The organism is Pseudomonas sp. HP_14, from assembly GCF_055283875.1.
Genome location: NZ_JBTOQI010000019.1, coordinates 1 through 57,671 on the forward strand (window position 1 = coordinate 1; position 57,671 = coordinate 57,671).

At 57.6% G+C, this 57,671-nt stretch carries 50 protein-coding genes and 1 riboswitch (1 of these 51 running past the window's edge); of the genes, 19 read left to right on the plus strand and 31 right to left on the minus strand.

Annotated features, from left to right (window positions below; all coding sequences use genetic code 11):
- Positions 1-171 precede the first annotated feature (171 nt).
- The 3 genes from ACYASS_RS13790 to ACYASS_RS13800 all read right to left on the minus strand — a co-directional run bounded on the left by ACYASS_RS13790 (position 172) and on the right by ACYASS_RS13800 (position 6,326).
- Positions 172-3,549 (minus strand): toxin VasX, encoded by a 3,378-nt coding sequence (locus ACYASS_RS13790; RefSeq protein ID WP_463586542.1) that lies wholly within the window; start codon positions 3,547-3,549, stop codon positions 172-174.
- A 497-nt stretch (positions 3,550-4,046) separates the two neighbouring features.
- Entirely contained in the window at positions 4,047-4,766 is a 720-nt protein-coding gene (locus ACYASS_RS13795; RefSeq protein ID WP_463586543.1) for a 16S rRNA (uracil(1498)-N(3))-methyltransferase, read from the minus strand.
- A gap of 153 nt (positions 4,767-4,919) precedes the next feature.
- A complete protein-coding gene (locus ACYASS_RS13800) occupies positions 4,920-6,326 on the minus strand; it encodes an adenosylmethionine--8-amino-7-oxononanoate transaminase (RefSeq protein ID WP_463586544.1) in 1,407 nt (468 codons plus the stop codon).
- 394 nt (positions 6,327-6,720) lie between these two features.
- On the opposite strand from ACYASS_RS13800, the gene ACYASS_RS13805 reads away from it, so the two are divergent.
- On the plus strand, positions 6,721-8,580 hold the full coding sequence (locus ACYASS_RS13805) for a flavin monoamine oxidase family protein (RefSeq protein WP_463586545.1): 1,860 nt from the start codon (positions 6,721-6,723) through the stop codon (positions 8,578-8,580).
- Between the two features lie 309 nt (positions 8,581-8,889).
- Here the strand turns inward: ACYASS_RS13805 and ACYASS_RS13810 are convergent, their stop codons facing one another.
- The gene (locus tag ACYASS_RS13810) at positions 8,890-9,021 is read right to left on the minus strand and encodes a hypothetical protein (protein ID WP_463586546.1); all 132 of its coding nucleotides are present in this window, start codon (positions 9,019-9,021) and stop codon (positions 8,890-8,892) included.
- A gap of 700 nt (positions 9,022-9,721) precedes the next feature.
- On the opposite strand from ACYASS_RS13810, the gene ACYASS_RS13815 reads away from it, so the two are divergent.
- Positions 9,722-10,270: a cytochrome b gene (locus tag ACYASS_RS13815; RefSeq protein ID WP_243244090.1), complete on the plus strand. Its 549-nt coding sequence runs from the start codon at positions 9,722-9,724 to the stop codon at positions 10,268-10,270.
- 27 nt (positions 10,271-10,297) lie between these two features.
- A complete protein-coding gene (locus ACYASS_RS13820) occupies positions 10,298-10,876 on the plus strand; it encodes a YceI family protein (RefSeq protein ID WP_122666951.1) in 579 nt (192 codons plus the stop codon).
- A 125-nt stretch (positions 10,877-11,001) separates the two neighbouring features.
- On the opposite strand, the gene ACYASS_RS13825 is transcribed toward ACYASS_RS13820, so the two are convergent.
- The 4 genes from ACYASS_RS13825 to ahcY form a co-directional block, all read right to left on the minus strand.
- The gene (locus ACYASS_RS13825) at positions 11,002-12,909 is read right to left on the minus strand and encodes a DEAD/DEAH box helicase (protein WP_463586547.1); all 1,908 of its coding nucleotides are present in this window, start codon (positions 12,907-12,909) and stop codon (positions 11,002-11,004) included.
- Positions 12,910-13,283: 374 nt separating this feature from the next.
- Complete coding sequence (locus ACYASS_RS13830; RefSeq protein WP_463586548.1) at positions 13,284-14,369, minus strand: hypothetical protein; 1,086 nt, start codon at positions 14,367-14,369, stop codon at positions 13,284-13,286.
- A gap of 66 nt (positions 14,370-14,435) precedes the next feature.
- On the minus strand, positions 14,436-15,281 hold the full coding sequence (gene metF, locus ACYASS_RS13835; RefSeq protein WP_243244093.1) for a methylenetetrahydrofolate reductase [NAD(P)H]: 846 nt from the start codon (positions 15,279-15,281) through the stop codon (positions 14,436-14,438).
- Positions 15,282-15,519: 238 nt separating this feature from the next.
- Entirely contained in the window at positions 15,520-16,929 is a 1,410-nt protein-coding gene (ahcY, locus tag ACYASS_RS13840) for an adenosylhomocysteinase (protein WP_095092741.1), read from the minus strand.
- 22 nt (positions 16,930-16,951) lie between these two features.
- Positions 16,952-17,056, minus strand: a riboswitch (S-adenosyl-L-homocysteine riboswitch).
- Positions 17,057-17,305: 249 nt separating this feature from the next.
- Between ahcY and ACYASS_RS13845 the strand changes: the two genes are divergently transcribed.
- On the plus strand, positions 17,306-17,710 hold the full coding sequence (locus ACYASS_RS13845) for an acyl-CoA thioesterase (protein WP_463586549.1): 405 nt from the start codon (positions 17,306-17,308) through the stop codon (positions 17,708-17,710).
- 110 nt (positions 17,711-17,820) lie between these two features.
- Here ACYASS_RS13845 and ACYASS_RS13850 read toward each other — a convergent pair whose 3' ends face one another.
- From ACYASS_RS13850 to ACYASS_RS13885, 8 genes are all read right to left on the minus strand, one after another.
- Positions 17,821-18,882, minus strand: a complete 1,062-nt coding sequence (locus ACYASS_RS13850) for an alpha/beta fold hydrolase (protein WP_463586550.1) — start codon at positions 18,880-18,882, stop codon at positions 17,821-17,823.
- 56 nt (positions 18,883-18,938) lie between these two features.
- Entirely contained in the window at positions 18,939-19,727 is a 789-nt protein-coding gene (gene otnI, locus ACYASS_RS13855) for a 2-oxo-tetronate isomerase (RefSeq protein ID WP_463586551.1), read from the minus strand.
- A 21-nt stretch (positions 19,728-19,748) separates the two neighbouring features.
- Complete coding sequence (locus ACYASS_RS13860; RefSeq protein WP_243244096.1) at positions 19,749-21,209, minus strand: GntT/GntP/DsdX family permease; 1,461 nt, start codon at positions 21,207-21,209, stop codon at positions 19,749-19,751.
- An 86-nt stretch (positions 21,210-21,295) separates the two neighbouring features.
- Positions 21,296-21,934: a 3-oxo-tetronate 4-phosphate decarboxylase gene (otnC, locus tag ACYASS_RS13865; RefSeq protein ID WP_463586552.1), complete on the minus strand. Its 639-nt coding sequence runs from the start codon at positions 21,932-21,934 to the stop codon at positions 21,296-21,298.
- Entirely contained in the window at positions 21,931-23,223 is a 1,293-nt protein-coding gene (gene otnK / locus ACYASS_RS13870; RefSeq protein ID WP_463586553.1) for a 3-oxo-tetronate kinase, read from the minus strand. The genes otnC and otnK overlap by 4 nt, the downstream gene beginning before the upstream one ends.
- Before the next feature lie 10 nt (positions 23,224-23,233).
- On the minus strand, positions 23,234-24,184 hold the full coding sequence (ltnD, locus tag ACYASS_RS13875) for an L-threonate dehydrogenase (protein WP_463586582.1): 951 nt from the start codon (positions 24,182-24,184) through the stop codon (positions 23,234-23,236).
- A gap of 258 nt (positions 24,185-24,442) precedes the next feature.
- A complete protein-coding gene (locus ACYASS_RS13880; RefSeq protein ID WP_463586554.1) occupies positions 24,443-24,733 on the minus strand; it encodes a DUF2845 domain-containing protein in 291 nt (96 codons plus the stop codon).
- A gap of 3 nt (positions 24,734-24,736) precedes the next feature.
- Positions 24,737-25,558, minus strand: a complete 822-nt coding sequence (locus tag ACYASS_RS13885) for a DeoR/GlpR family DNA-binding transcription regulator (protein WP_122666940.1) — start codon at positions 25,556-25,558, stop codon at positions 24,737-24,739.
- A gap of 716 nt (positions 25,559-26,274) precedes the next feature.
- Here ACYASS_RS13885 and ACYASS_RS13890 point away from each other — a divergent pair.
- Positions 26,275-26,778, plus strand: coding sequence for a hypothetical protein (locus ACYASS_RS13890; RefSeq protein ID WP_463586555.1), 504 nt, complete (start codon positions 26,275-26,277; stop codon positions 26,776-26,778).
- A gap of 495 nt (positions 26,779-27,273) precedes the next feature.
- Here the strand turns inward: ACYASS_RS13890 and ACYASS_RS13895 are convergent, their stop codons facing one another.
- Entirely contained in the window at positions 27,274-28,542 is a 1,269-nt protein-coding gene (locus ACYASS_RS13895; RefSeq protein ID WP_463586556.1) for a cation:proton antiporter, read from the minus strand.
- 400 nt (positions 28,543-28,942) lie between these two features.
- On the opposite strand from ACYASS_RS13895, the gene ACYASS_RS13900 reads away from it, so the two are divergent.
- Together ACYASS_RS13900 and ACYASS_RS13905 are read left to right on the plus strand one after the other, a co-directional pair.
- Positions 28,943-29,698 carry a response regulator gene (locus tag ACYASS_RS13900; protein ID WP_463586557.1) on the plus strand — a complete coding sequence of 252 codons (756 nt, stop codon included), beginning with the start codon at positions 28,943-28,945 and terminating at the stop codon, positions 29,696-29,698.
- 29 nt (positions 29,699-29,727) lie between these two features.
- Complete coding sequence (locus ACYASS_RS13905) at positions 29,728-31,065, plus strand: ATP-binding protein (RefSeq protein WP_463586558.1); 1,338 nt, start codon at positions 29,728-29,730, stop codon at positions 31,063-31,065.
- Positions 31,066-31,423: 358 nt separating this feature from the next.
- Here the strand turns inward: ACYASS_RS13905 and ACYASS_RS13910 are convergent, their stop codons facing one another.
- Complete coding sequence (locus tag ACYASS_RS13910) at positions 31,424-33,394, minus strand: TonB-dependent receptor domain-containing protein (RefSeq protein WP_463586559.1); 1,971 nt, start codon at positions 33,392-33,394, stop codon at positions 31,424-31,426.
- Between the two features lie 277 nt (positions 33,395-33,671).
- On the opposite strand from ACYASS_RS13910, the gene ACYASS_RS13915 reads away from it, so the two are divergent.
- The 3 genes from ACYASS_RS13915 to ACYASS_RS13925 all read left to right on the plus strand — a co-directional run bounded on the left by ACYASS_RS13915 (position 33,672) and on the right by ACYASS_RS13925 (position 35,448).
- Positions 33,672-34,511 carry an EamA family transporter gene (locus ACYASS_RS13915; RefSeq protein WP_463586560.1) on the plus strand — a complete coding sequence of 280 codons (840 nt, stop codon included), beginning with the start codon at positions 33,672-33,674 and terminating at the stop codon, positions 34,509-34,511.
- Between the two features lie 10 nt (positions 34,512-34,521).
- A complete protein-coding gene (locus ACYASS_RS13920) occupies positions 34,522-34,923 on the plus strand; it encodes an MAPEG family protein (RefSeq protein WP_122666934.1) in 402 nt (133 codons plus the stop codon).
- Positions 34,924-35,001: 78 nt separating this feature from the next.
- On the plus strand, positions 35,002-35,448 hold the full coding sequence (locus tag ACYASS_RS13925; RefSeq protein WP_463586583.1) for a c-type cytochrome: 447 nt from the start codon (positions 35,002-35,004) through the stop codon (positions 35,446-35,448).
- 335 nt (positions 35,449-35,783) lie between these two features.
- On the opposite strand, the gene ACYASS_RS13930 is transcribed toward ACYASS_RS13925, so the two are convergent.
- Positions 35,784-36,194 carry a DUF1090 domain-containing protein gene (locus ACYASS_RS13930; RefSeq protein ID WP_243244106.1) on the minus strand — a complete coding sequence of 137 codons (411 nt, stop codon included), beginning with the start codon at positions 36,192-36,194 and terminating at the stop codon, positions 35,784-35,786.
- Between the two features lie 56 nt (positions 36,195-36,250).
- Positions 36,251-37,924 carry an NAD-dependent DNA ligase LigB gene (gene ligB / locus ACYASS_RS13935; RefSeq protein WP_463586561.1) on the minus strand — a complete coding sequence of 558 codons (1,674 nt, stop codon included), beginning with the start codon at positions 37,922-37,924 and terminating at the stop codon, positions 36,251-36,253.
- Positions 37,925-38,113: 189 nt separating this feature from the next.
- On the opposite strand from ligB, the gene ACYASS_RS13940 reads away from it, so the two are divergent.
- The gene (locus ACYASS_RS13940; RefSeq protein WP_463586562.1) at positions 38,114-38,734 is read left to right on the plus strand and encodes a LysE family translocator; all 621 of its coding nucleotides are present in this window, start codon (positions 38,114-38,116) and stop codon (positions 38,732-38,734) included.
- Between the two features lie 324 nt (positions 38,735-39,058).
- Here ACYASS_RS13940 and metK read toward each other — a convergent pair whose 3' ends face one another.
- Together metK and ACYASS_RS13950 are read right to left on the minus strand one after the other, a co-directional pair.
- Complete coding sequence (metK, locus tag ACYASS_RS13945) at positions 39,059-40,249, minus strand: methionine adenosyltransferase (protein ID WP_463586563.1); 1,191 nt, start codon at positions 40,247-40,249, stop codon at positions 39,059-39,061.
- A 20-nt stretch (positions 40,250-40,269) separates the two neighbouring features.
- The gene (locus ACYASS_RS13950; protein WP_463586564.1) at positions 40,270-41,265 is read right to left on the minus strand and encodes an ArsR/SmtB family transcription factor; all 996 of its coding nucleotides are present in this window, start codon (positions 41,263-41,265) and stop codon (positions 40,270-40,272) included.
- A gap of 261 nt (positions 41,266-41,526) precedes the next feature.
- Between ACYASS_RS13950 and tkt the strand changes: the two genes are divergently transcribed.
- The 7 genes from tkt to fba all read left to right on the plus strand — a co-directional run bounded on the left by tkt (position 41,527) and on the right by fba (position 47,996).
- Positions 41,527-43,524, plus strand: coding sequence for a transketolase (gene tkt / locus ACYASS_RS13955; protein ID WP_463586565.1), 1,998 nt, complete (start codon positions 41,527-41,529; stop codon positions 43,522-43,524).
- Positions 43,525-43,671: 147 nt separating this feature from the next.
- Positions 43,672-44,721 carry an erythrose-4-phosphate dehydrogenase gene (epd, locus tag ACYASS_RS13960; RefSeq protein WP_463586566.1) on the plus strand — a complete coding sequence of 350 codons (1,050 nt, stop codon included), beginning with the start codon at positions 43,672-43,674 and terminating at the stop codon, positions 44,719-44,721.
- Between the two features lie 16 nt (positions 44,722-44,737).
- Positions 44,738-45,901, plus strand: a complete 1,164-nt coding sequence (locus ACYASS_RS13965) for a phosphoglycerate kinase (RefSeq protein WP_463586567.1) — start codon at positions 44,738-44,740, stop codon at positions 45,899-45,901.
- Positions 45,902-45,929: 28 nt separating this feature from the next.
- Positions 45,930-46,154: a hypothetical protein gene (locus ACYASS_RS13970; protein WP_122666926.1), complete on the plus strand. Its 225-nt coding sequence runs from the start codon at positions 45,930-45,932 to the stop codon at positions 46,152-46,154.
- Positions 46,155-46,243: 89 nt separating this feature from the next.
- Complete coding sequence (locus ACYASS_RS13975) at positions 46,244-46,441, plus strand: hypothetical protein (protein ID WP_122666925.1); 198 nt, start codon at positions 46,244-46,246, stop codon at positions 46,439-46,441.
- A 53-nt stretch (positions 46,442-46,494) separates the two neighbouring features.
- Positions 46,495-46,815 (plus strand): MliC family protein, encoded by a 321-nt coding sequence (locus ACYASS_RS13980; protein WP_122666924.1) that lies wholly within the window; start codon positions 46,495-46,497, stop codon positions 46,813-46,815.
- 116 nt (positions 46,816-46,931) lie between these two features.
- Positions 46,932-47,996 (plus strand): class II fructose-bisphosphate aldolase, encoded by a 1,065-nt coding sequence (gene fba / locus ACYASS_RS13985; protein WP_027901305.1) that lies wholly within the window; start codon positions 46,932-46,934, stop codon positions 47,994-47,996.
- 120 nt (positions 47,997-48,116) lie between these two features.
- On the opposite strand, the gene ACYASS_RS13990 is transcribed toward fba, so the two are convergent.
- The 3 genes from ACYASS_RS13990 to cdhC all read right to left on the minus strand — a co-directional run bounded on the left by ACYASS_RS13990 (position 48,117) and on the right by cdhC (position 50,705).
- Positions 48,117-48,596, minus strand: a complete 480-nt coding sequence (locus ACYASS_RS13990; RefSeq protein WP_463586568.1) for a thioesterase family protein — start codon at positions 48,594-48,596, stop codon at positions 48,117-48,119.
- A 137-nt stretch (positions 48,597-48,733) separates the two neighbouring features.
- Entirely contained in the window at positions 48,734-49,699 is a 966-nt protein-coding gene (locus ACYASS_RS13995; protein ID WP_463586569.1) for an L-carnitine dehydrogenase, read from the minus strand.
- 118 nt (positions 49,700-49,817) lie between these two features.
- Positions 49,818-50,705: a 3-dehydrocarnitine:acetyl-CoA trimethylamine transferase CdhC gene (gene cdhC / locus ACYASS_RS14000; RefSeq protein WP_463586570.1), complete on the minus strand. Its 888-nt coding sequence runs from the start codon at positions 50,703-50,705 to the stop codon at positions 49,818-49,820.
- Between the two features lie 249 nt (positions 50,706-50,954).
- On the opposite strand from cdhC, the gene ACYASS_RS14005 reads away from it, so the two are divergent.
- Positions 50,955-51,890, plus strand: a complete 936-nt coding sequence (locus ACYASS_RS14005; protein ID WP_463586571.1) for a GlxA family transcriptional regulator — start codon at positions 50,955-50,957, stop codon at positions 51,888-51,890.
- A 276-nt stretch (positions 51,891-52,166) separates the two neighbouring features.
- Here ACYASS_RS14005 and ACYASS_RS14010 read toward each other — a convergent pair whose 3' ends face one another.
- The 6 genes from ACYASS_RS14010 to ACYASS_RS14035 form a co-directional block, all read right to left on the minus strand.
- A complete protein-coding gene (locus ACYASS_RS14010) occupies positions 52,167-53,693 on the minus strand; it encodes an amidase (protein WP_463586572.1) in 1,527 nt (508 codons plus the stop codon).
- A 219-nt stretch (positions 53,694-53,912) separates the two neighbouring features.
- Positions 53,913-54,395 (minus strand): hypothetical protein, encoded by a 483-nt coding sequence (locus ACYASS_RS14015; RefSeq protein WP_243244118.1) that lies wholly within the window; start codon positions 54,393-54,395, stop codon positions 53,913-53,915.
- Between the two features lie 56 nt (positions 54,396-54,451).
- Positions 54,452-56,434 carry a hypothetical protein gene (locus ACYASS_RS14020; protein WP_463586573.1) on the minus strand — a complete coding sequence of 661 codons (1,983 nt, stop codon included), beginning with the start codon at positions 56,432-56,434 and terminating at the stop codon, positions 54,452-54,454.
- Complete coding sequence (locus ACYASS_RS14025) at positions 56,431-57,141, minus strand: PilW family protein (protein ID WP_463586574.1); 711 nt, start codon at positions 57,139-57,141, stop codon at positions 56,431-56,433. Before ACYASS_RS14025 ends, ACYASS_RS14020 begins: the two co-directional genes overlap by 4 nt.
- Positions 57,138-57,551, minus strand: a complete 414-nt coding sequence (locus ACYASS_RS14030; protein WP_463586575.1) for a hypothetical protein — start codon at positions 57,549-57,551, stop codon at positions 57,138-57,140. The genes ACYASS_RS14025 and ACYASS_RS14030 overlap by 4 nt, the downstream gene beginning before the upstream one ends.
- Positions 57,535-57,671: the 3' portion of a pilus assembly FimT family protein gene (locus ACYASS_RS14035; RefSeq protein WP_243244339.1), read on the minus strand. 325 nt of this gene lie beyond the right edge of the window; 137 of the gene's 462 nt are visible here — the last part of the coding sequence; its start codon lies beyond the right edge, outside the window; its stop codon occupies positions 57,535-57,537. Before ACYASS_RS14035 ends, ACYASS_RS14030 begins: the two co-directional genes overlap by 17 nt.

Consider the following 57,671-nt stretch of genomic DNA (forward strand, 5'->3'; position numbering starts at 1 on the left):
ACCGATTAAAGCTAAGGAGCCGAACCCCACGTCGGCCGGAAATATCCAGTGAGAATGGGCTTTAATCCTCCATTCCATAAGGGGTGGTACTTTGACGATTGAAGCAATTGCCGCGGCCTTTAGCCTAGGCTCATCAGCGGCAGAAAAAGATGTCTTCTCCATGTATCCCTCTTACAACGGTATGGGCAACAGAGCGCCTTCGCCACGACCGCCTAATTGTTCAACTTGCAACGAACTATTCACCGCGCTTGGAAAATAGCTTGCTTTATTGTCGTATGTCCCGCCGGATACTAACTCGGCCTGAAATCGATACCCTATATCACCGGCCCTTGTAGAAAGTACTTCTTGGGGATACCAAACTTGTACTTCCAGGTACATGGCCTTTTCGGCAACAGGGATCCATGTTTGCCAAATGACGTCCTCCTCTGGAGGGGGTAAAGCATTGCAAAGCTGAACACCGTGGTGTGCCTGAAACTCTCTTTCAGACGTGTGCCCCCATTGGCTAAAGGGTTCAGAGGAGCCATTATTGATGAAGTCCTTCTGAAGACTTCCACCTAACGCTTTCACAGGCATGACGCTGGAGGGGCGATAACTGCTCATCAGATTAACGTGAATCGTTTCTCCCCTTAACGCAGCAGGGATCCGCAACTGAAGCCAGGCTCCGGTGGGCATTTCCCGCACCTGATAACCCAATTCGCCGACATCAACCAACTTCATCCCCATAGTTGGCTTCACGAACAACGCAGGGCTTAATTGAATTTCCTGAAAAGTCAGGTTTTCTTCATGTTGACTCTCGAAGCGCTCGGCTATATACCGCGACCACGAACACTTGCGAAGCCAATTACCTACGACATCCCGTTTAAGGTAGTTCAAGGCAAAAGTCGCAAAAAGGTATATCAACCCGACTATAACCATACCCCCAGCAAACCAAGGGCTCATAACCAAAGCGGAGTACTTGCCAGAGCCAGCAAGAGCATAAACTCCTGCAAAAGTCTGCGCCGCACCACCCGCTGTCATTAGTGAGACAGCCCAGCCCTTAGCCTGCAACATTGTCCTATCCAACCCAGTCGCCCCCCGAAGATCATCCAGGATGTCCCATAACTCCAGCGAGGCTGCCACAACCGCAAATCCGCCCAAACCCACCAATCTAGGTCCAAATCCCTTAATCGATCTTCCCAATTCCGGCCTGCCTCGCCGAGTCCAATCTGCTGCAGATCTCCGAGTAATCTTTATAAATTTCCCGTCTTCATCGAAATCACCAAGGTCCTTCATCGCCCCCCACGCTGTCTCCACAAACACCGCCATCAACGCATTCCCGGTATAGGCCGCAGCAGACGCAATCTTGGCCCAATCCTTCTTGTTCAACTCTCCATCGCGGCTGGCAGTTTCGTAGGTCACAAAAGTATTCAACAAGTTAATGGCAGCAATGCCCCAGGTGATGGCTCCGGCATTGAGGCCCTGCTCTGCGCTCCAGGCTTTGGCTTGTTGACTCCACTCCTTGGTGAGTTGCCCGTAGGCAGCGAAGGAGTTGGCAATCTTGTTTTGCATGACCTGACCGTAGCGTTGACTGCGGTAGTCAAACAGCAGCGGCTCTTTGATCAGGTGAAGTTTCAGCTCCTTCTGTATGTCTTGCATCAGCTTGGCTGTGACACGGCGGTCGTACACATTGGCTTGATAGAGCCAGCGGCTTTGAGCCGTTTTGTAGAGATCGCGGCCTTTGTTCAAGTCGGCTTTCCAGGCGGCATGACGCTTGAAGAAGTCCTCATTGATTTGCATTTTTTCAGGATGGTTTAGCAGCACATGCCCCATGAGCAGGTTGCGCAGCATCAAGGCAGCGTTTTGATTGACGGCACTGCCGACCAGACGACTATCGACCGGGAAGAATGCCAGCTGGATGTTTTCCAGCGTGGCTTTGCCCGCGCCTTTTGCCAGTTGGACCAACGCGTTGAGCGTCATTCGCGCCGGTTCGCTCAGGGCTTTGATCCACGGCTTTTCCGCCAAGGCATCGTGCGTTAGAAAACTGTTCAGTTCACCTGCCCGACCGACCAAGGCTGTTACGTCGGAAACGCCCTGCATCACGCGATTGGCTTCAGCGGTGATTGAATCTTTGATCGGTTGTGAGAATCCGAAGCGGATCTGCCCGAAAAGGGTTTTACTTTTTTCCTCTTCTTTCTGCAGCCAGTGAGAGAAACCAATGTCCTGGCTCAGGTTGCATAGCAGATCAGACACGACATCCAGCAGGCACAGCAGCGAGGTGGAGTGGGTGGTGTCGATGAACAGTCGGATAGGATCAGTACCGATGTACTCGCCTAATGCCTTAACGTCCTGTTGGGTTTCGACCACTCGCCCACGCAAGATTTTGAGCTGTGCTTGCTGCACGTCCGTGTAATCCCGAGCGGCATCAAGATCAACTTCGCGGCGCCACTTGCTGCGGTCCTGCCAGCTTTTGCGCAACGCTGGATCAGGCAGACTGCCGTACTCACCCTTTATATCCTCGCCCAAACTCTGCGACGGGCGCTCGGCAAGACCATAAGTCAGCGTGTCCTGTCCCTCGGTAGCATCATCCTCGGTCTGAAGCTGTTCAACGTATGCTTCCACATCCCGGATGTACTGCCGGGTTTTCGCTTCGTCCTTGAGCACCGAAGCAGGCAGCAGCGACTTGTCCCCCACTGCACCGCATAGTTTTTCTACAACGCCTGCGATATTCAGCGCGTGCTCATGCTCCAGCTGAAACGCATGAAGCGCGGCTTGATCAGCCGCGAGCTGCATACCCAGGTCTTCGAGCATCGCCAGCGGATCGTCCAGCGCGATCAATACCGAACTGAATTTATCCTCGACGCTGCCGGTCCAGAGCACATCGGCGGCCAGGGCAACAGATGGATATTTGCCTTCTGTGTCTGCCACCGGAGGATGGGCTGAATCAGCAAAACGGCCGTCATGGTTGACGGGATGGGGATCTACGTCTGCCACTGCCCCTTTGCTCAGGCGGGTCAACGGCAGCGCATGCCAGGCGGTCATCTGTCGGCTGTAGTCGCGTAAATCCAGTTCACGCAGCCATGAGGCACGCTTTACATCGCTGGCACTCATCAACTGGCACATGCGCCAGGTCCATCGATACGGCGAGAAGGCCATACGCAACTTGTGAGTGCGGGGATAAAGCAGGTGGCTGCGGCTTTCACCTGAGGCAGACCGGATATCTTGCTCTGTATCGCTCCAGACAATCCGCGTCAGGCTCGCGTCCTGTGCGCTGAAGCGGTACTCGTGCAGCGCTTCGTCCGTCTCGTCGTAGACATACACAAATCCATCGCGCAGCTGTCGCAAGGTGTAGCTGCGGCTTTGCAGTTTGGGAGGGCATTTCCATTTGCCCTCCGCACTTAGTGGAGTGAGCCGGCTCGGGTCGACATCATAGCGGGAGCGATCCAGCGCATAGCGCATGGGCACAATGGCGATGTCCGGACCTTTGAACGGGCAGACGCCAGGATTAGCCATGGGTCTATTGGAGAACCGAGCGTTGCGACACTGCTGAGGGTTGCCGTTTTTATCAGCCATGAGCGTTGCCCTCAGCCGCATAACAGGGTGCAGTCTGAGCGCTAGGTGGACACTCAAGCCCAGCGATTTCCTGCGTGGACGAGGCGCGGTCAACGGGGATGAGCATGGGCGAGTCCTTGGCCGTAGTAAGAGGCGGGACTTTGCATCCGGGCGATGAGACAGTCAGTCAGGCGCGAGCCGTTTGATCTGTGGGACTTTTCCGTGAATACAGAATGATCTGTCGAGAATGCACGTGATACGCAGGCATGAATTTGACTGCCTGGCCTGCGCTGACTCTTTCACGGGGAGACGTGGTGTGGGATGGCGCAGCATTGGGTCAACCGGGACGCGGACAGTTCTTGCCTTGCGCAAGACCAGAACCGGCCAAGGCCCGGCGCAGGAAAACCGAATTGCCGGTTTGATTTATCGACGGCTATAGGCATCGCCCCGTTGTCCTTGGCACCACGCCGTCGTGATGCCACCCCGGTCACCCCTACAGGGAGAGTATGTCTCGGAAGTTAGAAATCCCCCCACAACTGCTGCGCCACGCTGAGTGCCACAACAGGGGCGGTTTCGGTGCGCAGCACTCGTGGGCCGAGGCGGGCGGCGTGGAAACCAGCGTCCTGAGCCTGGTCGACTTCGGCGTCGTTCAAACCGCCTTCCGGACCGATCAGGAAGGCGAGGGTGGCTGGCTTGCTGTGGCTGGTCAGCGGTTCTGCCACCGGGTGCAGCACCAGCTTGAGTTCGGCATCGCTGCGTTTGAGCCATTCAGCCAAAGGCATCGGCGGGTGAATCACCGGGACCACCGAGCGACCGCATTGCTCGCAGGCGCTGATTGCGATTTGCTGCCAATGGGCCTGACGCTTCTCGGCGCGTTCGTCTTTGAGGCGCACTTCGCAGCGCTCGCTGACAATCGGGGTGATCTCCGTAACGCCCAGTTCGGTAGCTTTCTGAATCGCCCAGTCCATGCGCTCGCCACGGGACAGGCCCTGGCCTAGGTGGATACGCAACGGCGATTCGGTCTGGCCGGGGAAGGTTTCGTCGAGCTGGACGCGTACGCGTTTCTTGCCGACTTCCAGCAAGGTGCCGCGATACTCCTGGCCTGAGCCATCGAACACTTGCAACGCATCGCCTTCGGCCATGCGCAGCACGCGACCGATGTAATGCGCCTGGGCTTCAGGCAGTTCGTGTTCACCGAGGCTCAGGGTGGCGTCGATGAAGAAGCGGGACAGTCTCATGGTGGGTCTCTGAAATTTTGGTGTGACCTCTGTAGGAGTGAGCTTGCTCGCGATGGCGTTTTTCCTTCCGACATAGCAGGTGACAGGCAGACCACCATCGCGAGCAAGCTCACTCCTACAGGGGGAGCGCATTTCAAAATCAATAATTAGTACCTAACCCGGATCACGAAAATCCGGGTGGAAATTCTCTCTCACGGCAACGCTGATGCTTTTGCGCGTGGCGATGTCGATGCCTTCAGTCGCGACTTCGGCAAGAAAGTCGATCTGCTCAGGCGAGATCACATAGGGTGGCAGGAAGTAGACCACGCTGCCTAGCGGGCGCAATAACGCGCCGCGCTCCAGTGCATGCTGGAACACCTGCAAACCACGGCGTTCCTGCCACGGGTAGGCCGTTTTGGTGGCCTTGTCCTGAACCATCTCGATAGCCAGCGCCATGCCGGTCTGACGCACTTCCGCCACGTGCGGGTGATCGACCAGATGCGCGGTGGCGGTCGCCATGCGCTGGGCCAGGGCTTTGTTGTTTTCGATGACGTCGTCTTGCTCGAAAATATCCAGCGTCGCCAATGCCGCCGCGCACGCCAGCGGGTTGCCGGTGTAGCTGTGGGAATGCAGAAAGGCGCGAAGCGTCAGGTAGTCGTCGTAGAACGCGTCGTAAACGTCATCGGTGGTCAACACTGCCGCCAGTGGCAGGTATCCACCTGTCAGGGCCTTGGACAGACACAGGAAGTCCGGACGAATACCGGCCTGCTCGCAGGCAAACATGGTCCCGGTACGCCCGAAACCTACGGCAATCTCGTCGTGGATCAAATGCACACCGTAGCGATCACAGGCCTCACGCAGCAGCTTGAGGTATACCGGGTGATACATGCGCATGCCGCCCGCGCCCTGAATCAACGGCTCGACGATGACGGCTGCCACGGTGGCGTGGTTTTCCGCCAGGGTCTGTTCCATAGCCGCGAACATATTGCGCGAATGCTCTTCCCATCCCATTCCTTCGGGGCGGTGGTAGCAATCCGGGCTTGGCACTTTGATGGTGTCCATCAGCAGTGCTTTATAGGTTTCGGTGAACAACGGCACGTCGCCCACTGACATCGCGGCCATGGTTTCGCCGTGATAGCTGTTGGTCAGGGTGACGAAGCGCTTCTTGTCCGGCTGACCGCGGTTGAGCCAATAGTGAAAGCTCATCTTCAGCGCGACTTCGATGCACGACGAACCATTGTCGGCATAGAAACAGCGGGTCAGACCTTCAGGCGTGAGTTTGACCAGTCGTTCGGACAGCTCAATGACTGGCTGGTGGCTGAAACCGGCAAGGATCACATGTTCCAGTTGGTCGACCTGATCTTTGATACGTTGGTTGATGCGTGGGTTGGCGTGGCCAAACACATTGACCCACCAGGAGCTGACGGCGTCCAGATAGCGTTTGCCTTCGAAGTCTTCCAGCCACACACCCTCACCACGCTTGATGGGGATCAGCGGCAGGCTTTCGTGGTCTTTCATCTGGGTGCAGGGGTGCCACAGGACCTTGAGGTCGCGCTGCATCCACTGATCATTCAGGCCCATGGGCTTTCTCCGGGTAACGACTCGCACGGTGCGAGGACGAGCAATCGCGCAAGCCTATGCAATGACCGGCTACGGGACAACCTTTAGTGCCAAGTGGTTTTGGATGCGAACGCTTTCGTGCAGAAAACTCAGATCCCGTAGGAGCGGGGGGGGGGGGGGGGCGGGGGGGGGGGGGGGGTTTTCAAAAAAAAACCTTTTGCCCCTCCCCCCCCGCCCGCGCGCCCCCCCCCGCTCCTACAGAAAAAACCATTCATTCAGATAGTTTTTTTATGTTTGACAGGCGCCCGATGGACATCACTGGTAGCCCTGATGCGGCTGGCGTATCCTTCGCGCCTCTGTGACGTATCGAGCGTCATATCCCGAAACCTCCCCTGCTTTTTTCGGAGTCTGCTGAATGCTTTCTGGTTGGCTGCGCGCCTGTGCGCTCGTTTTAGTTGGGCTGGTCAGCGTTTCGGCGCTCGCTAATGAAAAACCAAAGACCGCTATCGTGGTTGGCGGTGGGCTTGCGGGTCTGACGGCTGCTTATGAGCTGCAAGCCAAAGGCTGGCAGGTCACCTTGCTGGAGGCCAAGCCAAGCCTGGGCGGCCGTTCTGGCCTGGCCACCAGCGAATGGATCGGCAACACCAAGGCTCAGCCAGCACTGAACCAGTATCTGGAACGCTTCAAGCTGGCTACCGTGCCCGCTCCGGAGTTTGTTCGCACGCCTGGCTATCTGATTGATGGCGTGTATTTCAGCAAGGCTGATCTGGCGCTCAAGCAACCGGCGACCGCCGAGGCGATCAAGCGCTACGAAGAAACCCTCGACAACCTCGCGCGTTCCATCGACAACCCTGAGAGCCCAGCGTCGAACAGCACCTTGTTTGCGCTGGATCAGATCAACGTGGCTAACTGGCTGGATCGTCTGACCCTGCCCGCCACCGCTCGCCAGTTGATCAATCAGGAAATTCGTACGCGTTACGACGAGCCTTCGCGCTTGTCGCTGCTGTATTTCGCACAACAGTCCCGTGTCTATCGTAACGTCGACGACCGTGATCGCCGTGCAGCGCGTCTGCCAGGCGGCAGCGCGGTACTGGCTGAAGCGTTCGCCAAGCAAATAAAAACCATCAAGACCAACTCACCGGTTTCCGCGATCGTTCAGGATAAGGATGGCGTGACGGTCAAGGCGGGCGCGGTCGGTTACAGCGCTGATTACGTGGTGCTGGCCGTGCCGTTGCGGGCATTGAGCAAGATCCAGATGACACCTGCGCTGGATGCCCAGCACATGGCAGCCATCAAGAGCACCAACTACGGTTGGCGCGACCAGATCATGCTCAAGTTCAAGACGCCGGTGTGGGAAAGCAAGGCGCGCATGTCTGGTGAAATCTTCAGTAATACCGGTCTGGGCATGCTGTGGATCGAGCCTGCAACCAAGGGTGGCGCCAATGTGGTGATCAACCTGTCCGGCGATAACGCGCGGATCATGCAAGCGTTCGGTGACAAGCAATTGGTGGATCAGGTACTGATTCGCCTGCACACGTTCTATCCACAGGCTCGCGGCGCTTACACCGGCTACGAGATCCGTCGTTACAGTGTTGACCCGGCTACTGGCGGTTCCTATCTGGCCTTTGGGCCAGGTCAGATCAGCAAGTTCTGGCGTGTGTGGGAAAAGCCGATTCAGCGTGTAGCCTTTGCCGGTGAGCACACTGATGCACTTTACCCAGGCACTGTTGAGGGCGCTCTGCGTACCGGTCAACGTGCTGCCAGCCAGGTTCAGGATCTGGCTGCTGGCAAGTCGTTCGAGCCAGTCAAAATCGTGCCTGCGCCAGCACCTGCTGCGGCGAAGAAGGACGAAGGCGGTTTCTTCAGCAACCTGTTTGGTGGTTCGTCCGACAAGGCCGAAGCCAAGAAGCCGGAGCCAGTCAAAGCAGCTGACGAAACCAAGGCTAAGAAGCCAGGTTTCTTCGCGTGCTTGTTTGGCTGCCCTGAAGAGCCTGTCGCCAAGCCGGTCGAGAAAGCTCCAGAACCAGCACCTGCACCCGCACCAGAGCCTGTAGCTCCAGAGGTTGCGCCTGTCGTTGCGCCGGTCAAGGCAGAACCTGCCAAAGCCGAGCCTGCGAAAAAAGCGCCGGTGAAGAAGACCGAGCCTGCGAAGAAAGCACCGGCTAAAGAGGCTACGAAAAAAGCACCGGCCAAAACACCCGCCCAGATCGAGGCTGACAAAAAAGCCGCTGCCGCCAAGGCGAAGGCCAAAGCAGCCGCTGAAGCTAAAAACTGATCGGACTGAAGTAGCAAAGAAAAGGGCGCCATCGATGAGATCGCGCCCTTTTTTTATTTGGCAACCTCACGCCCCGGATCAATTAGAACGGGGCATTAGCTCGCATCAATCATGGGCTTGAAACACATACCTTGTAGGAGTGAACTTGTTCGCGATCTGGCGCGAAGCGGCAGCAACGACCGCGACTCGGTGCATTTGCTGGAATCGAGTCGCCAGATTTACGACAGCTGCGCAGTCGTTCGCGAACAAGTTCACTCCTACGGGGCGGCGTTTGCGGTAGGAGGCAACGTCTATAAAAAATGAAACCGCTTACTTGGCGCCGCTCGTTACGAAGCTCTTGTTCCCTTCAGCACGGCGGTCTTCTTTGAGCACCCACTGCGGCTCGCTCTTGCACTTGTATTTCACGCCTTTACGCCGCGTCATGGCGCTCACTGTCGTCATGCATTCCTCTCTGGATGCATAGGCGTCTCCCGGCCTTCGCTCCTCCACACAGCCTTCCATACCACTGCACATCGTCATCACGACAAAATACACAGTCATCATCGGGGTGTTGCTCCATTTATCAGTACGACCTAAACGTCCTGCGCCGGTGCTCGTTACTGTCTGAAGACTGGTAGCAGTGATTGATTGGGCTCGCGCAAGAGAAGTACAGGCTCATCCCTTGTAGGCCTGGGAGGATGCTGAGGCTTATTTGAGGCTCTAACAATGGCCTAGGGCCTCCACCTGTCGGAATAATGTCACTAGCTTATATTTTGTTGAGGGGTGTCATTTTTCCTGACAGAGATTGCGACAGTATTTTGACTTTTTGTGCTTTTATGCGATTGCTTAGCGCGAAGGGACGCATGCAAGGCGTGAGTGAGACCGCAGAGAGATAAGGCCAACTTGCCGCTCATCGTGGCTGATCAGCCGATGGTCATCACAAGGTTTTGTTACGGCGCGATTCTGGGGGATGCTGAGTAGGAGAGACTCGAAAATAGCGTTTTTTAAACTATCGTGAGCAGTTGGCAGCGCTTGTCGCTGACGAAATGGAATATGAGAAAAACGTAACAATCGTATTTTTCGATACTTCAAAGCAAAATTTTGCGCTTTCATTCGATAGATAAAAAGCTAGTCTGGCATCAATTCCTACAGGGTAATGGCAATGCAGTTACGCAACTCATCCTCTCGCTATGGTCTGGTCAGCATGGTGCTGCACTGGGGCGTCGCTGTTGCAGTGTTTGGTTTGTTCGCGCTAGGGCTGTGGATGGTTGGTCTGGATTATTACGACACATGGCGTAAAGCCGGACCCGATCTGCACAAGAGCATCGGCATCACGCTGTTCGCCTTCATGCTGTTGCGCATCGTCTGGCGATTGCTCAGCCCGCCGCCGCCGTCTCTGGCCAGCTATGGCAAGTGGACACGGATCGGCGCCCACGTTGGGCACATGTTTTTGTATGTCGGCCTGTTTGCTGTGATGTTCGCCGGGTACCTCATTTCCACCGCCGACGGCGTGGGGATCCCGGTATTTGGTCTATTTGAAATACCTGCGTTGGTCAGCGGCCTGCCTGAACAGGCGGAAACCGCAGGATGGATTCACCTCTACCTGGCCTGGGTGCTGGTGGTCTTCGCGGGGCTACACGGTCTTGCTGCACTGAAACACCATTTCATTGATCGCGATGTGACCCTCAAGCGTATGCTGGGTCGCGCTTAATTGTTCAACCAAAACGGGAATAAAAGCATGTTGAAGAAGACTCTCGCCGCTCTGGCTCTTGGTACCGCACTGTTGTCCGCCGGTCAGGCGATGGCCGCTGATTACGTCATCGACAAAGAAGGTCAGCACGCTTTCGTTGACTTCAAGATCAGCCACTTGGGCTACAGCTTCATTCACGGTACTTTCAAAGACTGGAGCGGTAAGTTCAGTTTTGATGCTGCCAAGCCTGAAGCCAGCAAAATCGATGTTGAGCTGAAAACTGCCAGCCTGTTCACCAACCACGCTGAGCGCGACAAGCACATCCTGAGCAAAGACTTCCTGGACGCGGGCAAATTCCCGGAAGCCAAGTTCGTCTCCACCGCTGTTAAGTCCACTGGCGAGAAAACTGCTGACGTGACGGGTGACCTGACCCTGCACGGCGTGACCAAGCCAATCGTGATCAAGGCGACTTTCAACGGCGAAGGCAAGGATCCATGGGGCGGCTACCGTGCCGGCTTCAACGGTACTTCGACGCTTAACCTGAACGACTTCGGCATCAAAGGCCCAGGTCCTACCTCGCAGACTCTGAACCTGGAAATCAGCTTCGAAGGCGTTCAAGCCAAGTAAGCGTTCCGGTTAATCAAAAACGCCGACCTCAGGGTCGGCGTTTTTGTGTGTGGCGTTTGTTGCCGCCCACTCGCTCCAACAAAAACGCCCCGAACCAGTCGGGGCGTTTTTTGTTCCAGCCTTGCTTAGCCTTCGCGGTTGCGGGTCAGCAGGGCTGGTTTTTCACCGCGTGGGCGGCTTGGTAATTGATCGAGTTGCTCAGCGGACGGGAAGCGATCGCTTTTCGACTCTTTGTGCATGATCTTCGGTTGTGGCTGGCTCTGACTGTCGCGAGGACCGCGAACAGCCGGTTCCTGACGGGCCGAATCATCCCGTGCCGGGCGGCGATTGCGCGGGTTCTCGTCACGACGAGCCTGGCCATCGCGCGGAGCGCCGTTACGTGGACCATTACGCTTGGCAGGCGGTGTGCCTGTGGATGCACCGCCGCCGCTGCGCGGACCGCTTGGGCGAGGGCCGCGTGCAGCAGGTGCCGCGCCGCCAGGTGCAGCGCCAGTAGCCGGGGCGCCCGGACGACGACCGCGGCCTTGATTCTTGTTCTGGTACGGGCTGACGTAATCAGCGCGGTTGCCGAAGTTATCCACTTCGTCATCCAGAAACTCATCCGGAGCACGATCTGCGGCCGGGCGAGGGGCCGCTGCCGCACGTGGCGTCGAAGAGCGCTGTTCGCGGGCTGGCGAACCGTCACGAGGCTTTTGCTGCTCGCGCGGCTTGCGGGCAGGGCGTTCGCCAGCAGCAGCTGCCGGTTTTTCTTTACCCTTGTCCTTGCCTTTGTCTTTACGACCACCGCCACCGCCGTTCGGGCCATCGCCACGCGGACCGCGCGGATTGCGTGGGTTACGCACATCGGGACGTTCGCGAACTTCGGGCTTTTCAGCTTCAACGGCAGACATATCGAAGCCCATCAGGTCGCCATCGGCGATCTTTTGTTTGGTCATGCGCTCGATACTTTTCAGCAGCTTTTCTTCGTCCGGCGCAACCAGCGAAATAGCCTCGCCGGTACGGCCCGCACGACCGGTACGGCCGATGCGGTGCACATAGTCTTCGTCGACGTTTGGCAGCTCGAAGTTGACTACATGCGGCAGTTGGTCGATATCCAGGCCGCGTGCGGCGATATCGGTCGCAACCATGATGCGCACATCACCAGCCTTGAAGTCAGCCAGTGCTTTGGTGCGAGCGTTCTGGCTCTTGTTGCCGTGGATCGCCACAGCGCTAAGGCCGTGTTTGTCCAGGTACTCAGCCAGGCGGTTTGCACCGTGTTTGGTACGAGTGAATACCAGCACTTGTTCCCATGCGCCCTGAGTAATCAGGTGCGCTAGCAGCGAACGCTTGTGGTTGGCTGGCAGGCGGAATACACGCTGCTCGATGCGCTCTACCGTGGTGTTCGGCGGCGTGACCTCGATGCGTTCCGGGTTGTGCAGCAGTTTGCCCGCCAACGCCGTAATGTCGTTGGAGAACGTGGCAGAGAACAGCAGGTTCTGACGTTTGGCTGGCAGACGTGCGAGGACTTTCTTCACGTCATGCACGAAGCCCATGTCGAGCATCCGGTCGGCTTCATCGAGCACGAGGATTTCAACGTGGGACAGATCGACGCTGCCTTGACCAGCCAGATCGAGCAGGCGACCAGGGCAGGCAACCAGAACGTCTACGCCACGGGCCATGGCTTGAACCTGTGGGTTCATGCCAACGCCGCCGAAGATGCAGGCGCTGACGAACTTCAGGTCACGGGCATACAGCTTGAAGCTGTCATGCACCTGGGCGGCGAGTTCACGAGTCGGGGTCAGGACCAATACGCGCGGTTGGCGCGGGCCGTGACGCTGGGATTTGTCCGGATGACCGTTGGGAAACAACCGCTCCAGGATCGGAAGGGCGAAACCACCGGTTTTACCAGTACCTGTCTGGGCGGCAACCATCAGGTCGCGACCTTGCAACACGGCGGGAATGGCCCGCTGTTGCACCGGAGTAGGCTGGGTATAGCCCGCTGCCTCGATGGCGCGAACTAGAGCCTCGGAGAGACCGAGGGAAGCAAAGGACATGAGTAATCCTGTTTTTAGTTAGAGCGTATGCTCAAAGGGAAGTCTTGCCTGGCGCGAATCGCGTTCAGGCTTCGTCGAAACTGCCTGAGCGTCGACCATGCTGTTCGATGAACAGGGTGATCGCGGCTCGGTGTTTTCGTTCAAGCTCTGGAGAACGCAGTCCCGTCCGGTCCTGCTGGGCCTTCAGGGTATCTCGTGACGCTGCGCGATAAAAAAGATGCGCTAATGGCGTGATCGAGGAGCCTGAAACAAGACCGAGCATCCGGGCGTAAGCCTGGCGGGAAGGCCGGAGTATAACAGAGCAAACGCCGAGCGCCCCTTTCCTGCTGCTCAACGGTGTCATTAGTTGATGTCAGATTGGAGTGCGCACGAGATCAGCGTGTTTCACGTTGCATCAAATGCTCATGAACGGCTTTCCGGCGTTGCCCGAGCATGGCGCGAAGTACCCAATGATTCAACCATTCTTCCAGTTGACGGGCATCAAATAGCTGGTTTTGGCGTTGTTCGGCGTTTTCCCGGGCCTTGTCCCACCATACGGTGCAGCACGCCAGATCAAACTCGTTGCTGTGGGCGTAGCAGCCGTAGAGAATTTCGCGTGTGAACTGGCGCTGCTGTTCCGGCGCAAGCAGCGTCGCCATCTTGTAAAGCTGCCGCTGCCAGATGGGTGGACGCGGCACCTCAGCGCTGACGCGCGAGGTATCGTTCAGAGCATCTTCACTGGCAGGATTTTCTGCATGTTTTAGCAACCAGGCGTTGATCTTGGCCCGAAACAGTTGCTTGCGGCTCCAGTAGTGGTGGATGAGATCCGGGCACTGGGCGATCTGCATGCTCTTGTACGCAGCCATGGCCAGGCAGAATTCCTCCAGGCTGTATGAGTTTCGGGCCAGTGGAAACAGTTCGTCCATCAGTGCGATGGATCTGTCGAGCACGTGCGCATCCTCTCTCATCAGGCCGATCACGCCGGAATTGAGCATGGGCATTTCATCGTCCGCCAGACCTCTGGCCAGAAGAATCGACGAAAGCGATTTATACAGTTTCGAATCCGGGTTCGTACCATAGCGCTTGTTGATCGCGTTACACAGCAACGTGCCCGGCTTCACCCGATCAAAGAGCGCGAGTGGCGAGGTATTGAAGATGGTGTCGGTATCGATCAGTAATGCACGTTCTGACTCTTCCAGCACCAGGCGCAGGACCACATGTTTGGTGCGGAAATGATAACCGTGCGGCGCGCTCCAGGCTTCGCGGGTTTCTGGATCCAGCGCGCGGATGCGTACCGGCAAATCCTGATAGGGCAGCGGGTCGTCAGTGAAGACCTGGATATCAAGAGCTTGTTCTGACCGACGCATGCAGGCCAAGGCACTGGCGATACTGAATACCGCCTCCTGGTGATAGGTTCGAGCACCGAACACCAGATAGATGAGCTGCGGTGTCGAAGTGACTTTGTCGGCTGGAGAAGTCAACTACATGCATCCAGTTAATCGTAGGCCCTGAAGGTGAGGGCCTACTCCGTAAGAAGGATGCGTATCTTAGCGCGGCAGCTTCAGGTTGTTCCAGATAGCCAGGCTCGGCTCGGCCTGATTCAGTGTGTAGAAGTGCAGCCCTGGTGCTCCACCTGCCAGCAGGCGCTCACACATTTCGGTGATGACCTGTTCGCCAAACGCCTGAATGCTCTGCACATCGTCGCCGTAGGCTTCCAGTTGCTTGCGAATCCAGCGCGGGATTTCCGCACCGCAGGCATCGGAAAAGCGCGCGAGCTTGCTGTAGTTGGTGATCGGCATGATACCGGGCACGATTGGCAGGCTTACGCCCTTCTTCTGCACGCGCTCCAGGAAGTAGAAGTAGCTGTCGGCGTTGAAGAAATACTGGGTGATTGCGCTGTCGGCGCCGGCCTTGGCCTTGTGCACGAAGTTCTTCACGTCATCGTCAAAGTTGCGCGCCTGAGGGTGCATCTCAGGGTAGGCAGCCACTTCGATGTGAAAGTGCCCGCCGGTCTCTTCACGAATGAAAGACACCAGGTCGCTGGCATAACGCAGCTCACCACTGGCAACACCCATACCTGATGGCAGGTCGCCGCGCAGGGCGACGATACGCTTGATGCCGGCCTCTTTGTATTGGTTCAGCAGGCCGCGCAGGTCGTCCTTGCTGTCTCCAACGCAGGACAGGTGCGGAGCTGACGGCACTTGTATTTCATTTTGTAACTGCAGCACGGTATTGATCGTACCGTCGCGTGTAGATCCGCCCGCACCGTAAGTGCAGGAGAAGAAAGCGGGGTTGTAGCCAGCTATCTGACGAGCAACGTTCAGAAGCTTTTCATGGCCAGCTTCGGTCTTCGTCGGGAAGAATTCGAAGCTGAAGCTGCGGTCTTGGGACATGGTCAATAACCTTGGGAATTCGAAAACCTGACACTTCACCCTGTAGGAGTGAGCTTGCTCGCGATAGCGTCAGGTCAGTCGATGGACGTATCTACTGATCTGACGCTATCGCGAGCAAGCTCACTCCTACAGAGACGCGGTGGTATCGACGTGAGTGGGCGCTCGCATTCCGTGACTGCTTTGCAGTCATTCGCGGGCAAGCCTCGCTCCCACAAGGAAGCGAGGCCCACTCGATCAATCAGTAACGGTAAGCGTGCGGCTTGAACGGACCTTCAACAGCCACGCCAATGTAGTCGGCCTGGGTCTTGGTCAGTTTGGTCACAACGCCACCGAAGCCGCGAACCATTTCCAGGGCCACTTCTTCGTCGAGTTTCTTCGGCAGTACTTCAACGGTCAGACGCTCGGCTTTTTGAGCCGGGGAAAGATCGGCGTACTTCTGGCCGAACAGGAAGATCTGCGCCAGAACCTGGTTGGCGAACGAACCGTCCATGATGCGGCTTGGGTGACCAGTGGCGTTGCCCAGGTTAACCAGACGGCCTTCGGCCAGCAGGATCAGGTAATCGTCGTTCTGGGCATCGAATGCGCCAGGGCCGGTACGGTGGATCTTGTGTACCTGTGGCTTCACTTCTTCCCATGCCCAGTTCTTGCGCATGAAAGCGGTGTCGATTTCGTTGTCGAAGTGACCGATGTTGCAGACCACAGCGCGTTTTTTCAGCGCTTTGAGCATGTTCGAGTCGCAAACGTTGACGTTACCAGTGGTGGTCACGATCAGGTCGATCTTGCCGAGCAGTGCTTTGTCGATGCTGGCTTCGGTGCCGTCGTTTTCACCGTCGATGAACGGCGAAACCAGCTCGAAACCGTCCATGCAGGCTTGCATGGCGCAGATCGGGTCGACTTCGGTCACTTTAACGATCATGCCTTCCTGACGCAGGGATTGAGCCGAACCCTTGCCCACGTCGCCATAACCGATAACCAGCGCTTGCTTGCCCGACAACAGGTGGTCAGTACCACGCTTGATGGCGTCGTTCAGGCTGTGACGGCAGCCGTACTTGTTGTCGTTCTTGCTCTTGGTCACCGAGTCGTTGACGTTGATGGCCGGGATTTTCAGCTCGCCTTTGGCCAGCATGTCCAGCAGGCGGTGAACGCCGGTGGTGGTTTCTTCGGTCACGCCGTGAACGCGGTCCAGGATGGCCGGGTATTTCTTGTGCAGCAGCTCGGTCAGGTCGCCGCCGTCGTCGAGGATCATGTTGGCATCCCAAGGCGCGCCATCCTTCAGGATGGTTTGCTCAAGGCACCACTCGTATTCTTCTTCGGTCTCGCCTTTCCAGGCGAAAACAGGGATACCGGCAGCAGCAATGGCAGCTGCGGCCTGGTCTTGAGTGGAGAAAATGTTGCAGGACGACCAGCGAACTTCGGCACCCAGGGCAACCAGGGTTTCGATCAGAACGGCAGTCTGAATGGTCATGTGGATGCAGCCGAGAATCTTCGCGCCCTTGAGTGGTTGCTCGCCGGCGTATTTGCGGCGCAGGCCCATCAGGGCAGGCATTTCGGATTCAGCGATGATGGTTTCGCGACGGCCCCAGGCAGCCAGGGACATGTCGGCTACTTTGTAGTCGGAAAAATCTGCGGGCGTAAGTACAGCACTCATTAGAGAGTCTCCATTCGTAGTGTGCGAATGGGCGCCGTTGTGCGTTTAAGGTTCGACGGGACAACCCGATCGAACAACGCCCCATCCGAGCCTGACAGGAAAACCTGCTGCAGCGCCCCTCGGACAGGTGGCGGGAACGGTATCAAGTGAAGATGACCGTTTTGAAACGGTGGGGATTATAGCCAAGCTGGCTCATCTTCCCAAGGTTTTCTATCGGCGGCTGCCGAGGCAACTCCAGTCCAGCGGCTGAAAAAATACCGGGGACCGGATGGACGGTGCCACTACTCTATGAATTCGATAGGAAGCGATGACTGTGCTGATACCCGCTGTGTCTGCCATGATTACCCGCATCAATCGGCAGACGTCAGGAGCAAGCATGAATTTCCACACTCGCAAGTGGGTGAAACCTGAGGATCTCAATCCTAACGGCACTTTGTTCGGTGGCAGCCTGTTGCGCTGGATCGATGAGGAAGCGGCAATTTACGCCATCGTGCAATTAGGCAATCAGCGCGTGGTGACCAAGTACATTTCCGAGATCAACTTTGTCAGCGCCTCACGCCAGGGCGACATCATCGAGTTGGGCATTACCGCCACCGAGTTCGGCCGTACCTCGATTACCCTGACATGCCAGGTGCGCAACAAGATCACCCGCAAGAGCATCCTGACGGTCGAGAAGATGGTGTTCGTCAACCTCGGCGAAGATGGCCTGCCCGCACCGCACGGCAAGACCGAAATCACCTATGTGAAAGATCAGTTCAAGGAAGAGTCGGTAGACGGCTGACTGCCTGCGACCCACATCCGGTAGGAGCGAACTTGTTCGCGAGACGATATTCCTGTTTTCACAGGGCCGATGCCTCGCCAACAAGTTGGCTCCTACCTGAGACCGTTTTGCTAAGGCCGGGCGGTGGCTTTCATGAACTCACCCAGCGGTTCAGCATAAAAGCGAGCCATATTGGTCGTGCCGTGCCCGCGGGTCTCCGCGCTGGCAGGAATCAACACCAGGCGCGCATTTTTCAACTGGGCGAGTGATTTCTGCATAGTCCCGGTCTCAGGTGGATTGCGCTCGTCGTCCGCGCTGTTGATTGCCAGTACCGGTGCCTTGATCGCCGAAAGATGCGGCGCCACATCGTAGTCCGCCGACGACTGCCATTGGTAAATGAAGTCGTTCGCGTCGCCCGGCAGCGGTGCCGCCAATCGTTCATCAACCAGTTTGTCTGCCTGTGCCCGTGTAGGCGCCAAAGCCTGATAAGCAAGGGTGCCACCGCTGGTACCGAAGCCAAACATCACGTTGGCCAGACGCAGCGAAGGCGGCGGGCTGGTGTAGTTGCCTTCGTTCCAGGCCGGGTCCTGCTTGATGGATTCGATCAACATGCGCCGCATGATCCAGTTGCGGGCCGACATCGCAGTAGGTTGCGAAGCCATCGGTACCAGCGCATCCATCATCTCCGGCCATTTCTGACCCCACATCCAGGTCTGCATGCCGCCCATGGAATTGCCCATGACCAGCCGCAAATGCTTGATGCCCATCCCTTCAGTCAACAGACGATGTTGCGCCACGACCATGTCGTCGTAGTTGTAGGCGGGAAACTTCATGCGCAAACCGTCAGACGGTTTGCTCGACTTGCCGACGCCGATGCCATCGGGCGCGATGATGTAGTATTTGCTGGCGTCCAGAGGTTGCCCGGGACCAAACAGCTCACCCCCGAAATCCTTGCCCAGCATGTCGCTGGCAGGGCGGTTGGTGCCATGCAGATACAGCACCGCCGGGTTTTTTGGATCGCCGACGGTGATGTAACTCATGCGCAGATTGTCCAGCTTTTCCCCGGTGTGGAAGGTGAAGCTGGGTGCTGTCCATACACCTTCCACTGATGCTGGAACGCTTGCCGCGAAGGCTATTCCCGTCTGCGCCACGATCAGCAGCGCAGCGCACAGGCCGCTTTTGAAACCTTGCATGTTCAGTTCCTCTTTTTGTTTTTATGAGGTGTAGCTGTTGCCAGGACTGACTGTACTCAGCGCTTGAGGCTCTGCCAATCGCGCAGCCATTGCAGGCCGGTGCTGGTGTCGCCTTTGGGCCGATATTCGCAGCCAATCCAGCCGGTGTAACCCAGACGATCGATTTCTTCGAACAGCCAGTTGTAGTTCAGCTCGCCCAGATTCGGCTCGTGACGATCCGGCACACCGGCAATCTGGATGTGGCCTACGCCCGCGAAATCACGACGTAGCTTGGAGATCACATCGCCCTCGACGATCTGGCAATGATAGAAATCGAACTGCACCTTGAGGTTGGCAGCGCCAACTTCCTTGCAGATGGCTTGCGCCTGATCCTGACGATTCAGGAAGAACCCAGGCATGTCACGGGTATTGATCGGCTCGATCAGCACCGTGATGCCTGCCTTGGCGGCTTGTTCAGCGGCGTAGGCGAGGTTTTCCAGGTACACCGCCTGATGGCGTGCACGAAGTTGCTCGTCCGGCAGCAAACCTGCCATGACGTGAATCCGGTCGTTGCCTAGCACGTCCGCGTATTCCAGTGCGCGGGCGATGCCGGTACGAAACTCTTCTTCACGTCCTGGCAGCGAAGCAATGCCACGTTCGCCTGCTGCCCAGTCACCCGGCGGTGCGTTGAACAGCGCTTGCACCAGCCCGTTGTCACTCAGGCGCTGCTTGAGCTCCTGAGTGCTGTAGTCATACGGAAACAGATACTCGACGGCGCCGAAACCATCGGCGGCCGCTGCGCTGAAGCGCTCGAGAAAATCATGTTGCGGGTAGAGCATGCTGAGGTTGGCAGCGAAACGAGGCATGTTAACTCCAGTCTTGTTGGATCAGACGAATGGCCAGATCACCAGGGTCGCAAGGAAACCCAGGGTGCCGAGGATAGTCACCAGCACGGTCCAGGTACGGAGGCCGTCGGCGACATTAAGGCCAGCCAGTTTGGTGAACATCCAGTAACCGGCATCGTTGATGTGCGACATTGCCAGACCGCCACCGCCCATGGCCAGACACAGCAGAGCCAGGTGGTTGGGTGTCAGGTTCAGGGTTGCGATCAGCGGGCTGAGAATACCGGCAGTGGTCACAAGTGCAACGGTGGTGGAACCTTGTACGGCACGCAACAGCAGGGTCAGCAGGAAGCCCAGCGCCAGAACCGGCAGGCCGGTTGTACGCAGCGCTTCGGAGACGACAGCGCCGATGCCGGTATCAACCAGCACTTTACCGAACACGCCACCGGCACCGGCGATCAGGATCACCATGGCAACACCTGGCAGCGCCGAGCCAATCACGTCAGACACCTGAGTGCGGCTCCAGCCACGGCGAGTACCTAGCAACCATGCGCACAGCAAGGTGTCGATCAGCAAAGCAACCAGCGGCGCGCCCAATACAGTCAGCACACTGCGCAGCGTCGAGTCGACAGGCAGCATGGTGGTGGCCAACGTACCGAGCAGAATCAGTACGATCGGCAGCAGGATCAGGCCGATGATCAAGCCGAAGCCAGGCGCCGGAGCGGGAGGCAGCGATGCGGCAAGACTGCTGGCGCTTTCTTCCATGCCTGGCTTGTTCGAATGCGTCGCTTCGCTGCTGGTGTTGGAGTAGTCGCCGTTATGCCAGGCTTGCAGGTCGGCGTTGGTCATATGCGGGCCGTAGACCTCGGCACGAATATCGTCCGTCATCGGGTAGAACTTGCGGGTCATGCGGCCAGCGATGAAGTAACCAATCAGGCTCAGCACTGCAACCATCGGGATACCAAACATCAGTACCCGGCCCAGATCTGCGCCCAACTGGCCTGCAGCGGCAACAGCGCCCGGATGCGGCGGCAGGAAGGCATGCACTGCCAACAATGCCGCACACATTGGCAAGGCGAACAGCAGCAGTGGTTTACGCGCAGCACGGGCGACGCCGTAGGCCAGCGGCATGAGAATGATCACGCCGACCTCGAAGAACACCGGAATACCGACGATGAAACCGGCAACGGTCAGTGCCAGCGGCGTGCGCCGATTGCCGAAGCGTTTGATCAGGGTTTTGGCCAATGCCTCGGCACCACCGGACAGCTCGATGATGCGCCCGATCATCGCGCCCAGGGCAATGATGATCGCAATGTGACCTAGGGTTTTGCCCATGCCGCCTTCGATGGTGGCAACCAGATCAGCCGGCTTCACACCCGCGACCAGCGCAACAATGATGCTCACCAGCATCAACGCCACGAACGGCTGAAATTTGTATTTGAGGACCAGGAACAGCAGCAGCGCGATGCCCGCGCCAGCGATCAACATCAGCATTAGTGGCGTCATACTTTAAAGTCCCATTGTTATTGTTTTCCGGCGGGGCCGGGTCTTGTCGAAGGCCGTTCGAACGGCCCTCAATCAAATGCCTTGAACTACCACTGCGCCCCAAAAACCTCGCGCAACTCCTCCAGGGCAGCCTGGTCGAGTGGCGCGGGTTTTGGGTTGGTCATCAACCAGAGTCGAGCGGTCTCTTCCAGTTCTTCGAGGGCGTAGGCGGCCTTGGCAACCGAGCTTTCCCAGATAACCGGACCGAGCCGTTCGAGCATCACGCCGCGCACACTGTTGGCCAGTTGCGCGACACGCTGGGCGACTTTCGGCGAGCCGGGGCGCTCATAACCAATGAGCGGAATCTGCCCGACTTTCATCACCTGATAAGGCGTCAGTGGCGGCAGGATGTTGTCCTCCTGCCAGACGCCCGCCAGGGTCAACGCAACCAGGTGAGTGGAGTGGGTATGCACCACGCCACCGACACCTGGATTGCGGTCGTAGACCTCGCGATGCAGCGCGAGGGTCTTCGAGGGTTTGCTGCCCGACACCCATTCACCGGCCAGATTGACCTTGGCGATTTCGGTCGGGTCAAGGCGACCCAGGCAGGCGTCAGTCGGCGTGATCAGCCAGCCGTCATCGAGCCGTGCGCTGATATTTCCCGCGCTGCCAACGGTATAGCCGCGGCCATACAGCAGCCTGCCAATGTCGCAAATCTCTTCGCGAAGCTTGTTTTCAGCACTCATGAGGCTTCCCCCGCCAGCTGCTTTAGGGCTTTGCTGAAGAAGTCACGGCCACCGAAGTTGCCGGACTTGAGTGCTAATGCCAGCGGTTGAGCGCCACTGCTGACGGTGGCCGGAACGCCTGGATCAATCTGCGCGCCGATCTTCAGCAGTTGCACGCCCAACGCCTGAACCACAGCGCCGGAGGTTTCACCGCCCGCGACCACGAAGCGGCGCACGCCAGCATTGAGCAAACCTTTCGCGATTTGCCCCAGCGCGTCTTCCACCAACGCGCCTGCGCGTTCAACGCCCAGTTGCTGTTGTACGGCTTTGACTTCATCTGGCGAGCTGGTGGCGTAGATCAGCACGGTTTCGCCTGCTTTGTGGGCGAACTCCAGCGCCTGCTCAACCACCGGACGACCAGCGGCCAACTCCAATGGATTGATACGCAGGGCAGGGCGATTGGCTTCAAGCCAGGCCGCGACCTGACCGTTGGTGGCGACCGAAGCGCTACCTGCCAACACCACTTCACCACCCAAAACCGGCTCAAGTTTGGCGGCGTCGATGTCACGCAATTTGCCAGCCTTGCGGAAATTGCCCGGCAAGCCCAGGGCCAGGCCCGAACCACCGGTCAGCAATGGCAGGTCGGCACAGGCTTCGCCCAAGGTGTAGAGGTCGGCGTCGGACAGCGCATCGGCAATCGCCATGCTCACGCCGTCAGCGCGCAACTCGGCAATTTTGCTGCGCACGCCGTCAACACCTTTGGCGATGCTGTCGTAGCGCAGCAGGCCGACTTTTTGCTGGGTTTGCGATTGCAGCACACGCACCAGATTGGCGTCGGTCATCGGCGTCAGTGGGTGATGCTGCATGCCGGATTCACTGAGCAGCTGGTCCTGAACGAACAGGTGGCCACGGAAGATTGTGCGACCGTTTTCCGGGAATGCCGGACACGCCAAGGTGAAATCGCTGCCGAGTTTTTTCAGCAGTGCTTCGCTGACCTGACCGATGTTGCCCGCAGCGGTGGAGTCGAAGGTCGAGCAGTACTTGAAGAAGATCTGCTCGCAGCCACGTTCGCGCAGCCATTGCAGCGCAGCGAGGGATTCCTCGACCGCTTCGGCGGCAGGCGTAGTGCGTGATTTCAAGGCAATGACGATCGCGTCGGCGTCGAGATCCGCCGCCATTTCAGCCGTCGGAATACCAATACTTTGCACGGTGCGCATGCCGCCGCGTACGAGCATGTTGGCCAGGTCGGTGGCGCCGGTGAAATCGTCGGCGATGCAGCCCAGCAACGGGCGCACAGGAGAATTACTCATCGGTTGCCCCTTAAGCTTGTTCTGGCTTGGCTTTCGGCAATTCGATGCCCGGGAAAATCTTGATCACGGCGGAGTCATCTTCACGACCGTAACCGGCGCTGGAAGCCTGCATGAACATCTGGTGTGCAGTGGCCGAAAGCGGCAGCGGGAATTTGCTGGTGCGAGCGGTATCCAGTACCAGGCCCAGATCCTTGACGAAGATATCCACAGCCGACAGCGGCGTGTAATCGGCTTTGAGGATGTGCGGCACACGGTTTTCGAACATCCACGAGTTACCGGCACTGTTGGTGATCACTTCGTAAAGCGCGTCGGCGTCGACGCCTTCACGCAGGCCCAGCGCCATGGCTTCGGCACTGGCAGCGATGTGCACACCGGCCAGCAACTGGTTGATGATTTTGACTTTCGAGCCGAGGCCGTGAACGTCGCCAAGGCGATAAACCTTGCCTGCCATGCCGTCGAGAATCGCTTGAGCCTTGGCGTAGGATTCAGCCGGGCCGGAGGTCATCATGGTCATCTGACCGGCAGCTGCTTTGGCTGCGCCGCCGGAGATCGGGGCATCGAGATACAGCAGATTTTGCGAGGCCAGACGCTCGCCCAGCTCGACGGCAAAGGTCGGTGCAACGGTGGCGCAACCGATGACAAGGCTGCCAGGACGCAGTGCAGCGATGGCGCCGTTCTCACCGAACAATACGGTTTCGGTCTGCTCAGCGTTGACTACTACGGTGATGATCACATCACAAGCGGCTGCCATGGCGGCAGGGGATGCACAGGCAACGCCGCCTTCGGTGGCGAATTGCTCGGTCACGGCGCTGCGGACATCACACGCATGCACATTGAAACCACTGCGCAGCAACGAGCGGGCAATGCCCAAACCCATCGCACCCAAGCCAATAACGCCGACATTCTTGTTAGTCATGCTGTTTTCCTCGGATGGTTGCCGATGCTCGTCACTGCCAGCAATCGGTCGGAATTGTTCTGATCTGTGAATCTGATAGTGAATCAGTGAGCAAATAATGTGAAGTGTTATTTCTTGTTCACATGGATTCACATTAGCGGAAGCGTTTCGTTGGAGCGGGGCTTGCCGCTCACACGCTCCAACGGGTTCGGGGATCTTCTGTAGGAGTGAGCTAGCTCGCGATAGCGTCCAGTCAGACGACAATTTATCGACAGGCAAACCGCATCGCGAGCAAGGTCACTCCTACAGAAATAGCGTGCGTTCTTATTTTTTGCTTTTGATCTGAACGAGCCGGCCATCAATAAACCGCAGGGTGCGGTACATGCCGTTCTCTGGCCCATAGACCCAGGTTTCGACAGTGACGGCGCCGTGTTTCAGTTGGCCATTGGCGGCCAGTGCAGGCGGGGTGATCTGGCGGTCGGCAGGCGGGCCGCATTTGCGCAGCACTTCAACAGCCAGGTCGCCTTCATTGATCAATGTGCTATTGCAGCGCATTGATGCGTGGGCGTTTGCGCTCAGCAGGACCAGTATCACCAGCAGTGCGCGAATCGCCATGGCTCAGCGTTGGCCCGCTACGGGCGCCAGCAGCAACTCGACACGATGCTTGCGAATACCATCGGCGGCGGCTTCAGCCAGGGCGGCGTCGCTAATGATGATGTCGAACTGTTCCAGCGCGGCAATCTTGTACATGCCGAAGGTGCCGTACTTGGAACTGGTCGCCACCAGCACGGTTTGGGAGGCCGACTGCATGGCGGCTTGTTTGACCTCGACCTTCAACGCGGAGGGCGTTGTCGTGCCGCGCTGCAAATCCCAGGAACTGGTGGACATGAAAGCGATGTCAGTCGCGAGTTGGCGCAAGGTCGCGGCAGCAAGACCTCCAACGCACGACCGATTGGGGTGGTCGAGCAAACCGCCGGTATGGATCACATCGACATGCGTGGCGTCCGCCAGTGCGTTGACGATGCCGAAGTCGTTGGTGACCACGGTCATGCCTGACAACGCTGCAATGTGCGGGACTATTTCCAGGGTGCTGGTGCCTGCATCCAGGTAGATGGTCATGTCGTCGTGCAGAAGACCGGCAGCCAATCGCGCCATGCCTTGTTTCTGCGGCAGTTCGACCACGGCTTTGGATTGATGGCTGGGTTCGCTGTGCAACTGGCTGGCGATGCGCACGCCACCGGTAACCGAATAGGCTCGGCCTTCCTGTTCCAGCAAGGCAATGTCGCGGCGGATGGTCATGTGCGAGCAATCGAACATTTCCACCAACTGGTGCACGCTGAGTACCTGATGCTTTCGCAACTGACGCAGCATCAACTCCCGACGCTGATCGGGAATCATCGGTGTGCCGCCAACGACGGCGATCTCCTCTTTGCTGGACATGCGTGCTCCTGAGCCTCGGTAAAACCGCCAGCACGGGCTGGCGGTCGTGGCATCTTAGCCAATCGAGTCACGCATGACAGCAGTCGCGACTCAACGGTGGCTATTTAACGCTTGTGACCTGTCATAGGCGAGCGATCTGGTCAGTAGGGCCTTGGTCAAGCACGCAAAGATTTCTATAGCTAATAATCATGATTTTCATGTCATTTCTGTACGCGGGCTATAGCGGCCAACTCATGTCCATATAAAGTAGGAAAACTCCGATGGCTCGGCAGGGCATATTCCTTGCTCATGTAGGAGTTTGATTTATTTTAATTGCAGTCGTTTATTGAGTGGCGAAGGCCATTTTCACTACTTATCCTTTGAAGAGAGTATTCACTGCCTAGGTCGATGAATATTTCATGTTTGACGCCGTGTGCAAAAAAATAAAGGGGGGTACGATTTGCAAACCATAATGAAAATACACAATACCAACTATAAACTTCAAACTGTCAAGGGTGTGAGCTCATTGGCTTACCATTCGGATGATTTGCCCAGAGAAAAAATAATAATCTTATAATATACGTCCCAAGTGTATGGCTGATTACGCGAAAGAATGGAACACCGTTGTTCGGCCTTGAGCCAGCAGGACCGGATGAAGACTTCCAATCAATCACTGCCGATCTTTTATACGATAAAAAATCCAGTGGTTTGATCCTGCGGCGGATAACTATCGAAAATTGCTTTGGGTACACCCCGACGCGACTACTGTAGGGGCGGAGCCGGCACAAGCTTTTAAACACTTCCAATGGTCGGATATCATTGATTTCTCTATCGTTGACAGGCTTTCACTAAGCTTCAGTTCTCGGTTGAGCGGCGATTGGAAAGCAAGTTATCTAGGTGGCGACGGCTATTTAATGGTCCTCGTTGATGGTGAACCGTACTGGACTGATGCCATCGGGCAGATTCCCTTTGCCGTGGATACTTACCGGGATTATCTAGAGAAATCGGGAGACGTGGATAAGGCCATTGCGGAAACCGTCAACACTGGAATAGCCTACGGGGATGGAAATCCTCTAATGCCTCGTGCAGACATGACCAATGAATATGATAATTACATGATTTTGAGAAGCGCTCTCTGGGCAGCGGAGAACTTTAAGCTTTCAAAGCAAAAGCGCACTATTGAGGGTAATATTGGTGGGAGAACTTACGAGTCAACGGTCACTGTGTATGAGCCTTCCTAAGATCAAAGGCTCAAGTATCCTGTTGATGCAGAAGCGCTGGCCAAGTATAGAGTTTGGTTGAGATGAGTACGGGCTTTTACTCAAGACTTATGGTGCATAGCGCTGCCTGTTTTGTATATCTTGTTTTGGTGTGGGCAGTCTTTTACTTTTACCGCTATTTTGGCGGGGTAGTCAGCTCGCGGGACGTTGCCGCAGGAATGGCAAGTCAACTGGTTTTCTATTGTGTAGTCGTCAGCAATGTTCTGATGATTGCGATTCCACGCATCGCAACCAGGTTGATAATCACATTCATTACTGGCAGCAGTATCTTCCTCTATTTGGTACCCGAGCACCCTATAAGAGCAATTGCACTTACATTGCTCGCCATCGCAGTGACGATCACTGCAATCCTTGCACCGGTATTGGGCCGTAAAAAATGCTCAGATTAACCCGATGTAACTGAGTCAAGTGGACCGAGCCACTCAGCGTGAGGACTGAATGGCACGGTAGCGTGCGTCAATGATCGGCGGTTTGCTCGTGTGATGGTTTTACTTCGTCACGGGTAACCGCCTTGACCAGCTTGCCAATACTCAACCCCTGCAACAGGATCGATGACAACACCACGATGTAGGTGATGCTCAGCAGCAAGTCGCGCTCCGGCCCCAGTGGCAAGGCCAGCGCCAGTGCCACGGAAACGCCGCCGCGCAAACCACCCCAGGTCAGGATGCGGATCGTGCCTTTGGGCACGGTGCGCCAGCGACGCAGCAGCAGGATGGCCGGCGCAACGGTGACGAACCGCGACAGCAGAATCGCCACCGCCAGCAAGCCTGCTGCCAGCATGTGCGACCACGAGAATGGCAGCAGCAACAGCTCCATGCCGATCAACGCAAACAGCAGCGCGTTGAGCATGTCATCGAGCAATTCCCAGAAGCCGTCCATGTAGCGACGGGTCATGTCGTTCATCGCCAGATTACGGCCCAGGTTACCGATGATCAGACCCGCGACAACCATCGCAATCGGGCCTGATACGTGCAGCTCGGTGGACATTGCCGAACCGCCGATGACCAGCGCGAGGGTCAACATCACTTCGATCTGGTACTGCTCGATGCTCTTGATCATGAGGTACACGGCGTAGCCGATCAGCCCGCCGAACAGAACGCCGCCGACGGCTTCATGCACGAACAACATGGCGGTCTCGCCGACGGTCGGGGTTTCGCCTAGTTGCGCGATACCCAGCAACACGGTGAACACCACAACGGCGGTGCCGTCGTTGAACAGCGACTCGCCGACAATAGTGGTTTTCAACGGCTTAGAGGCATTGGCGGTACGCAGTACGCCGAGCACCGCGATGGGGTCGGTCGGGGAGATCAGTGCGCCGAACAGCAGGCAGTACAGGAAGCTAACGTGCCAGCCGAACCAGCCAAAGATCCAGTAGGCCAAGGTGCCGATCACGGTGGTGGCGATCAACACGCCGAAGGTTGCCAGCAAGCCGATGGGCCAGCGGTAACTTTTCAGGTCCGTCAGATTGACGTGCAACGCGCCCGCAAACAGCAGGAACGACAGCATCCAGTTCATCAGCAAATCGCCGAAATCGATTTGGCTGATCAACTGTTGCACACGCTCTTCGAGACCGGGGAAGCCGAGGAAACTCAGGCCTTGCAGGATCAGCGAAAACATCAATGCGGTGACCATGACGCCGATGGTGGGCGGCAGGCCGATAAAACGAAAGTTCACATAAGTGAGCAGCGAGGTGAGGCAGATAAAAGCAGCAACGAGTTCAAGCATTGGTCTTCCTGTTATTGCGATTCAAAGCGTGCCCGACAGCGATTCACGTTTAAGCGGGCAAGGGTTTGATGGGCCGCCGGGGCAAGCGGACACATATTTTCCCATATCCATGGGAAGTGGCATTGACCACGGCAGGCCGACAGCGTTGCAAATGAGTGCCGGATAGTGGCGCATGGGCTATCATCGCTGCTCGTTAATGGGAATCATCCGCAAATATGTTTGCTCCATCAGGATCTCCATAACAACCTGGACTGGAATGCTGTTTTTGTAGGAGCGGTGCTTGCCCGCGATACATGAGACGCAGATAGACGACATACCGCGTTAACGTTTATCGCGGGCAAGCACCGCTCCCACAAAAGCGCCATGTTTGCAGCGAGAGAACTGCACCATCAGGAACGAAATGAGCTCTGAACCCACCAACAACCCCGCATCACCCCGCATCCTTGTGGTTGACGATCACCGCAAGATCCGCGATCCGCTGGCGGTGTATTTGCGTCGCCATGCGTTTGATGTGCGCACTGCTGAAGACGCGGCGGGGATGTGGCAGTTGCTCAAGCAACAGGCTTTCGACGTGGTGGTGCTGGATGTGATGCTGCCGGACGGTGATGGCTTTGAGCTGTGTGGCATGTTGCATCGTCGGGAAAATATTCCGGTCATACTGCTGACCGCTCGCGACGCATCGGCTGACCGGGTGAAAGGCCTGGATCTGGGCGCGGATGATTACCTGACCAAGCCTTTCGAACCCCGCGAGTTAGTCGCGCGGATCAACAGCGTGTTACGTCGCCGTGGTGCCCAAGGGGCTAGCCATCAGATATCGAGTACCTCGTCGGCGCAGCGTTACGAATTCGCCGGTTTGAGCTTCATTACGGCGACGGAATTGTTGTTGCGCGCTGATGGGTCACAGATCCAGCTAAGCACCGCTGAAAGCAGGCTGCTGACGGTTTTCCTGAAGCATCCTAATCAGACCCTTGATCGCCAGCGTCTACTGGATTTGACGGCGCGTCCCGGCAGCGATGTTTATGACCGCGCCATTGACCGTCAAATCAGCCGCTTGCGTCGCAAGCTGGTGGATGATCCGTTACAACTGCAATTGCTGCGTACTGTCTGGGGCGGCGGTTACATGTTGGCGGCGGATGTCTGCGTGCACTCCCTGTGACGTGGTTGAGCCGATGCTGGCCCCGACGCATGACTCATCAACTGGGTCTGCTGTTACTGCTTGCTCTGCTGGCGTCCAATGCGATTGCCATGCTGTTTCTGCAGCGTACTGGCGCACTGATTCACCCGCTGTCCCGCACTCTGACGCTGGAACGACTGACGACGGCTTATCACGTGGCCCACGAGCTGTCGGCCGCTGATGCTTCGCGAGTGCTGGCAACCATGGAGACGCAAGATGCGCGTTTCTGGATCGCGCAACAGCCTGATGTCACCCCCTTTGATATGCACAAAGAAGAGCGGCGCCTGGCGCAAGAGTTACGTGCACGGCTGGAATTGACGCCGCAGGATGCGGTGAACATTCAGTTGGAACGCGTCACCGGCGGACCTGCCCGGGAAGCGGTGTTTTTTCGAGCTGGCTGGGCGCCTTTGCGATTGCGTACCAGCATCGTTTTGCCCGATGGGCAGACGCTCAATGCCTTGCAGCATCCAGCGGGTGCTTATGAGTGGAGTCGTTTGCTGGCTTACACCTTGCCGGTCACGACGATTCCTGTGCTGCTGATCGTGATCTTCTTCATGCGCAGAGTGGTTCAGCCGGTCAAGACGCTGGCTGAAGCGACAGAGCGTGTCAGTCGAGGTGAGTGGATCGCGCCCTTGCCACTGTGCGGTCCGCAAGAGGCCCGGGATCTGACCACCGCGTTCAATGTGATGCAGGAGCGCATCGCCCGTCATGTGGAAGGCCGTACCCGAATGTTGGCGGCGGTCAGTCATGACCTGAACACGCCGATCACCGAGCTGCGTTTGCAAGTCGAGTTGATCGACGACGGTCCGCTGCGTGATGACATGCTGGAAAGCCTTGATGAGCTACGCGCGATGGTGCGCGAGACGCTGGATTTCGTGCGCGGCGATGCCGTTCAAGAGCCAACGGTCAGGGTATCGCTGAACGAAATGCTCGACGATCTGGCGCGACGTTACCGGACCATGGAGCAGCCGGTGACGTGGCAGGACGGCGAGCCGATCAGTTGCCATTGCCGCCCGTTGGCGCTGAAGCGTGCGCTGACCAATTTGATTGATAACGCCCTGAGGCATGCGGGTGACGCGCAGATCAGCCTGGGGCGTGAAGATGACGGGATGATCCGGCTGGAAATACTCGATCATGGTTCGGGTATTGAACCTGCCTGGTTGACGCAGGTGTTTGAGCCGTTTGTGCAGTTGGGCCGTGGAGGCGCGGATATCAGTCAGGGTGGCGGGCTAGGTCTGGGATTGGCGATCGCCCGCGCCTGTATTCAGGCTCACGGCGGAGAGCTCATTCTGGAAAACCGCCCGCCTGCCGGGTTATGTGCTGTGGTGCGATTGCCTGCGGCGCGTTGAATCATCTCGCGAACAAGTTCGCTCCTACCGGGTGGTGCGGTGTTCATGCCGTTCGGGTAGGAGGCAACTTGTTGGCGATGAGGGCTGCGCGGTGGGTCATTGGAATCATCTCGCGAACAAGTTCGCTCCTGCCGGGTGGTGCGGTGTTCATGCCGTTCGGGTAGGAGGCAACTTGTTGGCGAGGAGGGCTACGCGGTGTGTCATTGGAATCGTCTCGCGAACAAATTCGCTCCTACCGGGTGGTGCGGTGTTCATGCCGTTCGGGTAGGAGGCAACTTGTTGGCGATGAGGGCTGCGCGGTGTGTCATTGGAATCATCTCGCGAACAAGTTCGCTCCTACCGAAATGTCGTTCTGCGATCAGAATCGCACGGTCGTCGATGCCCATAGCGTGCGGCCGTAGTTCACGGTGCCGTAGGTTTCGTCGTCCAGGCGTCTGTCGGTCAGATTGTACAGTGCGGCGTTGAACGAGACGTTCTTGGTCAACTCGTACGAGCCGCCGAAGTCTGTCGTGGTATAGCCCGGCGCCGACTCGTCAGTGATGGTGTTGCCGTACTCCTCGCCGTAGTAATTGATCGCTGCCCAGAGCTGGGTCTTGTCGGACAGCTTCCAGTCAGTGCGGATGTTGGCTTTCTGCTTGGGAGTCAGCGCCAGAGGAGCACCGGCGTTGGGGCCGGTTTTTTGCTCTGAGTCGGTATAGGTGTAGTTGGCTTTCAAGGCCAGGTCGGTGTTGATATCCCAGCGACCGTTCAGCTCCACGCCTTTGATCACAGCCTGATCAACGTTGACTCGGTCCATGATGATGAAACCGTTCCACCTTTCGGTGGTAGTGACCGTAGACAGTTTGTCCTTGAAGTCGTTGTAGAACACGGTTGCGCCAGCCGAGAGGTCATTGCGGTTGGACCACATGGCTGACAGCTCGTAGTTGGTGCTCGATTCCGGCTTGAGGTCAGGGTTGCCGAACATCACGAAGCGGTTACGACGCAGGTAGGCATAGTCCTCGATCACTGCACGCAGTTCCGGAGCCTTGAAGCCGCGAGCAACGCCGCCTTTGATGGTCCAGTCGTCGGTGGCATGCCACACGCCGTAAACACGAGGGCTGAAATGCACGCCGTATTCTTCGTGGTGGTCCATGCGCAGACCGGTGGTTAACGAGAAGCTATCAGTCATTGCCCACTCGTTTTCGGCGAAAAGTGCTTTTTGCACAACCGAGAACTCGTAGTCCACCTTGTCGCCCAAACCCTGGTTCCAGTCAGTGACCGTGGTTTCGTTCCATTGCAGGCCGGTGGTGGTGATGTTGTGCTCGGTCGGGATCACCAGCTTGGCGTCAAACACCGAGTTTTTCACCGTTGGCTTGCGGCCCAGTACGTCAGCCTGTGCTGCGTCAGCCTTACCTTCGCGACTCGACTCTTCCTGTGCGAACGAGATGTCGGAAGTGGCCCAGTCCCAGCGACCCTGGTGAGAGATCGACCAGTGATCACGGTTATTTTCCTGCTCGCGAGTTGCCCAGTTAGGACTCAGGCCGTCGCCGTTTTTCAGGCGGGTTGCGCCAGCTTCCAGCAGAATGTCGTGGTCGATGGTCGGGGTGAAAGCCAGGCGTGCGGTCAGGTCCTTATGGTCAGCCTTGCTGAAACCATTGGTTTCTTCGACGTTGTCATCAGCCTGGCGATCCAGATAGCGCCCCCAGACTTGCAGCCCCAGCGTGTCTTGAATCAGCGGGCCATTGAGGTAGAACTGGGTTTGTCGTGCATTGCCTTGATCGCTGTGCTGGCGCGCCGAATAGTCGTAGGTGACCGAGCCACCCCATTCGGTGGAAACCTTACGGGTGATGACGTTGATCACGCCGCCGATGGCGTCGGAGCCATACAGCGAGGACATCGGGCCACGTACCACTTCAATACGCTCAATAGCTTCGGCTGGCGGGATGAAGCTCTGCTCATAGCCCGAGTTGCCGTTGACCCTTGATTCGCGAGCACTCTGACGTTTGCCATCGACCAGAATCAAGGTGTAATCAGCAGGCATGCCGCGAATCGAAATATCGGTTTCGTTCGCCCCGCCGTTGACCGTCACGCCTTCAACGTCGCGCAGCGCGTCCGTCAAATCGCGGAACGAACGCTTGCGCAATTCGTCACCGGTGATGATTGTCACGGAAGCCGGTGCATCCTCTACGCTCTGCTCATAACCGGCAGCGGTGACGGTTACGTCTTCCAGAATGGTCACCGGAGCGGCTGTGGTTTCTTGAGCCTGAACGCAGGCGCTTTGGGCGATGAGGCACGCCAGCGCGAGCTTCGTCATGGCGACAGTGGGCCGCGAACGAAAAACAGAATGCATGGAACTTCCTTACGAATCGGGTTAAACGTTAATCGTAAGGATTCTCATTGGCGAAGGTTGGACAAGGTGTGACAGCTGGTCTATTGAACTCGCGTAGACCTCTGTAGGAGTGAACTTGTTCGCGATCTGGCGCGAAGCGGCAGCAACGGCCGGACTCGGTGCATTTGCTGGAATCGGGTCGTCAGATTTACGACTGCTGCGCAGCCGTTCGCGAACAAGTTCGCTCCTACAGGTTCAATATTGCTGCGGTGTCAGATGCGGAAAAAGGAAGAGCGTTTTGCTGGCTACGGCGTTGGTGTTGATCGCGGCAGTACTGCACGCGACGTGGAATACCCTGATCAAATTCAGCGGTGAGCGTTTGCTAGTCATCGCCAGCATGGATTTTGTGGCGTTGCTGTTCGCGGTGCTCGCAGTGAGTTTTGTCGAGTCGCCGCCTGCTGCCATCTGGCCATGGATGATCGCCTCGGCGTTGTTCGAGTTGCTGTACCGGTATTTGCTGATTCAAGCCTACAGAGTCGGCGACCTCGGACTGGTCTATCCGTTGATGCGTGGGCTGTCGCCGTTGGTGGTGCTGGCCCTGACTTTAATATTTGTCGGCGAAGAACTCAGCACTCAGCAAATCCTCGGTATTCTGCTTATCCCTTGCGGCATGATCTGCCTGCTCTGGCAGGGCGGTGGCGGTGATCGATTGCCCTGGTCGCTGCTTCCTGTGGTCGCATTGATTGGCGTGTGTATCGGCTGCTACACCTGGATCGACGGGCAAGCGCTGCAGATGGGTGTGCACCCTCTGGACTATCTGGTCTGGCTGACGCTGATCAGCGCATGGCCTTTTCCGATGCTGGCTCTCACTTACAAGCGTGCACCGTTCAGCCTCTTCTGGCGGGAGCAATGGCGCTTGGGTTTAAGCGTCGGCCTGTGTGTCCTGCTCAGCTACGCTCTGGTGTTGTGGGCGATGCAGTTGGGGTCGGTGGCGGAGGCTGCAGCCTTGCGTGAGGTCAGTGTGATTCTGGTGGTGCTGTTTGGCATGCGGTATCTGAAAGAACCTTTTGGTCGGCCCCGGCTCTTAGCTTGTGGCCTGGTCTTGCTCGGCATGCTGGTAATGAAAATCAAACTATAAGGATTCTGTTATGACGGTTGCATTCTGGTGCGTGTTGGTCGCGATTATTCTGCCGATCGTTTGTGCAGGCATCGCCAAGTATTCCAGTGGCAAGTTCAACGGTAAGCACAACCACAACCCGCGTAATTTCCTGAATAACCTCGAAGGCCTGCCAGCCCGTGCCAATGCGGCGCAGCTCAACAGCTTCGAGATCCTCCCCGGTTTTGCCGCCGCCGTGATCATTGCCCACATCGCCGGTAACGCGCAGTTGGTGACTATCGACGTGGTTGCTGTGTTGTTCATTACCAGCCGCTTGCTCTACATCATTTTCTATCTGGCTGATCTTGCTATCTTGCGTTCGCTGGCCTGGATGGTCGGGCTGGGGCTGATCGTGGGGCTGTTCATTGCGTCCGCCACGCCGTTGCCTGCCTGACTGCGGTGATCCAGCGCTTGGTCTTTATCAGGTGGCCTACGATACTGGCCGCCGTTTCCGCGGATCGTGCTGGATGCAATTTTGAAGAGATTATGCGCTGTGCTGTTGGCCTGCCTGAGCCTGAGCGCCTGTGGCGGGCTGGACCCCAATTCGCCGCTGGCGCAACGCAAGGCGATCTTCAAGGACATGCTCAAGACCAGCGAAGACCTGGGCGGCATGTTGCGCGGTCGTGTCGCTTTCGATGGTCAGCGCTTCAGCGAGGGCGCGGTCAGGCTCGACAGCCTGTCTCATCAGCCCTGGAAACATTTCCCGCAAGTCAAAGAGCCGGATCATACCAGCGCCACGGATGCGGTCTGGCAAAAGCAGACGCGCTTTCAGGAGCTTGCTCGGTCATTGGAGTCAGCGACGGCTGAATTGGTGATCGTCAGCAATGAGCGCCCCTTTAAATCCAGCTCCCTGACACCCGCCATGAACAAGGTTCAGGCGGAGTGTGAGGGGTGTCATAAAGAGTTTCGTAATCATTAAGGTGATACGAGGCTTGCGCTTTCATTTGGGGGGATTTGGTCTGGGCCACCCGGCATATCTGATGCACCGCGGCGCCTGAATCGTTGGAATGCCGCCCAGACCAAGCACCGCTCCGACAGGGTGTCCACGCACTCGGTGGGACCGAATTCATTCGGAAAGAGGTCAGTACAGCAGACACATTTGTATTGTCAGGAATACCGCCTTCCTGGCTAAAGCCGGTCCCACGTCAGTTCATCCTGTGGAAGCCGGGCTTGCCCGCGATAAGGACACCGCGGATATCTGATCCATCGCATAAAGCCATCGCGGGCAAGCCCTGCTCCCACAGGGTCCGCTGTTTAATCCTGCGGCTGCAGGTCTTCCAATTCTGTCTGGGCGTCCTGCAGTTCCTTGCGAGACTCAGCCAGCTTGTCTTTGCGCTTGTTGATTTTGTCCGGATCGCCCTTGGTCATGGCTTTGCTCAGATCGGACTCACGCTTTTTGACCTCGCGCTTGGCTTCCAGCACCTTCTGCTCATGTTCTTTAAGCAGCGATGCCTCGGTGCAGTTGGCGTTGGTTTCGCTCAGGGCTTTTTCAAGGCCTGCTTGCTGGGGCTTGTTGCCATTGGCTTTCGCATCTTCGATTTTTCTGCTGATTTCCTGACTTTTTGCCAGGCATCCGCCTTCTTCAGGGGCTGACTCGGCAGCCAGGAGCGGGGTGGCGAGCATTGCGCAGCACGTCAGCAGGATCAGCGGTGAAAAAACCTTCATATGAACTCCTTTTGAAAACCATAACGTCCGGGCTTGATGATAAAACGCCCGGCACTTTAAAAACCTGAAATACCCTTGGCTCGTAATTGCTCGCTCAAGGCCTGAACCTCTGGATGCTGGAAGAAGGCGACCAACTGGTGGGCACGGCCAGGACCTATGCCGGGTTCCGTTTGCCACTGTTGCGTCGTACGCTTTTCCAGTTCGCTCCACTGGTCACCCAGTTGAGCCTCGCCGGTAGGCGGCAGGCCGATAGCCTTTAGCCACACAGCAAACGGTCTGGAGCGGGCCTCGTGCAAACTGTCGATCAGTTTAGCGCCGCTGCGCTCGCCCAGCCCGGAAATGTTAGCAAGCTGGTCTTTATCCAGGGTCATCCAGTCGAGCAATCCATTGATTTTCCCGGCATTGATCAGGTTATCCCAAGTCCCTGGGCCCACTCCGGCCAGCGCCAGACCTTTCTTGCTGCTGAGCCAGACGAGCCGCGCGCGAAACTGACTTTCGCAGCCAGGGGCGTGCTGCCAGCAACTGAGGGCGTGAAAGTTTTCTGCCTGGGGAATCTGCAGTTCGTCACGCTCGACGTTACGTGAGACGACGCCGTCCAGTCGGGGAATGGTCAGGCCCGCGAGGCTTACGGCCACTTGATCTCCCGGTCTGATATCCAGTGCCTGCCATCGCTGCAATGAGCCGACGCTGATGCGACTGATCTTTCTGTCATCCAGACGCACAGGCTCAAGCTCGAGAACCGGTGTGATCTTGCCGCTACGGCCAATGTTGAAGTTGATCTTGCGTACTTCTGCCAGCGCCTGGGCAAAGGGGTATTTCCAGGCCGCGATCCAGTAGGGCGCTTTCGCCTGCCAGCGCTGTGCCGGTGGACGCTCGCCCTGGCGGATGATGATGCCGTCAGTCGCGAAAGGCAGCGGGTGGCGATACCAATGCTCACGCCAGCGTTGAGCCTGGGTAAAGCCTTCCAGCAGTTGACTGTAGTGAGCGCTGTCGTCGAACCCCAGAGCGCTCAACCCCGCCATACGTTCGCGCATTGAGGTCGGTCCGTCAGGCCAGTCCCAGACGAAAAGACCGATCCGCTCTGCGTCAGCAGCGTTCAGTTCGTTGCGGGCAAGCATCCCGGCGACTTTGCCGCGTGCATTTACGCTCCCGGCCTGGGCTTGTATATGATTTTCCAGACGCAGATACAGCTCACCTTGCAGTATCAGCGTCTCCTGCCAAGGCAGGTGCGCGGGTATGGCTGCAATGGTTTTGGCGTGTCCGGTCCAGTCTTGCCCCTCGATGCCATCGCCACGGCTGATGGCCTGAACCAGATTGCCCTGCTCATACACCAGCGTCACGGCGACACCATCAACCTTGGGTTGAACCCACAGGTCTTTGCGACCTTTAAGCCATTTTTTTACGGCTGTTTCATCACTCAGTTTGTTGACGCCGGTGTGCGGTACAGGATGACGCATCGGGCCTTTGGCAGTTCTCAGTGGGTGGCCGGTTTCACCGGGTCGTGAGGTGAAGCATGCGCGCCAGAATTCAAGTCGTTGTCGGGACTGGTCGTACAGTTCATCGGCAATCAGTGACACGCCCTGTCGGTGGTAGCTGTCATCCCAGGCAGAGATTTGTGTTTGTAGGGCAGTGATCGAGTTTCTTGCCTTGGCGGGCGTCCAGTCTGGGCATTGATTAGCCTGTGCGGTCAGGCTGATGAGTGAGAGCATGATTACGGCCAGTAAGCGCATCGAAGCATCCTTGCTTTGTGAGATGCCAGAGAGGCTAGCGACCGGCGCGCCGGGTGTCTGGTTGTGCTGGTTACTGAATCATTCAGCCAGTACAGATGCCGGTCTTTTGCTCCATGACTGTGCCTTTCAAGACTGGCAACGTTGCCTGCAATATTGCGACTCCCTTGTCCAAGTGCTGATGGGTGACTCATGGATATCTCGACTCTGGCGGTTTTCGTGCCGGCCTGCTTTGCGCTGAACATGGCGCCCGGCCCCAACAACCTACTTTCGATCAGCAACGCGACCCGCTACGGCTTTGCCAGGGCCTGCATCGGTGGGCTGGGACGTTTGCTGGCCTTCGCGATCATGATTGCGCTGGCGGCAGTGGGGCTGACTGCGGTGCTGCACACCTCAGAGTGGTTGTTTCATGTGATCAAGATCGTTGGCGCGGCTTATCTGTTTTATCTCGCGATGCAATTGTGGCGTGCCAGCCCTGAGGACGAGGGCGGGATGACAGGCTCAGGCAAAGGCATGTTCAGCCTGGCGCGGCAGGAGTTTCTGGTGGCCATCGGTAATCCGAAGGCGATTCTGTTGTTTACCGCTTTTCTGCCGCAGTTCGTAGATCAGGCTGGGTCCGTGACGGAGCAGTTCGCAGTACTCGGGGTTTTGTTCCTGGCGCTGGAATGCCTTGCGATTGCGATCTACGCCTGGATGGGCCTTCACGCTCGCCGATTGTTTGCACGCCCCAGTGGCAAACGATTGTTCAATCGGGTGTGTGCGGGATTGCTGGCCAGTGCGGCTTCGGTGTTGTTGGTGGCAAGAAGGGCTTAGACACTGGAACGGGATTTCCTGTAGGAGGCCGTCCAGCGTCCCTGACACAGCGCTGTTGCGCAGCAAACGGGGACCTGTAGGAGCGGGGGGGGGGGGGGGGGGGGGGGGGGCGGGAGGGGAAGATAGTAAAGAGTGTGGGGAGGGGGGGGGGGTGGTGGGGGGGCGCGCCCCGGTGTGGGTGGCGTCTCGAAATCAAAATTTGGGGGGGGGGCGCGGGGCCCGCCCCCCCCCCCGCTCCTACAGGTTTTACCTGACCAAAACAAAAAAGCCCCTGACGACCACGGTCGCCAAGGGCTTTTTGTTACGCCTGAAAGTTAAGGCGTATTACAGACCGGCAGCGGCGCGCAGGGCGTCGGCACGGTCAGTTTTTTCCCAAGTGAACGTGGTGAACGTGTCGTTACCAACGGTCTTGGTTTGCGGCGTGCGACCGAAGTGGCCGTAGGCTGCGGTTTCCTGATACATCGGGTGCAGCAGGTCCAGCATGGTGGTGATTGCGTATGGACGCAGGTCGAAAATGTCGCGGACCAGTTTGATGATCTTGTCATCGCTGATCTTGCCGGTGCCGAAGGTGTTCAACGAGATCGAAGTCGGTTGTGCGACGCCGATAGCGTAGGAAACCTGAATCTCGCAGCGCTCGGCCAGGCCAGCAGCAACGATGTTCTTGGCAACGTAACGGCCAGCGTAAGCAGCCGAACGGTCAACCTTGGATGGATCCTTGCCGGAGAACGCGCCACCGCCGTGACGAGCCATGCCGCCGTAGCTGTCGACGATGATCTTGCGACCGGTCAGACCGCAGTCACCCACCGGGCCGCCAATGATGAACTGGCCAGTCGGGTTGATGTGGAACTGAGTGTCCTTGTGCAGCAGCTCCGCTGGCAGCACGTGCTTGACGATCAGTTCCATCACGCCTTCGCGCAGATCGTTGTAGGAAACTTCAGGGTTGTGCTGGGTCGACAGAACGACAGCGTCGATGCCCACAACCTTGCCGTTTTCATAGCTGCAAGTCACTTGCGACTTGGCATCCGGGCGCAGCCAAGGCAGCAGGCCGGACTTGCGGGCTTCAGCCTGACGCTTGACCAACTGGTGCGAGAAAGCGATTGGCGCAGGCATCAGCTCAGGGGTTTCGTTGCTGGCGTAGCCGAACATCAGGCCCTGGTCGCCGGCGCCCTGATCTTCAGGCTTGGCACGGTCAACACCCTGGTTGATGTCAGGGGACTGCTTGCCGATGATGTTCATCACGCCACAGGTAGCACCGTCGAAGCCGACGTCGGAGCTGGTGTAACCGATGTCGCTGATCACGTCACGAACGATTTGCTCGAGGTCAACCCAGGCGCTGGTGGTCACTTCGCCAGCAACAATGGCAACACCGGTCTTGACCAGGGTTTCAACGGCTACGCGAGCGTGTTTGTCCTGAGCAATGATTGCATCCAGAACCGCATCGGAAATCTGGTCGGCGATTTTGTCTGGGTGCCCTTCGGACACGGACTCGGAGGTGAAAAGGGAGTATTCGCTCATCTCTACGGGTTTCCTGAATTTTACCGATGGTGAGTGTTGCCAGCCGGTCGCTGAAAATGGCGGACCTGTATCTGGAAACCATTACGTAAGCCTACATAGAGGCTTTCCCCGGGAACTAGCCCCGCAGCGATGGCCCAACGGGCCAGATCTTCCTGTTCAAACCCTAACCAGAGATCGCCACAGGCCTCCTTGGCCCAGCTCTGATCGTGGCTACACAAGTCTGTCACTAACAGGCTACCGCCCGGTTGCAACAGACTTGCCAGTTGTTTGAGTGCCTCTGCCGGTGCGGCGAAATGATGCAGCACCATGTTCAGTACAACGCAATCGGCGCTGACATCGACGGCATCCAGTACATCGGCGAGCTTCAGCTCAACATTAGTCAATGCCTGTGCAGCGCAAAGCTGACGGGCTATTTCCAGCATCGCCGGGCTATTGTCCAAGGCCGTTACGTGCTGGAAGCGACGTGCCAGATCCGGCAGAAAACCGCCATCTCCCGGCCCGACTTCCAATGCTGTCGCTTGCGAACCGAAGTTCAATTTGTCGAGCAGCGACAGCAGGCTGTCCCGGTACTGGGCAAGCCCGGCGATCAAGTCCTGCTGGGCGCGAAATTTCTCTGCCGTACGGGCGAAAAAATCCTGACTGGCATTGGCCCGCTGGCGATGTACCAGTCCGATACGGGACTGCACATCGTGAGGCAGAGCCAGCATGTCGACTTCATCAAGCATGGCCGCGTGCAATCTGCCGCCCGTTTGTCCGGTATGGGGCAGGGCGCGTCGGTAAAAAATAGCATTGCCTTCGCGTCGCGTTGCAACCAGATCGGCCTGGGCCAGCACTTTGAGGTGGTGGCTCATGCCGGACTGACCAATCGCAAAGATCTGCGCCAGTTCCAGCACGCCGAAGGAATCATTGGCCAGTGCGCGCAATACATTGAGCCGCAACGGATCGCCGCCAGCCTTGCACAAGGCAGAGAGGTCGTCGCAGTCGTCGTGGCGAATTGCAGGTACGCGCAGGTTCATAGGGCTGGCAGTCTAGTTAGCGTCCCGTCTCCCCGCAAGGGCAATATCAAAAAGTTTTGATATTGCTTGATGGGCGGTGGATTCAGAGCCGTCTGGAGCCGCTTTTATGAGGTGGCAGAGCGACGTGGATGAATAAATAACGAATCGCGTGCAGGAAAAACAACCACAAGCCGCTATCTTTCATTGCTCCCAGGCAGTGCCTGAGGGAAAATGCTCGCCTTTTTCAGATCCATTCTTTTCCCAGTTCCCAGGAGATCAGCGATGCCCAGCCGTCGTGAGCGTGCCAACGCCATTCGTGCACTCAGCATGGATGCCGTGCAAAAAGCCAACAGCGGCCATCCCGGTGCCCCTATGGGCATGGCGGATATCGCCGAAGTACTTTGGCGCGACTATCTGAAGCACAATCCGAGCAACCCGAATTTCGCCGACCGTGACCGTTTCATCATGTCCAATGGTCACGGCTCGATGCTGGTCTACTCGTTGCTGCACCTGACCGGTTATGACCTGTCCATCGACGACCTGAAGAATTTCCGTCAGTTGCACAGTCGCACGCCGGGCCACCCTGAGTTCGGCTACACGCCGGGCGTTGAAACCACTACAGGTCCGCTGGGCCAGGGTTTCGCCAACGCGGTAGGTTTCGCAGTCGCTGAGAAGACTTTGGCTGCCCAGTTCAACCGTCCAGGCCACAACATCGTTGATCACCACACCTACGTGTTCATGGGTGATGGCTGCATGATGGAAGGCATCTCCCACGAAGTCGGCTCTCTGGCCGGGACTCTGGGTCTGAACAAGCTGATCGCTTTCTACGACGACAACGGCATCTCCATCGATGGCGAAGTTGAAGGCTGGTTCACCGATGACACGCCAAAGCGCTTTGAATCTTACGGCTGGCTGGTCATCCGCAACGTTGACGGCCACGACTCGGAAGAGATCAAAACTGCCATCGACACCGCTCGCAAGAGCGACAAGCCGACGCTGATCTGCTGCAAGACCACCATTGGTTTCGGCTCGCCGAACAAGCAAGGCAAGGAAGAGTCCCACGGCGCTCCGCTGGGCGCTGAAGAAATCGCCTTGACCCGTGCAGCCCTGAAGTGGACCCACGGCCCGTTCGATATCCCGGCTGATATCTATGCCGAGTGGAGCTGCAAAGAGAAGGGCCTGGCGGCTGAAGCCGACTGGGATCAGCGTTTCGCTGCCTACTCTGCCGAATTCCCGGAGCTGGCCAACGAGCTGATCCGTCGCATGAGCGGCGAGCTGCCAGCTGACTTTGCTGAAAAGTCCGCTGCCTACGTCGCTGAAGTCAACGCCAAGGGCGAGACCATCGCTAGCCGTAAGGCCAGCCAGAATGCACTGGGGGCTTTCGGTCCGTTGCTGCCTGAGTTCCTCGGCGGTTCGGCTGACCTGGCCGGTTCCAACCTGACCATCTGGAAAGGTTGCAAGAGCATCACCGGCGAAGACGCCAACGGCAACTATCTGCATTACGGCGTGCGCGAATTCGGCATGGGCGCCATGATGAACGGTATCGCCCTGCACGGCGGCTTCGTGCCTTACGGCGCGACCTTCCTGATCTTCATGGAATACGCCCGCAACGCAGTGCGTATGTCCTCCTTGATGAAGAAGCGCGTGCTGTATGTGTTCACCCACGACTCCATTGGTCTGGGCGAAGACGGGCCGACGCACCAGCCGATCGAGCAACTGACCAGCCTGCGCACTACGCCGAATCTGGACACCTGGCGTCCTGCGGATGCTGTGGAATCGGCGGTGGCCTGGAAGTACTCCATCGAGCGCAACGACGGCCCGTCGGCGCTGATCTTCTCCCGTCAGAACCTGGCTCACCAGGCTCGCGACGAAGCTCAACTGGCGGACATCGCTCGCGGTGGTTACGTGCTGCGTGACTGCGTTGGCGAACCAGAATTGATTCTGATCGCTACCGGTTCGGAAGTGGGTCTGGCCGTTCAGGCATTCGACAAACTCAGCGCTCAAGGCCGCAACGTGCGTGTGGTTTCCATGCCATGCACCAGCGTCTTCGATGCTCAGGATCCGGGCTACAAGCAAGCCGTTCTGCCACTGCAGGTCAGCGCTCGTATCGCCATCGAAGCTGCTCACGCAGACTTCTGGTACAAGTACGTGGGCCTGGAAGGTCGCGTCATCGGCATGACCACCTTCGGCGAGTCGGCCCCTGCGCCAGCCTTGTTCGAAGAGTTCGGCTTCACCCTGGAAAATATCCTGGGTCAGGCTGAAGAGCTGCTGGAAGACTAATAGCGATTTACCTGCTGAAGCGGACCCTTGTGGGAGCAGGGCTTGCCCGCGATAAGGTCAACACGGTGCTTGAGACCGAGCTGACCTTATCGCGGGCAAGCCCTGCTCCCACAGAGTTCGCTTGGTAGTTTGCCCAACGAGAACCCCATGCCTCAGCACCGCCCTTACAAAGTTGCACTCAACGGCTACGGCCGTATCGGTCGTTGCGTCGTGCGCGCGCTTTGCGAGCGAGGGGCCAAGGCAGGGTTTGAAGTGGTTGCCATCAACGATCTGGCCGACATGGCCAGTCTCGAATACCTCACGCGCTTTGACTCCACACATGGCCGATTCCCCGGCGAAGTGCGGGTCGAAGGGCAGTACCTGCACATCAATGACCACAAGATCAAAGTGCTGCGCAGCGAGACGCCGGAAGGCGTTGAATGGGCGGCGCTGGAAGTTGATCTGGTGCTCGAATGTTCAGGTGTCTACAACACCCGTGAAGACGGCCAGCGGTTCATTGATGCTGGCGCGCCACGGGTGCTGTTTTCCCAACCGATGGCCAGCGAAGCTGACGTAGACGCCACCATCGTGTTCGGCGTTAACCAACAGAAGCTGACAGGTGCCGAACTGCTGGTCTCTGCTGCGTCCTGCACCACCAACTGCAGCGTACCGTTGCTGCGCTTGCTGGATCAGGCGGTAGGGCTGGAGTACATCACCATCACCACGATCCACTCGGCGATGAATGATCAGCCCGTGATAGACGCTTATCATCATGAAGATCTGCGCCGTACGCGTTCGGCTTTCCAGTCGATTATTCCGGTGTCCACTGGTCTGGCGCGCGGTATTGAGCGGCTGCTTCCGGAACTTGCGGGCCGAATTCAGGCCAAAGCAGTTCGCGTGCCGACGGTAAACGTGTCCTGCCTCGATATCACCTTGCAAACCGCGCGGGATACCGATGCAGCAGAGATCAACCGCCTGCTTCGCGAGGCTGCTACCAGCGGCCCGCTGAAAGGGCTGCTGGCTTACACCGAGTTGCCGCACGCCAGTTGTGATTTCAACCATGACCCTCATTCGGCCATCGTGGATGCGAGTCAGACCCGGGTTTCCGGCCCGAGGCTCGTGAACTTGCTGGCCTGGTTCGATAACGAATGGGGTTTTGCCAATCGAATGCTTGACGTTGCTGAGCACTTTTTGCACGTCGCAGACCCACAACAGTAAAAACAGGGATTCACTCATGACCGTGTTGAAGATGACCGAGCTCGACCTGCAAGGTAAGCGTGTATTGATCCGCGAAGACCTCAACGTCCCGATCAAGGACGGCAAAGTCAGCAGTGATGCACGTATCCTGGCGTCGCTGCCTACCATCAAGCTGGCGCTGGAAAAGGGCGCCGCCGTGATGGTCTGCTCTCATCTGGGTCGTCCAACCGAGGGCGAATTCTCTGCCGAGAATAGCCTCAAACCCGTCGCTGACTACCTGAGCAAGGCCCTGGGCCGTGAAGTGCCACTGGTTGCCGATTATCTGGACGGTGTTGACGTCAAGTCTGGCGACATCGTGCTGTTTGAAAACGTGCGCTTCAACAAGGGCGAGAAAAAGAACGCTGACGAACTGGCGCAGAAATACGCTGCCCTGTGTGACGTCTTCGTCATGGACGCTTTCGGTACTGCGCACCGCGCTGAAGGTTCGACCCACGGCGTGGCCAAGTTCGCCAAAGTCGCTGCCGCAGGCCCGTTGCTGGCTGCTGAGCTGGACGCACTGGGCAAAGCCCTTGGCGCTCCGGCCCAGCCAATGGCCGCCATTGTTGCTGGCTCCAAGGTGTCTACCAAACTCGACGTGCTCAACAGCCTGAGCGCCATCTGCAACCAGCTGATCGTCGGTGGCGGTATTGCCAATACGTTCCTGGCTGCGGCAGGCCACAAGGTTGGCAAGTCGCTGTACGAACCAGACCTGCTGGATACCGCTCGTGAAATCGCCGCCAAGGTCAGCGTGCCGTTGCCGGTGGACGTAGTGGTCGCCAAAGAATTCGCCGAAAGCGCAGCCGCGACGGTCAAACTGATCGCCGATGTTGCTGATGACGACATGATTCTGGATATCGGCCCGCAAACTGCAGCGCATTTCGCCGACTTGTTGAAATCTTCCAAGACTATTCTGTGGAACGGACCGGTTGGCGTGTTTGAATTCGATCAGTTTGGCGAAGGTACCAAAACCCTTGCTAAAGCCATTGCCGAAAGCTCGGCGTTCTCCATCGCAGGCGGTGGCGACACCTTGGCGGCAATCGATAAATATGGCGTAGCGGATCAAATCTCCTACATTTCTACCGGTGGCGGCGCATTCCTGGAGTTCGTCGAAGGCAAAGTATTGCCCGCCGTGGAAATTCTGGAACAGCGCGCCAAGGCCTGAGGATCAGGCTTTGCAAAAGGGAAATGAAATGCTCAGGCCGCTACCGCTGCTCATTATTGCTGTACTGCTCGCTGGCTGCGCCACTGAGCCGGAAGCCGTAGAGGTTGTGCGTGAGCCTGCGCTGGTTCAACTGAGCTGTTATCAAGCGAACTGGCAGGCAGAGACCGTACCGGTGATCTACAAACGCGGCGGCGAAGCTGTTCTGGACAAGTACGAATTCATGCCCAATCTCGGCCCGGTGGCCTGTCGTTAAGATGCGATCACGGAGATGAGTTTGGCAACATCTTGAGCCAGTGGTGGTCATTAAAGGGTGGATAACTTTTCTGAATAAGGAACTTCGCCATGAAAATCGCCGCCTTGGCCTTGATGAGTTGTGTGATATTCGCCGGTTGTAGCAGCCCTGGCACTCGTGCCAAGACGTGTGAAGTGCTCAGCCCGGCGTCCGTAAACGTGCCCACAACCCAGAATACTCAACGGGTTGAAGCGCAGGCTACGGGTGAGCCGGCCGATGATCGGAATCAGGAACAGAACTGCCCCTGAAGATTGAAGCGACTGGCATTTGCCTTGCTTCCCAGGGCAGGCCAGGAGACGTAATGAAAGGCTTGATTGCCCTTGCGACACTTGCAGTGCTTGGTGGTTGCGCCAGCATGAAGGCTCCGCAAACAGGTAATACCTGGACCAGTTGGGTTTGCGACAGCAAAGCCGAGGTCCACTGGCGTTACGTTGACCAGGCCAAGGCCGAAGTCGATGTGCGCCTGAATGAAAGCGATCAGGTTTTCCGGCTGACCGCCGAGCCTGGCTCGCCATCGCTCTATAGCAATGGTGTACTGGCTTTCCAGAACAAGGGCGACGAAGGCCTGGTGTACTGGGACGCTACCAACGATTTGATCGGGCGCGGTTGCAAGAAGCGTTGAACAAGCTGCACCGATGATCCAGCGCATGGCCTCAGGGCTTATGCGTAGAACTTGAATAGCAGCCGCCGCTACGGCAGGTTTGCACGATAACGACCCTACCGGGAGAGAGACAGACAATGGCACTTATCAGCATGCGCCAGATGTTGGACCACGCAGCCGAATTCGGTTATGGCGTCCCAGCTTTCAACGTGAACAACCTGGAACAAATGCGCGCCATTATGGAAGCGGCCGACAAGACCGATTCCCCGGTGATCGTTCAGGCCTCGGCCGGCGCCCGTAAATACGCTGGCGCGCCGTTCCTGCGTCACCTGATCCTGGCGGCAGTGGAAGAATTCCCGCATATCCCGGTGGTCATGCACCAGGACCACGGTACCAGCCCTGATATCTGCCAGCGTTCGATCCAGTTGGGCTTCAGCTCGGTCATGATGGACGGCTCGCTGGGCGTGGACGGCAAAACGCCGACCACCTACGAGTACAACGTTGAAGTGACTCGTCGTGTTGTTGCCTTCGCTCACGCCTGCGGCGTTTCGGTTGAAGGTGAGCTGGGTGTTCTGGGCTCGCTGGAAACCGGTATGGCTGGCGAAGAAGACGGCGTTGGCGCTGAAGGCATGCTCGATCACAGCCAGATGCTGACCGATCCGGAAGAAGCCGCTGACTTCGTCAAGAAAACCCAGGTGGATGCTCTGGCAATCGCTATCGGCACCAGCCACGGCGCTTACAAGTTCACCAAGCCACCTACCGGTGACATCCTGGCGATCGATCGCATCAAGGAAATCCACAAGCGCATCCCGAATACTCACCTTGTGATGCACGGTTCCTCTTCGGTCCCGCAAGAGTGGTTGAAAATCATCAACCAGTACGGCGGCGAAATCAAAGAAACCTACGGCGTACCGGTTGAAGAAATCGTCGAAGGCATCAAGCACGGCGTGCGCAAGGTCAACATCGACACCGACCTGCGTCTGGCGTCCACCGGTGCCATCCGTGAGTTCATGGCCAAGAACCCGGGCGAGTTCGACCCGCGTAAATACCTGGCCAAGACCGTAACTGCCATGCGTGACGTGTGTATCGCTCGTTATGAAGCATTCGGCACTGCAGGCAATGCGTCGAAGATCAAACCAGTGTCTCTGGACGCGATGTTTGAGCGTTACGCTCGTGGTGAGCTGGATGCCAAAATCAACTGAGTCATGGTTGATTGAGCATTGAAAAGCCCGCAGCGATGCGGGCTTTTTTGTGGGCGCTGTGGTGCTTGGGGACATGCTTGGGGACAATCGCTCCCGCAGGATTTGTAGATGTGCCTGGGTTCAGCTTTTTCCCGGCAATCCAATGACGCGCCCTATGTAGTGTGGTGCAGGTAAGTCTTGTTGGCTGGCAGCGATTGCTGACAGCTCGCCTAGAACAGCCTCAAGGAACGGCGCAGACCGTGGACCGGCTGCCAGATCTACGTGGAGCAGCATCTGCTCGCTTGCAGAAAGCGTGTCATCAATGCCTGCCTTGTGAAGGCTGTGATAGAGGTGCACGCGCTTGTTGTCGTGGCCGACGATCTGCGTGCGCACTTCTACCTGCTCATCCAGCTTCACTTCATTCAGATAGTTGATGTGGCATTCAAGTGTGAACAGCGAATGACCGCTGGCATCCCGGTTGTCGCTGGTGAGGCCGATCAGGTCCATGAAGGCATCGGTGGCGTAGCTGAAAATCAGTAGATAAAACGCATCGCGCAGATGGCCGTTGTAGTCGACCCAGTCGGCGAGGATGGGGGTTTTGTAGGTGATGAGTTTTGGCATTTTTCGCCCCAATTTAAAGGCTCGCAGGGTTTTTGTGGGAGCGAGGCTTGCCCGCGATAACAGCAACTCGATATGACAGGTGTACGGCGTCGCTCCAATCGCGAGCAAGCTCTGCTCCCACAGAGGGGCAGCAAAACTCAATCGCTAAACGCCATCCCGTGCTTTTCTTTGGTGGCGCGCACTGCCTCCAGTACCGCCAGCAAGCAGTCATCGCGATAGCGCTCCAGCGCGGCGATGCTGTGGTTCCCGAGCTGATCGCGGGTGCCATCGACCACATCGTCGATCAGCTTGTCAGTCAGTTCCGGCGCCGGGAGGTAAGTCCATGGCAGCTTGAGTGCTGGTCCGAACTGGTTCATGAAGTGCCGCATTCCGGCGTCGCCACCGGCCAGCGTATAAGTCAGGAAGGTGCCCATGAATGACCAGCGCAGCCCGGCACCAAAGCGGATCGCATCATCGATTTCCCCAGTAGTTGCGACGCCATCGTTGACCAGATGCAGTGCCTCGCGCCACAACGCCTCAAGCAGGCGGTCTGCGATGAATCCAGGGACTTCCTTGCGTACGTGCAGGGGGCGCATGCCCAAAGATTCGTAGACGCTAATCGCCGCCTGAATGGCCTCAGGTGCGGTGTGCTTGCCGCCCACTACTTCTACCAATGGCAGGAGGTACACAGGGTTGAACGGGTGCCCCACCACGCAGCGCTCAGGATGGGTCGCGCTTTCGTAGAACTCGCTTGGCAATAGTCCGGATGTACTGGAGCCGATCAGCGCATCAGGCTTGGCGGCGGCGCTGATCTTTGCGTGAAGCTCGAGTTTCAGGTCTAGCCGTTCAGGAGCGCTTTCCTGGATGAAGTCGGCATCCCGCACGCATTCTTCGATGGTCGTGACGAAGCGCAGACGATCCTGAGCTGCGCCGGGCTTCAGGCCTTGTTGCTCCAGCGCAGGCCAGGCATTGGCGACCCGCTGGCGCAACGCGGTCTCCGCACCCGGCGCCGGATCCCAAGCGACAACGTCCAGCCCGTGGGCGAGTGCACGGGTAACCCAGCCGCTGCCGATGACGCCGCTGCCCAGTGCTGCGAAGGTTTTGATGTGGGTGATGAGGGTCATGTCGAGTCCTGGCTTTCAAGGGAGGATTTGTAGGAGCTGCCGAAGGCTGCGATTGGCCTCAGATCACAGCGACCGGTTCTCGATCGATCGCAGCCTTTTGCAGACCTACAGGTAGTTTTCAGCCGCGCTTGGTCAGGCCCATTTTCACGCGTCCTTCTGCCGGGGTTAGCACCCGGGCACCCAGCCGGGTGAGGATTTCACTGGCACGTTCGACCAATGCTCCATTGCTGGCCAGCACACCGCGATCCAGCCAGATGTTGTCCTCCAGGCCGACCCGCACATTCCCGCCGAGCAACACGGCTTGCGCGGCCATAGGCATTTGCATGCGACCGATGCCGAAACCGGCCCACACCGCATCGGCAGGCAGGTTATCGACCATGGCTTTCATCGTCGTGGTGTCTGCCGGTGCGCCCCAGGGGATACCTAGGCATAGCTGGAACAACGGGTTGTCCAGCAAGCCTTCCTTGATCATCTGCTTGGCGAACCACAGGTGCCCGGTGTCGAAAATCTCCAGCTCCGCCTTCACGCCCAAGTCCTGAATACGTTTGGCGCCTGCGCGCAGTTGCGCCGGGGTCGAGACATAAATCGTGTCGCCATCGCCGAAGTTGAGCGTGCCGCAATCCAGTGTGCAGATTTCCGGCAGCAACTCTTCGACGTGAGCAAGGCGGGTCAGCGGACCGACCAGGTCGGTATTGGGCCCGAACTCCATGGGGCGCTCGCCCGGCCCGATCTCAAGATCGCCACCCATGCCCGCGGTGAGGTTGACGATGATGTCGATGTCCGCCTCGCGAATACGCTCCATCACTTCGCGATACAGCGCTACGTCGCGGCTGAACTTGCCGGTCTGCGGATCTCTAACGTGACAGTGCACGACAGTCGCGCCAGCTTTGGCTGCCTCAACGGCGGCGTCGGCGATCTGTTTGGGCGTGATGGGGACCAAGTGGCTTTTCCCGGTCGTGTCGCCCGCGCCGGTCAATGCGCAGGTGATGATGACGTCGTGGTTCATGAGGCAGGGTTCCTTACAGGCTTGCTTCGCTTTTGATAATGCAAAGCTACGCAGCCATGGCCTCGTGAAAACGCACAGCGGCGACCAGCACTTGCACGGTAGCGACATGGTCTATTGCTGTGTTTATCTAATCGGCGTATTCCAGAAGCGGCGTGAACCAAGGTCTTGTTATGAGCGGGCTCTGCTTGCCGCACGACAGGTCGTCCTGGAGACATATTCCCTGACAGCCCTCTCTACAGAAGCGATTACATGCCCCAAGACTTCTACTTCCTACTGATGCCCGGTTTTTCGGTGATGGGCTTTGTGTCGGCTGTAGAACCGCTGCGCGTGGCTAACCGGTTTGGCGGTGAGCTGTATCGCTGGCATGTGTTGAGTGTTGATGGCGGTGCGGTCATTGGCAGCAATGGCATGTCGGTCAACGCCGACGCCGCGCTGGAGCCGCTGAAGAAAGGGGCAACGCTATGGGTGGTGGCGGGGTTCGAGCCTTTGAGGTTTTGCACGCCGAAAATAGAGCATTGGCTACGACGGCTGGACAGCGAGGGCGTGACGCTGGGCGCTATCGACTCAGGCAGCTTTGTTCTGGCTCAGGCTGGTTTGCTGGATAACCACCGGCTGACCATGCATTGGGAAGCCATTGATGCTTTCAAAGAAACCTGGCCCGGGCTGCAGGTGACGCAGGAGCTATTCGAGATTGATCGACGCCGCATCACCTCTGCCGGTGGGACTGCGTCCATCGACATGATGCTCGACCTGATCGCTCAAGAGCACGGGCCTGAACTGGCAATCAAGGTGTCCGAGCAATTTGTGCTGAGCCGCATCCGCCCGCGCAAAGACCACCAACGCATGCAGATCGCCACGCGCTTCGGCATCAGCAACAAGAAGCTGGTGCAGGTGATTGGTGAAATGGAACAGCACACGGAACCGCCCCTGAGCACCCTGGAATTGGCCGAAGGTATTCAGGTGACACGCCGCCAGCTGGAACGGCTGTTTCGCCTGCACCTCAACGACACACCAAGTAATTTCTACCTCGGTTTGCGTCTGGATAAGGCTCGCCAACTGCTACGTCAGAGCGACATGAGCGTGCTGGAAGTGAGCATCGCCTGCGGTTTTGAATCGCCTTCGTATTTCACACGCAGTTATCGGGCGCGTTTCAGCCGGTGTCCGCGGGAAGACCGCCGTGCGTAATAGGCGCAGCCTGCAATACCTTAGAACCGGAGCTGTGGGAGCAGAGCTTGCTCGCGATAAGAGCACAGCGGTTTGCGGTCATACGACGTTATCGTTCTTCGCGGGCAAGCCTCGCGCTCATCAAACAACATGCAAATTACTGGATTGAAATGCACTGTCTGTAGGAGCTGCCGAAGGCTGCGAAGCATTTATCCCGACAGACCGAGATCGCAGCCTGCGGCAGCTCCACAGGTATGTGATCCAGTATTGGCCGGTCCCGGACCCTGCGTATTTTTATTAAACCGACGATACTTCTGTCGTACCAGTTATTCCGCCTTCACTCGAAGGAGGCGCGGTCACGATGGATTTCAGGTCAATCTTGCTCGTAAGTAACTTGTCGATATCCGGTTTCGGGCGCTTGAGTTCCGGGTTGTCTGCAGTCGCACGTTCGATCTGCTCGCCGCAGGCCAGCAGGTGAGCGTCTGCACGGAACGCGCCCACCACTTGCAGACCAAACGGCATACCCACATGGTCAATGCCGCAAGGCAGCGACAGGGCAGGATTGGTTGCCAGCGTGACGACATAGGTCAGGGCCAGCCAGCGGTAGTAATTCTCCAGTTGCTTGCCGTTGATGCTTTTCAGGTAAAGGTCGTTCCATGGGAAAGGGGAGACCGGGGTCGTCGGCGACAGGATCAGGTCGTAGTCTTCGAACAGCGCCTGGAAGCGGCGATAGATGCGGGTTTGTTCGGTGGCGGCCCAGGCGCAGTCTTCCAGAGTCATGCGCATGCCCATTTCGTAATTGGCACGTGGGTTTTCGCCCAGAGAGTTCGGGTCACGCAGATAGGCGTCACGCGTTCCGGCGACGAAGCTCTCGGCGCGTAATATGTCAAAGCAGCGATCTGTTTCGCCCAACTGCATGGGGATTTCATCGCAACTGCGGAAGAGTGGGCGTAGCGCGGCGATTTTGCGACGGAACACTTGGCGAATATCGTCATCGACATCGCAGCAACCGAAGTCTTCTGTGTAGCCAACCCGCAAGGTGCCGAGATCCACGTCAGGCAGGGCGCTGAACAAGGTTTTGTCGACTTCATAACTCAAGGGTTCGCTGACGTGAAAACCGGCTGTGGCTTGCAGTTGCAGCAGGGTATCGGCCACCGTGCGTCCCATGGGGCCGACAACCGAGATGGGCGTCCAGCCCAACAGGCGTCGCTCGCTGGGTACCAGCCCGGGAGAAGGGCGTAAGCCCACAACGCCGCATTTCGCGGCCGGGATGCGTAATGAGCCACCCGTGTCGGAGCCGCTGCACAAGGGCAGCATGTCAGTGGCCAGCGCCGCCGCCGAGCCGCCGGAAGAACCGCCTGCGTTCAGAGCGGGGTTGAACGGGTTACCCGTTGCGCCCCAGACGTCATTACGCGTGTTGGCACCTGCGCCCATTTCCGGCACGTTGGTTTTACCGGTGACAATGCCTCCGGCCGCACGCAGTCTCGCAACCAGCGTGTTGTCTTTGGCCGGAACGTTATTGCGATAGAGAGGTGACCCGTAGGTGGTCAGCAGTCCTGCGGTGGCTTCCAGATCCTTGATGCCGATGGGCAAGCCATGCAACAAACCCAAGGGTTGACCCGAAAGCACTGCCTGCTCCGCATCACGAGCCTGTTGCCGGGCTTGATCAAAGCATGTGGCGGTGACCGCATTGACGTAAGGATTAACCCGCTCGATGCGCTCTATGCACGCGTCCATCAATTCCACAGGGGAAATCTGTTTGCTGCCTATCAGGCGGCGCAGCTCAACGGCGGTTTTTTCCACAAGCTCATCGGGACGGGGCATTCGAGATACCTGGCAACAGTGATTGTTGCCTCGAATCTAGATCAGTCCGAGGCTTGCCACAATTTCAAGTTTTCGAATGTTTTATTGCTGTTTTGGCATGGGTTGTTGGTTCGGTGCGAGACTGCTGTAGGGGCTGGCGAAGGCTGCGAAAGCATTTCTTCTGGTGCACCGAGATCGCAGCCTTCGGCAGCTCCTACAAAACCCTGCACTGAATACGGATCACGAAGCCTTCTGGTCCCGAACCATCAGCAATCGTGACGCTTCGTTATAGTCCGCCTGGAACGCAGGGCTGCCGATCCATTCGATGGCCGTGTCTTCGTCCTCGTCAAAGAACATCGCGCGGTAGGTAATCAACAGGCCCATCATGAAATCAGTGGCTTGTTCTTCGTCCTCTTCGGCAATGACCAATGCCAGCACGGGGTACTGCAGGAATACGGCGCACATTGCCAACTGGCTGATGGCCTGAGCGGCTTTCATGGTCTGGAACAGGTCGTCGAAGTCGGCCGGGTCGAAACCGTTTTCCACGATGTCCTTGAAGTCGAAGGTGCTCAGATCGAGTTCGACATCATCGAAGGGCTGGTCAACCAGCGGCGAAGCGAAGACCGGGTGCACCACTTTTTTGCCGGGCTTTTGCGAACGATTTTGCTTGGCCTTGGCTTTCGCCCGTTGAGCGCGTTTTTGCTGCTTGTCTGGCGAAGCCACCGATGAATTCCTGATCTTGAAGTTGAGTTACCGAGACGAGCCTTGCGCTGCCCGCATCACAAATAGCGCGACCACTTTACTGCGACAGTCGTCCCAGTGGAACCCGTGCAGTTACTGGTGCAGGCTGGCTGCCCCCTCGCAGGTATCTGTCCGGGCACATAGGTATCTGGCAGATTGCTCAGGTCGATCAGCGTTGAGCCTCCCCAGGCATTTGCGGGCGTAGCCCCTTGAGCCGCAGCTGTGACATAGCCGTGCACGGTACTGCTGCCCTCGGTAAGGAACACATCTCCAGCCACGATACTGCCGTAAACCACGCTTGAGGAACCGAGCGTGATCGCACCTCCGGAAAACACGCCATTCGTGAAACTGCCATCCAGATAACCAACGTTACCCAAGGCATTGGATATCAGCTTGGCGCCAGCCGTGTCGCAGAAGTTGGTCGGGTACATGCCGGCGAAGTCGTTCGTTGAGTCCTTCAGAAACTTGTTGGTGCAGACGACTTTGTAGCCTGCGTAGTTCAGCGCGTACAGGACGTGGGCACCACTGGTGGCGATATTGCCTGTAGCAACGACAGTGTTGTAGTACTCGCCGTTGCTCATTTGCAGATTGCCCTTGAACCACAGTGCACCGGGTGCCAGGTTCTTGCCTGAAACAGTCCATGTGCCGTTGGCGTAAGTGATACATCCGTTGTAAGTCGACTGACCCTGGCAAAGCGTGCGGGTGGTTGAGTCAGGAGCAGCGGGCGATGTGCAGTTGTTCGAGCTGTCGACGTTCTTGCACAGGAAGTCGTTGTAGCCCCTGTTGTTCTGTTGGGGGTAATTGCCCAGATAGTAAATTCCGTTGGTCAGCCCGTTGATGTTCTGGACCGTGACCTGCCTTTTGCCGTTCACATACTCAAATACATAGTTCGAGGCGTCCTTGAAGTCATAGGCATCAACCTTGACGGTGTTGTCGACCTTTGCAGTAAGTGGCGTAAACAGCGTCACCGTTACATCGGTCGGGGCAACCACTGCGGTCGTATTCGGGCAGTTACTGATGCTTTTGGCTTTGATGGTGCCTTGAGGAAACCAGTAAGGGCTTGGGCAAGTTACATTGGCTTTGCTATTGATGCGGTTGATGCTTGGCCAGCTAGTAACGGTAACGTCGCCAACCGCGTTGGCCTCAGTTGTTGTGCCGTTACTTATCGCGATGGTTTTGCCCGCATTCAGCGTCCCTAGCGTTCCGCCCGTCGAGGTGGTGATTTTGCCGAGTGCGTTTGCGGAACCTACTGAGCCGTTGGTAATTGATATATTGCCATTGGTGTAAAGCGTTCCTTGGGAGCCGCCACTGGCTAAAGTGATGTTGCCCAGGGCTGAGCCTTTTTGGGTGCTGGCCGAACCATTGAGTGTAAGCGTTCCATTGGCGAACAACTCGTCAACCTGAATGCCGCCACCGATGACTATATCGCCGCTGGCCTGCAAGGACTGTAAGCCCGTGACGGAGCCGCTCAGGTTGGCGTCACCCTTTACCGAGAGCTTCGCATCAGGATTGCCTTTGAAGGTGATCGATCCGGTCAGGGTAAGCGGCTTGCCTATGTCGACGACGCCGTTCGGTGTAATCACGCCTGCGGCCGACGCGAATTTCACGTTATAGAAAACCTGCAACGTCGCGGTCGCACCCGCGGCACCGTTATTGCCTGCTGCCGATGAAATATTGAAGCCGATGATGCCGGTCGCTTTGACGTAAGGCTCTGAAACGCTAATCGTCAGCCCGTTGATATTGCTCGCCAGGTTACCGGTAAGCGCAACCAGGCGATCCTCGGGTTGTGTCTGGCTGGCGATGTCCAGCAAGTAGAGGCGCACCAGCTCCACACCTTCCCATGCTCTGGACTCGGCCGGCACCGCCGCATGGCTTGCCATCTGCTGGTCTTGAGCGCTGCGGATGCCATACACCATACCCATGGCTGTTACGGTCATCGCCATGCCGGTGAGCAGCATGACAAGCGTGGTCGCCATGCCCCGCTGGCGTGCTCTGGATTTGAGGCCGGCGCTGGAGATCATGAGGCACTCGGTTTTTCAAGGTTGGGCAGGCACGTGGTGCTTTTACTTTTGACGTAAGCAGGCTGTGGCTCGCTGCTGTTGATGTCTATCGTGCTCGTGCTGGCGGTCATCATGACTTGCAGACGGTTGACGGTTGCGTCGGCGGTTTTCCCAAAGGGCCAGCAGGGTGCGTAGAACACCGAGAAAAACGCTGCGGGTTGATTCGTTTCAATCAGCGCAATACTGGTCCATGTCGTAGTGCCCCACTGCGATACCAGCGAGCAGTTAGTGCCGCCTTGCAGGCGCAGAAGGCTTCCTGTTTCCTTGCCGCTATCTTTCTTCATCAGCAATCCGGAGCAGATGGCGCTGCCGGTTGCGGTGGGCTTGTAGGTCCAGACCATGGCATTGCCCGTTGCGGGAGCCGTCGACGTGACGGCATTGAACGCACGGGGTGTTCCTGTCAGTGTGCCGTTGCTCAGATTTGCGTCGTTAAGCAAGATGATCTGCACAGGGTTGGCATCCACCCGAAAACCAGCATTCAACAACTCACGCTGCGCCGTTAGTACGGCTGCGGCAATCTGGCCGTCTTGTCGGGAGTCCTGGATGGACTGTACGGACACGCCGATCAGGTTTTTGTACAGCGAGAGCAGCGCCAGAATGCTGATCATCGAGAGGCTGACACCGACCAGCAGGCTGACCAGGTTAAAACCGCGCTGTGTACGTTTCATGTCTCGTCGCCGACGCGAATCACGCCACCGAACAGCGCGCTGTCAGAGGTGCGGGTCGTGAGTACCACGGTGCCTAGCGAAGTACCGCCCGTGACTGTGCGCCCGCCGATGGTTACGGCTGATGCGGCGGTGCAGGCGACATCCAGATTGATGGCGTTGGTTTGCGTTGGCAGGGTAATAGTCGCCAGCGAGGCATTGGTGCACAGTGCCTTGCCATTGAGCGCAAGCAGATTGCGCATCTGACTGACTGCGACGTTTTGCAGCTTCATGTCGCGCTGGGTTTTGGTCGCTCGCGATGACGCGTAGCTGATGCCCAAACCTATGATCGACATGAGGACAATGCCGATCAGTGATTCCATGAGTATGTCGCCGCGTTCCTTGCGCCCGTTACCGCTAAATGATCGGGACATTGAAGGTGCTCTCGCTGCCTGCCGTAACGTCGATGCTGGCGGTGGTGCAGGCATTGCCGCCCGCGACGGGCAAGCCGCGACTATTGAAGGCCACGCAGGAAACATCCGAACCGCCCACCT

Coding starts and splice junctions, on each gene's coding strand:
- ahcY (WP_095092741.1), bottom strand. CDS start 16,929: ATGAGTGCTGTACTTACGCCCGCAGATTTTTCCGACTACAAAGTAGCC.
- metF (WP_243244093.1), bottom strand. CDS start 15,281: ATGTCCCAAGACCGCAGCTTCAGCTTCGAATTCTTCCCGACGAAGACC.
- ACYASS_RS14025 (WP_463586574.1), bottom strand. CDS start 57,141: ATGAAACGTACACAGCGCGGTTTTAACCTGGTCAGCCTGCTGGTCGGT.
- ACYASS_RS13885 (WP_122666940.1), bottom strand. CDS start 25,558: ATGTCCAGCAAAGAGGAGATCGCCGTCGTTGGCGGCACACCGATGATT.
- ACYASS_RS13895 (WP_463586556.1), bottom strand. CDS start 28,542: ATGCTTGAACTCGTTGCTGCTTTTATCTGCCTCACCTCGCTGCTCACT.
- ACYASS_RS13800 (WP_463586544.1), bottom strand. CDS start 6,326: ATGGGCCTGAATGATCAGTGGATGCAGCGCGACCTCAAGGTCCTGTGG.
- otnK (WP_463586553.1), bottom strand. CDS start 23,223: ATGAGTAATTCTCCTGTGCGCCCGTTGCTGGGCTGCATCGCCGACGAT.
- ACYASS_RS13965 (WP_463586567.1), top strand. CDS start 44,738: ATGACCGTGTTGAAGATGACCGAGCTCGACCTGCAAGGTAAGCGTGTA.
- metK (WP_463586563.1), bottom strand. CDS start 40,249: ATGAGCGAATACTCCCTTTTCACCTCCGAGTCCGTGTCCGAAGGGCAC.
- ACYASS_RS13940 (WP_463586562.1), top strand. CDS start 38,114: ATGGATATCTCGACTCTGGCGGTTTTCGTGCCGGCCTGCTTTGCGCTG.
- ACYASS_RS13900 (WP_463586557.1), top strand. CDS start 28,943: ATGAGCTCTGAACCCACCAACAACCCCGCATCACCCCGCATCCTTGTG.
- fba (WP_027901305.1), top strand. CDS start 46,932: ATGGCACTTATCAGCATGCGCCAGATGTTGGACCACGCAGCCGAATTC.
- ligB (WP_463586561.1), bottom strand. CDS start 37,924: ATGCGCTTACTGGCCGTAATCATGCTCTCACTCATCAGCCTGACCGCA.
- ACYASS_RS13790 (WP_463586542.1), bottom strand. CDS start 3,549: ATGGCTGATAAAAACGGCAACCCTCAGCAGTGTCGCAACGCTCGGTTC.
- otnI (WP_463586551.1), bottom strand. CDS start 19,727: ATGCCTCGTTTCGCTGCCAACCTCAGCATGCTCTACCCGCAACATGAT.
- ACYASS_RS13810 (WP_463586546.1), bottom strand. CDS start 9,021: ATGACGACAGTGAGCGCCATGACGCGGCGTAAAGGCGTGAAATACAAG.
- ACYASS_RS13970 (WP_122666926.1), top strand. CDS start 45,930: ATGCTCAGGCCGCTACCGCTGCTCATTATTGCTGTACTGCTCGCTGGC.
- ACYASS_RS13950 (WP_463586564.1), bottom strand. CDS start 41,265: ATGAACCTGCGCGTACCTGCAATTCGCCACGACGACTGCGACGACCTC.
- ACYASS_RS13880 (WP_463586554.1), bottom strand. CDS start 24,733: ATGGCGATTCGCGCACTGCTGGTGATACTGGTCCTGCTGAGCGCAAAC.
- ACYASS_RS14010 (WP_463586572.1), bottom strand. CDS start 53,693: ATGCCCCGTCCCGATGAGCTTGTGGAAAAAACCGCCGTTGAGCTGCGC.
- ACYASS_RS13820 (WP_122666951.1), top strand. CDS start 10,298: ATGTTGAAGAAGACTCTCGCCGCTCTGGCTCTTGGTACCGCACTGTTG.
- ACYASS_RS13995 (WP_463586569.1), bottom strand. CDS start 49,699: ATGACCCTCATCACCCACATCAAAACCTTCGCAGCACTGGGCAGCGGC.
- cdhC (WP_463586570.1), bottom strand. CDS start 50,705: ATGAACCACGACGTCATCATCACCTGCGCATTGACCGGCGCGGGCGAC.
- ACYASS_RS13845 (WP_463586549.1), top strand. CDS start 17,306: ATGAATTTCCACACTCGCAAGTGGGTGAAACCTGAGGATCTCAATCCT.
- ACYASS_RS13850 (WP_463586550.1), bottom strand. CDS start 18,882: ATGCAAGGTTTCAAAAGCGGCCTGTGCGCTGCGCTGCTGATCGTGGCG.
- ACYASS_RS13815 (WP_243244090.1), top strand. CDS start 9,722: ATGCAGTTACGCAACTCATCCTCTCGCTATGGTCTGGTCAGCATGGTG.
- ACYASS_RS13910 (WP_463586559.1), bottom strand. CDS start 33,394: ATGCATTCTGTTTTTCGTTCGCGGCCCACTGTCGCCATGACGAAGCTC.
- ACYASS_RS14030 (WP_463586575.1), bottom strand. CDS start 57,551: ATGTCCCGATCATTTAGCGGTAACGGGCGCAAGGAACGCGGCGACATA.
- ACYASS_RS13795 (WP_463586543.1), bottom strand. CDS start 4,766: ATGAGACTGTCCCGCTTCTTCATCGACGCCACCCTGAGCCTCGGTGAA.
- ACYASS_RS13930 (WP_243244106.1), bottom strand. CDS start 36,194: ATGAAGGTTTTTTCACCGCTGATCCTGCTGACGTGCTGCGCAATGCTC.
- ACYASS_RS13805 (WP_463586545.1), top strand. CDS start 6,721: ATGCTTTCTGGTTGGCTGCGCGCCTGTGCGCTCGTTTTAGTTGGGCTG.
- ACYASS_RS13975 (WP_122666925.1), top strand. CDS start 46,244: ATGAAAATCGCCGCCTTGGCCTTGATGAGTTGTGTGATATTCGCCGGT.
- tkt (WP_463586565.1), top strand. CDS start 41,527: ATGCCCAGCCGTCGTGAGCGTGCCAACGCCATTCGTGCACTCAGCATG.
- ACYASS_RS14005 (WP_463586571.1), top strand. CDS start 50,955: ATGCCCCAAGACTTCTACTTCCTACTGATGCCCGGTTTTTCGGTGATG.
- ACYASS_RS13920 (WP_122666934.1), top strand. CDS start 34,522: ATGACGGTTGCATTCTGGTGCGTGTTGGTCGCGATTATTCTGCCGATC.
- epd (WP_463586566.1), top strand. CDS start 43,672: ATGCCTCAGCACCGCCCTTACAAAGTTGCACTCAACGGCTACGGCCGT.
- ACYASS_RS13990 (WP_463586568.1), bottom strand. CDS start 48,596: ATGCCAAAACTCATCACCTACAAAACCCCCATCCTCGCCGACTGGGTC.
- ACYASS_RS13980 (WP_122666924.1), top strand. CDS start 46,495: ATGAAAGGCTTGATTGCCCTTGCGACACTTGCAGTGCTTGGTGGTTGC.
- ACYASS_RS13825 (WP_463586547.1), bottom strand. CDS start 12,909: ATGTCCTTTGCTTCCCTCGGTCTCTCCGAGGCTCTAGTTCGCGCCATC.
- ACYASS_RS14020 (WP_463586573.1), bottom strand. CDS start 56,434: ATGATCTCCAGCGCCGGCCTCAAATCCAGAGCACGCCAGCGGGGCATG.
- ACYASS_RS13905 (WP_463586558.1), top strand. CDS start 29,728: ATGACTCATCAACTGGGTCTGCTGTTACTGCTTGCTCTGCTGGCGTCC.
- ACYASS_RS13860 (WP_243244096.1), bottom strand. CDS start 21,209: ATGACGCCACTAATGCTGATGTTGATCGCTGGCGCGGGCATCGCGCTG.
- otnC (WP_463586552.1), bottom strand. CDS start 21,934: ATGAGTGCTGAAAACAAGCTTCGCGAAGAGATTTGCGACATTGGCAGG.